This window comes from Neobacillus sp. FW104-15D2, from assembly GCF_058790155.1.
The window spans coordinates 1-57671 of sequence record NZ_JBYTCJ010000018.1; the positions used below are offsets into that span (position 1 = coordinate 1).

Annotated in this window: 51 protein-coding genes, 1 pseudogene and 1 riboswitch (1 of these 53 running past the window's edge); of the genes and pseudogenes, 28 read left to right on the plus strand and 24 right to left on the minus strand. The window is 39.2% G+C overall.

The genetic code is table 11. The features are described from left to right. Window positions 1-377, plus strand: a 377-nt coding sequence (locus AC3WR0_RS14790) for an IS30 family transposase (RefSeq protein WP_492553033.1), incomplete at its 5' end; no start/stop codon positions are given. 178 nt (window positions 378-555) lie between these two features. On the opposite strand, the gene AC3WR0_RS14795 is transcribed toward AC3WR0_RS14790, so the two are convergent. Beyond that, window positions 556-996 (minus strand): YaiI/YqxD family protein, encoded by a 441-nt coding sequence (locus tag AC3WR0_RS14795; protein ID WP_492553034.1) that lies wholly within the window; start codon window positions 994-996, stop codon window positions 556-558. A gap of 614 nt (window positions 997-1610) precedes the next feature. Here AC3WR0_RS14795 and ftsZ point away from each other — a divergent pair. After that, window positions 1611-2873 carry a cell division protein FtsZ gene (ftsZ, locus tag AC3WR0_RS14800; RefSeq protein ID WP_492553035.1) on the plus strand — a complete coding sequence of 421 codons (1263 nt, stop codon included), beginning with the start codon at window positions 1611-1613 and terminating at the stop codon, window positions 2871-2873. A gap of 453 nt (window positions 2874-3326) precedes the next feature. Then, window positions 3327-3755: a CarD family transcriptional regulator gene (locus AC3WR0_RS14805; RefSeq protein ID WP_492553117.1), complete on the plus strand. Its 429-nt coding sequence runs from the start codon at window positions 3327-3329 to the stop codon at window positions 3753-3755. A 926-nt stretch (window positions 3756-4681) separates the two neighbouring features. Here AC3WR0_RS14805 and AC3WR0_RS14810 read toward each other — a convergent pair. Together AC3WR0_RS14810 and AC3WR0_RS14815 are read right to left on the minus strand one after the other, a co-directional pair. Beyond that, window positions 4682-6007 carry a prolyl oligopeptidase family serine peptidase gene (locus AC3WR0_RS14810; protein WP_492553036.1) on the minus strand — a complete coding sequence of 442 codons (1326 nt, stop codon included), beginning with the start codon at window positions 6005-6007 and terminating at the stop codon, window positions 4682-4684. Window positions 6008-6083: 76 nt separating this feature from the next. After that, entirely contained in the window at window positions 6084-8441 is a 2358-nt protein-coding gene (locus tag AC3WR0_RS14815) for a glycoside hydrolase family 3 C-terminal domain-containing protein (RefSeq protein ID WP_492553037.1), read from the minus strand. A gap of 827 nt (window positions 8442-9268) precedes the next feature. Here AC3WR0_RS14815 and AC3WR0_RS14820 point away from each other — a divergent pair. Beyond that, window positions 9269-9751 carry a DinB family protein gene (locus tag AC3WR0_RS14820; protein ID WP_492553038.1) on the plus strand — a complete coding sequence of 161 codons (483 nt, stop codon included), beginning with the start codon at window positions 9269-9271 and terminating at the stop codon, window positions 9749-9751. 199 nt (window positions 9752-9950) lie between these two features. Here AC3WR0_RS14820 and AC3WR0_RS14825 read toward each other — a convergent pair whose 3' ends face one another. Then, window positions 9951-10868, minus strand: a complete 918-nt coding sequence (locus AC3WR0_RS14825) for an AraC family transcriptional regulator (protein WP_492553039.1) — start codon at window positions 10866-10868, stop codon at window positions 9951-9953. A 289-nt stretch (window positions 10869-11157) separates the two neighbouring features. Between AC3WR0_RS14825 and AC3WR0_RS14830 the strand changes: the two genes are divergently transcribed. The 3 genes from AC3WR0_RS14830 (at window position 11158) to AC3WR0_RS14840 (ending at window position 13531) form a co-directional block, all read left to right on the plus strand. Continuing rightward, window positions 11158-12141, plus strand: coding sequence for an aldo/keto reductase (locus tag AC3WR0_RS14830; protein ID WP_492553040.1), 984 nt, complete (start codon window positions 11158-11160; stop codon window positions 12139-12141). A 38-nt stretch (window positions 12142-12179) separates the two neighbouring features. Next, window positions 12180-13031, plus strand: coding sequence for an aldo/keto reductase (locus tag AC3WR0_RS14835; protein WP_492553041.1), 852 nt, complete (start codon window positions 12180-12182; stop codon window positions 13029-13031). A gap of 299 nt (window positions 13032-13330) precedes the next feature. Next, complete coding sequence (locus AC3WR0_RS14840; protein ID WP_027322326.1) at window positions 13331-13531, plus strand: cold-shock protein; 201 nt, start codon at window positions 13331-13333, stop codon at window positions 13529-13531. A 382-nt stretch (window positions 13532-13913) separates the two neighbouring features. On the opposite strand, the gene AC3WR0_RS14845 is transcribed toward AC3WR0_RS14840, so the two are convergent. From AC3WR0_RS14845 to AC3WR0_RS14860, 4 genes are all read right to left on the minus strand, one after another. Then, window positions 13914-14045, minus strand: a complete 132-nt coding sequence (locus tag AC3WR0_RS14845; protein WP_492553042.1) for a hypothetical protein — start codon at window positions 14043-14045, stop codon at window positions 13914-13916. 149 nt (window positions 14046-14194) lie between these two features. Further along, window positions 14195-14407: a hypothetical protein gene (locus AC3WR0_RS14850; RefSeq protein ID WP_027322325.1), complete on the minus strand. Its 213-nt coding sequence runs from the start codon at window positions 14405-14407 to the stop codon at window positions 14195-14197. Window positions 14408-14518: 111 nt separating this feature from the next. Continuing rightward, complete coding sequence (locus tag AC3WR0_RS14855; protein WP_196814332.1) at window positions 14519-14689, minus strand: hypothetical protein; 171 nt, start codon at window positions 14687-14689, stop codon at window positions 14519-14521. A 798-nt stretch (window positions 14690-15487) separates the two neighbouring features. After that, window positions 15488-16237 carry a L,D-transpeptidase family protein gene (locus AC3WR0_RS14860; protein WP_492553043.1) on the minus strand — a complete coding sequence of 250 codons (750 nt, stop codon included), beginning with the start codon at window positions 16235-16237 and terminating at the stop codon, window positions 15488-15490. Window positions 16238-16592: 355 nt separating this feature from the next. Between AC3WR0_RS14860 and AC3WR0_RS14865 the strand changes: the two genes are divergently transcribed. Next, complete coding sequence (locus tag AC3WR0_RS14865; protein ID WP_492553044.1) at window positions 16593-18095, plus strand: aminotransferase class V-fold PLP-dependent enzyme; 1503 nt, start codon at window positions 16593-16595, stop codon at window positions 18093-18095. 104 nt (window positions 18096-18199) lie between these two features. On the opposite strand, the gene acpP is transcribed toward AC3WR0_RS14865, so the two are convergent. Next, on the minus strand, window positions 18200-18427 hold the full coding sequence (gene acpP, locus AC3WR0_RS14870) for an acyl carrier protein (protein WP_027322322.1): 228 nt from the start codon (window positions 18425-18427) through the stop codon (window positions 18200-18202). Between the two features lie 269 nt (window positions 18428-18696). Here acpP and AC3WR0_RS14875 point away from each other — a divergent pair, with 269 nt between their 5' ends. Together AC3WR0_RS14875 and AC3WR0_RS14880 are read left to right on the plus strand one after the other, a co-directional pair. Next, window positions 18697-19254 carry a DUF3995 domain-containing protein gene (locus AC3WR0_RS14875; RefSeq protein ID WP_492553045.1) on the plus strand — a complete coding sequence of 186 codons (558 nt, stop codon included), beginning with the start codon at window positions 18697-18699 and terminating at the stop codon, window positions 19252-19254. Window positions 19255-19477: 223 nt separating this feature from the next. Beyond that, complete coding sequence (locus AC3WR0_RS14880; protein WP_027322320.1) at window positions 19478-19666, plus strand: hypothetical protein; 189 nt, start codon at window positions 19478-19480, stop codon at window positions 19664-19666. 106 nt (window positions 19667-19772) lie between these two features. On the opposite strand, the gene AC3WR0_RS14885 is transcribed toward AC3WR0_RS14880, so the two are convergent. Beyond that, window positions 19773-20594: an STAS domain-containing protein gene (locus AC3WR0_RS14885; protein WP_492553046.1), complete on the minus strand. Its 822-nt coding sequence runs from the start codon at window positions 20592-20594 to the stop codon at window positions 19773-19775. 255 nt (window positions 20595-20849) lie between these two features. Between AC3WR0_RS14885 and AC3WR0_RS14890 the strand changes: the two genes are divergently transcribed. After that, window positions 20850-21362, plus strand: a complete 513-nt coding sequence (locus AC3WR0_RS14890) for a histidine phosphatase family protein (RefSeq protein WP_492553047.1) — start codon at window positions 20850-20852, stop codon at window positions 21360-21362. A gap of 58 nt (window positions 21363-21420) precedes the next feature. Here AC3WR0_RS14890 and AC3WR0_RS14895 read toward each other — a convergent pair whose 3' ends face one another. Next, window positions 21421-22317, minus strand: coding sequence for a selenium metabolism-associated LysR family transcriptional regulator (locus AC3WR0_RS14895; protein WP_492553048.1), 897 nt, complete (start codon window positions 22315-22317; stop codon window positions 21421-21423). Window positions 22318-22889: 572 nt separating this feature from the next. Between AC3WR0_RS14895 and AC3WR0_RS14900 the strand changes: the two genes are divergently transcribed. From AC3WR0_RS14900 to fabF, 4 genes are all read left to right on the plus strand, one after another. Then, entirely contained in the window at window positions 22890-23960 is a 1071-nt protein-coding gene (locus AC3WR0_RS14900) for a permease (RefSeq protein WP_492553049.1), read from the plus strand. A 49-nt stretch (window positions 23961-24009) separates the two neighbouring features. Further along, on the plus strand, window positions 24010-25233 hold the full coding sequence (yedE, locus tag AC3WR0_RS14905) for a selenium metabolism membrane protein YedE/FdhT (RefSeq protein WP_492553050.1): 1224 nt from the start codon (window positions 24010-24012) through the stop codon (window positions 25231-25233). Window positions 25234-25302: 69 nt separating this feature from the next. Then, window positions 25303-25482, plus strand: a complete 180-nt coding sequence (locus tag AC3WR0_RS14910; protein WP_051270937.1) for a sulfurtransferase TusA family protein — start codon at window positions 25303-25305, stop codon at window positions 25480-25482. Between the two features lie 302 nt (window positions 25483-25784). Next, complete coding sequence (gene fabF / locus AC3WR0_RS14915; RefSeq protein WP_492553051.1) at window positions 25785-27026, plus strand: beta-ketoacyl-ACP synthase II; 1242 nt, start codon at window positions 25785-25787, stop codon at window positions 27024-27026. Window positions 27027-27136: 110 nt separating this feature from the next. On the opposite strand, the gene AC3WR0_RS14920 is transcribed toward fabF, so the two are convergent. Together AC3WR0_RS14920 and AC3WR0_RS14925 are read right to left on the minus strand one after the other, a co-directional pair. Beyond that, on the minus strand, window positions 27137-27430 hold the full coding sequence (locus tag AC3WR0_RS14920; RefSeq protein WP_492553052.1) for a carboxymuconolactone decarboxylase family protein: 294 nt from the start codon (window positions 27428-27430) through the stop codon (window positions 27137-27139). Between the two features lie 51 nt (window positions 27431-27481). Continuing rightward, complete coding sequence (locus AC3WR0_RS14925) at window positions 27482-27634, minus strand: carboxymuconolactone decarboxylase family protein (protein WP_492553053.1); 153 nt, start codon at window positions 27632-27634, stop codon at window positions 27482-27484. 765 nt (window positions 27635-28399) lie between these two features. On the opposite strand from AC3WR0_RS14925, the gene AC3WR0_RS14930 reads away from it, so the two are divergent. Together AC3WR0_RS14930 and AC3WR0_RS14935 are read left to right on the plus strand one after the other, a co-directional pair. Continuing rightward, window positions 28400-32242, plus strand: a complete 3843-nt coding sequence (locus tag AC3WR0_RS14930) for a glycoside hydrolase family 2 TIM barrel-domain containing protein (protein ID WP_492553054.1) — start codon at window positions 28400-28402, stop codon at window positions 32240-32242. 175 nt (window positions 32243-32417) lie between these two features. Beyond that, on the plus strand, window positions 32418-32690 hold the full coding sequence (locus AC3WR0_RS14935; RefSeq protein ID WP_492553055.1) for a hypothetical protein: 273 nt from the start codon (window positions 32418-32420) through the stop codon (window positions 32688-32690). 217 nt (window positions 32691-32907) lie between these two features. Here AC3WR0_RS14935 and AC3WR0_RS14940 read toward each other — a convergent pair whose 3' ends face one another. Further along, entirely contained in the window at window positions 32908-33660 is a 753-nt protein-coding gene (locus tag AC3WR0_RS14940) for an acyl-[acyl-carrier-protein] thioesterase (RefSeq protein WP_492553056.1), read from the minus strand. Window positions 33661-33839: 179 nt separating this feature from the next. Here AC3WR0_RS14940 and AC3WR0_RS14945 point away from each other — a divergent pair, with 179 nt between their 5' ends. Then, window positions 33840-34805: a 2-hydroxyacid dehydrogenase gene (locus AC3WR0_RS14945; protein ID WP_492553057.1), complete on the plus strand. Its 966-nt coding sequence runs from the start codon at window positions 33840-33842 to the stop codon at window positions 34803-34805. Window positions 34806-34906: 101 nt separating this feature from the next. Here AC3WR0_RS14945 and AC3WR0_RS14950 read toward each other — a convergent pair whose 3' ends face one another. Both AC3WR0_RS14950 and AC3WR0_RS14955 read right to left on the minus strand, forming a co-directional pair. Further along, complete coding sequence (locus tag AC3WR0_RS14950; protein ID WP_027323982.1) at window positions 34907-35101, minus strand: alpha/beta-type small acid-soluble spore protein; 195 nt, start codon at window positions 35099-35101, stop codon at window positions 34907-34909. A gap of 91 nt (window positions 35102-35192) precedes the next feature. Beyond that, window positions 35193-35969 carry a hypothetical protein gene (locus AC3WR0_RS14955; protein ID WP_492553058.1) on the minus strand — a complete coding sequence of 259 codons (777 nt, stop codon included), beginning with the start codon at window positions 35967-35969 and terminating at the stop codon, window positions 35193-35195. A 374-nt stretch (window positions 35970-36343) separates the two neighbouring features. Then, window positions 36344-36437: riboswitch (cyclic di-GMP riboswitch) on the plus strand. Between the two features lie 58 nt (window positions 36438-36495). Between AC3WR0_RS14955 and AC3WR0_RS14960 the strand changes: the two genes are divergently transcribed. Then, window positions 36496-38691, plus strand: a complete 2196-nt coding sequence (locus AC3WR0_RS14960; protein ID WP_492553059.1) for a S53 family peptidase — start codon at window positions 36496-36498, stop codon at window positions 38689-38691. Window positions 38692-38990: 299 nt separating this feature from the next. On the opposite strand, the gene AC3WR0_RS14965 is transcribed toward AC3WR0_RS14960, so the two are convergent. Both AC3WR0_RS14965 and AC3WR0_RS14970 read right to left on the minus strand, forming a co-directional pair. After that, complete coding sequence (locus AC3WR0_RS14965) at window positions 38991-39503, minus strand: DoxX family membrane protein (RefSeq protein WP_492553060.1); 513 nt, start codon at window positions 39501-39503, stop codon at window positions 38991-38993. A 159-nt stretch (window positions 39504-39662) separates the two neighbouring features. Then, on the minus strand, window positions 39663-40175 hold the full coding sequence (locus AC3WR0_RS14970; protein WP_492553061.1) for a DoxX family membrane protein: 513 nt from the start codon (window positions 40173-40175) through the stop codon (window positions 39663-39665). Window positions 40176-40831: 656 nt separating this feature from the next. Between AC3WR0_RS14970 and AC3WR0_RS14975 the strand changes: the two genes are divergently transcribed. Further along, a complete protein-coding gene (locus AC3WR0_RS14975) occupies window positions 40832-42016 on the plus strand; it encodes an acetyl-CoA C-acetyltransferase (protein WP_492553062.1) in 1185 nt (394 codons plus the stop codon). Window positions 42017-42061: 45 nt separating this feature from the next. Here AC3WR0_RS14975 and AC3WR0_RS14980 read toward each other — a convergent pair whose 3' ends face one another. Continuing rightward, window positions 42062-42574 (minus strand): DoxX family membrane protein, encoded by a 513-nt coding sequence (locus AC3WR0_RS14980; protein WP_492553063.1) that lies wholly within the window; start codon window positions 42572-42574, stop codon window positions 42062-42064. 439 nt (window positions 42575-43013) lie between these two features. Between AC3WR0_RS14980 and AC3WR0_RS14985 the strand changes: the two genes are divergently transcribed. Beyond that, window positions 43014-43907, plus strand: coding sequence for a DUF7847 domain-containing protein (locus AC3WR0_RS14985; protein WP_492553064.1), 894 nt, complete (start codon window positions 43014-43016; stop codon window positions 43905-43907). A 366-nt stretch (window positions 43908-44273) separates the two neighbouring features. Here AC3WR0_RS14985 and AC3WR0_RS14990 read toward each other — a convergent pair whose 3' ends face one another. Then, window positions 44274-44786, minus strand: coding sequence for a DoxX family membrane protein (locus AC3WR0_RS14990; protein WP_492553065.1), 513 nt, complete (start codon window positions 44784-44786; stop codon window positions 44274-44276). A gap of 218 nt (window positions 44787-45004) precedes the next feature. On the opposite strand from AC3WR0_RS14990, the gene hpt reads away from it, so the two are divergent. Both hpt and AC3WR0_RS15000 read left to right on the plus strand, forming a co-directional pair. Then, complete coding sequence (gene hpt, locus AC3WR0_RS14995) at window positions 45005-45535, plus strand: hypoxanthine phosphoribosyltransferase (RefSeq protein WP_492553066.1); 531 nt, start codon at window positions 45005-45007, stop codon at window positions 45533-45535. A gap of 205 nt (window positions 45536-45740) precedes the next feature. After that, window positions 45741-46226, plus strand: a complete 486-nt coding sequence (locus AC3WR0_RS15000) for a CarD family transcriptional regulator (protein WP_035444055.1) — start codon at window positions 45741-45743, stop codon at window positions 46224-46226. A gap of 237 nt (window positions 46227-46463) precedes the next feature. Here AC3WR0_RS15000 and AC3WR0_RS15005 read toward each other — a convergent pair whose 3' ends face one another. From AC3WR0_RS15005 to AC3WR0_RS15020, 4 genes and pseudogenes are all read right to left on the minus strand, one after another. Then, a complete protein-coding gene (locus AC3WR0_RS15005) occupies window positions 46464-46976 on the minus strand; it encodes a DoxX family membrane protein (RefSeq protein ID WP_492553067.1) in 513 nt (170 codons plus the stop codon). 230 nt (window positions 46977-47206) lie between these two features. Then, entirely contained in the window at window positions 47207-48127 is a 921-nt protein-coding gene (locus AC3WR0_RS15010; RefSeq protein ID WP_492553068.1) for a proline iminopeptidase-family hydrolase, read from the minus strand. A 211-nt stretch (window positions 48128-48338) separates the two neighbouring features. Then, window positions 48339-49615: pseudogene (locus tag AC3WR0_RS15015) on the minus strand (APC family permease). A 151-nt stretch (window positions 49616-49766) separates the two neighbouring features. After that, window positions 49767-50414 (minus strand): GntR family transcriptional regulator, encoded by a 648-nt coding sequence (locus tag AC3WR0_RS15020; protein WP_492553069.1) that lies wholly within the window; start codon window positions 50412-50414, stop codon window positions 49767-49769. A 212-nt stretch (window positions 50415-50626) separates the two neighbouring features. Between AC3WR0_RS15020 and AC3WR0_RS15025 the strand changes: the two genes are divergently transcribed. From AC3WR0_RS15025 to hisD, 5 genes are all read left to right on the plus strand, one after another. After that, complete coding sequence (locus AC3WR0_RS15025) at window positions 50627-51532, plus strand: acetamidase/formamidase family protein (RefSeq protein ID WP_492553070.1); 906 nt, start codon at window positions 50627-50629, stop codon at window positions 51530-51532. A gap of 474 nt (window positions 51533-52006) precedes the next feature. After that, entirely contained in the window at window positions 52007-53833 is a 1827-nt protein-coding gene (locus tag AC3WR0_RS15030; protein ID WP_492553071.1) for a sigma 54-interacting transcriptional regulator, read from the plus strand. A 157-nt stretch (window positions 53834-53990) separates the two neighbouring features. Further along, window positions 53991-55166: an iron-containing alcohol dehydrogenase gene (locus AC3WR0_RS15035; protein WP_492553118.1), complete on the plus strand. Its 1176-nt coding sequence runs from the start codon at window positions 53991-53993 to the stop codon at window positions 55164-55166. Between the two features lie 27 nt (window positions 55167-55193). Then, window positions 55194-56654 carry a CoA-acylating methylmalonate-semialdehyde dehydrogenase gene (locus tag AC3WR0_RS15040; RefSeq protein ID WP_492553072.1) on the plus strand — a complete coding sequence of 487 codons (1461 nt, stop codon included), beginning with the start codon at window positions 55194-55196 and terminating at the stop codon, window positions 56652-56654. 252 nt (window positions 56655-56906) lie between these two features. Then, a protein-coding gene (gene hisD / locus AC3WR0_RS15045) for a histidinol dehydrogenase (RefSeq protein WP_492553073.1) crosses the window boundary here: on the plus strand, window positions 56907-57671 show its 5' portion. Its footprint extends 528 nt past the window's final position; only the first 765 of its 1293 coding nucleotides appear in the window; the start codon lies at window positions 56907-56909; the stop codon falls past the right edge of the window.

Here is a 57671-nt window from a genome sequence, read left to right on the forward strand (position 1 = left end):
TTGCCGTATTGATGCCAGATCGAACCGCAGCTTCTATGGAAGAATCGATTAAACGGATATCTTCGTTATTCCCAAAAGAAGCATTTAAAACAGCCACTGTAGACCGTGGAAAAGAATTTGCGTGTTATGAGGAGATTGAGAGTGAACTCCCAATACAGGTGTATTTTGCCGACCCTTACTCTTCCTGGCAACGAGGCAGTAATGAAAACGCAAATGGCCTCTTGCGTGAGTTTTTCCCAAAAGGAACAGACCTAGCCAAGGTGCTTGACAAGGAATTAAATCATGCTTTACACCTTATTAACCAAAGACCAAGGAAATGTTTAAATTGGAAAACTGCACACGAAGCGTTTTATGAGGAAGTGTCGCACTTAGATTGACAAACCGTCATTTGAAAAAGGATCTGTTGAGATCCCTTTTTTCTTTGGAAGAGTGGTTGAGAATGTCACTTTTTTTAAAACAGAAGTTTTCTACTAATGGCAGGAATTTAAACTGTCTAAATAGATAGTGGCAAAACATTATATTTCCTAGGTTTTCCTAAGGAATGGACGGTCCTTTTTAATGTGAAATCGCACTTTTAAAAAGCACCCTAAATTTCTCTCTATCTTCTGATGTAAATGGTTTTGGTCCCTTTGTACGCTTTCCGCTTTTTCGAGCCATTGCACTTAAATAACGCGTTTGGAGTAATTGGTCAATGTTTTCATTTGTATAGCTATATCCAGTATGGTGAAGTACCTTACACGCTTTTGCTAAGCCTAGCGAAGCAAGACCATAATCCTGCGTAACAATTAAATCTCCTTTTTCTGCTAACTTCATAATCCGATAATCCGCAGCATCTGCTCCAGAATCCACATAAATTGTTTCCACTCCTGATGGTTTTTCCGCATTGGAAAAATGTGAAAAGCTTGTAACAAGGATAACAGGAATACCGACATTAGTACCTTCAGAGATAATAATATCTTTTACCGGACAGGCATCTGCATCCACATAAATTTTCATCTTATCCCTCCCATTAATAAGTTTGAGTTGATGATAATGGCAGCTTTAGCTTTTGTCAAACGGTAAAGATGCTTTATCTTAAATTACTTTAAAGTGATTTTTACTATCCAAGACTGAATTTTTCTTATCTTGGTAATGCTATTTTTCTTTTGAATGCATATAATTTTGCACCTGATTTCATTTATATTTTCCTTGTTATCCTTTTTGCTTTCGGTTTGATTTATTCAATTAAATCGATAAATAAAAATCGAGTGCTTTCTATAATATCTATTTTTTTTAATGCTATAAGTTTTTTGATTATGTTTGCTATATATTTAATGGGACCTCCAGTATAATGATTCCACTAACGGCTGCAGAGTTGGATTATTGTCAGTTGCTTCAGTTTGTTCTTGTTCCACTCCCTCAGTTAAACACGATTTTCTCTCGAATGCTCGCTAATTTCGCAGGATTTCATAACCTCTGGGCATCACCCTAAGAAGAATGACACTTTATTACGGTAAAATTACAGTTCTTTAACAAATTGCAGGAAAAGACAGTATTTCCAAACTGGTGGCGAATTTTATAGGTATAGAAAAATAGGGGGCAATATCTGAAGCTAATTGGGGGGACTAAATATGTTAGAATTTGAAACCAATATCGATCAATTTGCCACTATAAAAGTAATTGGGGTTGGTGGCGGTGGAAATAATGCCGTAAACCGGATGATTGAAAGCGGCGTGCAGGGAGTGGAGTTCATTGCCGTGAATACAGATGCGCAGGCTCTCAACATGTCAAAAGCGGAGGTCACGATGCAAATCGGCGGTTCGCTGACCAGGGGCCTGGGGGCCGGTGCCAATCCTGATATCGGCAGAAAGGCTGTCGAGGAAAGCAGGCAGCAGATCAGGGATGCCCTGCAAGGTGCGGACATGGTGTTCGTAACGGCCGGAATGGGCGGCGGAACCGGGACCGGAGCTGCGCCGGAGATTGCCCATATCGCGCGCGAACTTGGCGCACTTACAATCGGGGTAGTGACTCGTCCGTTCACATTTGAAGGCCGCAAGCGGGCACAAAATGCGGCAGCTGGAATTGAAGAGATGAAGAAAGCCGTTAATACATTAATCATCATTCCAAACCAGCGATTGCTGGCAATCGTCGAAAAGAAAACGCCGATGATAGAAGCCTTTCGTGAGGCAGACAATGTCCTCAGGCAGGGTGTTCAGGGCATTTCTGACTTGATCGCCGTGCCAGGCTTGATTAACCTGGACTTTGCTGACGTGAAAACGATCATGTCAAACAATGGGACGGCGCTTATGGGCATCGGAGTGGCTTCAGGCGAAGACCGTGCTGCGGAAGCTGCCAAAAAGGCCATCTCCTCGCCGCTGCTTGAAACAAGCATCAATGGCGCGAAAGGAGTGTTGATGAACATCACAGGAGGCATGAACCTCAGTTTGTATGAAGTCCAGGAAGCGGCCGATATTGTGGCGGCTGCAACAGATGACCAGCTTAACATGATTTTTGGATCGGTCATCAATGAAAACCTGAATAAAGAAATCATGGTGACCGTAATTGCGACCGGCTTCGATCATGATGCGGAGGAAGCTCCGCCGTCGAACACATCGCGCCGTCCTGGAGACATGATTGCCAATTCCCGTGAGCAATACCAGGCTCAGTCGAGACAGCGAGAACCTGTTGTCCATGCAGAATCGTGGAATGACGGCCAAGCCCAAAACTACAGCCCGTCCGGCAGCTACAGTCAATCTAGCAGCTACGGCCAGTCCGGAAATTACAGCCAGCCGCCTGCCTACGAAGATCGCGCGAATTACGAACGGGGTACCCAGCAGCAAGACGACTCGCTTGATATTCCATCGTTCTTGCGGAAGCGAAGCAGAAGGCGGTAAACCAACGAACAAAAAGGCCAAATCATTTGCGATTTGGCCTTTTAAAACAGATAAAAACAAACGTTAATTCCGCCATTTTAATGGGTGGATTTAATTAAAAGGAAGGTTAAATAATGTGAAGAAATGACTTAAAGAAACGGTGGCGATTGCTGAACAAGGCAGTCGCTTTTTATGTTATTTCCACAGAAAGGTTTTATAAAGAATAATAATTTTAAGGTTAGTAGAGGTTCAGAATATACGAGGGAAAAATAACCTTCTCTTTATTGGTAATCCGACACGATTCGTATTGTTTTTACTTTTTTTGATTTTTAAGGAAAAATCAGTTGACACTGAAAATAAATTTATGATATTATTAAAAATTTGATAAAAAATAATATATATGTTAAGGTTAAGAAGGTTACCAAATATGGAGGGGATTATTTGTTTCAAATTGGCGATAACATTGTTTATCCAATGCACGGAGTAGGTATAATTAAAGCCATTGAAGAAAAGGAAATCTCAGGGGAAAAACAACAGTATTATGTCATAAAGATGTTAATCGGTAATATGCAAGTCATGATTCCTACGGGTAAAATATTGAGTTCAAGTATACGCCCTGTTACTGACATAATTGCATTAAAAAACATCATAAACAATTTTCAGCATGGAGAATCAGATAGATTGCTGCCGTGGAAACAAAGGTATAAAGTGAACATGGACAAAATAAAAACGGGTAAAATACAAGAATGTACTGAAGTTGTACGTGATTTAATGCGTATGAAGAAAGAAAAAGCGCTTAATACAAGCGAAAAAAAGATGTTAGATAACGCACATGAATTTTTGATTGGTGAACTGGGATTAATTAAAGGAATTACTGAAAATCAAATACAAAGTTTCTGTTAAGATTAATTTAAGATAATGTATTACATCTCCCGGAACGAATTTTTTGGGAATACGTGTATTATTTAAGATAAATCTTTTCCAAGACATTCAACTTCTCCAACTACCTTTAGAGCATTAACCTCTTTTGTTATTTCTACAATCTAATCCATTTTTATTATTTAAATTTCCATTACGAACGTTTGAAGTTTCATCAAATAACTCGATAAAATAATCACTTGATTTTTGCAATCCTGATTCACACTGGCACGGACAAGGAGCCGTAAGGATGAAAGAGAGGTAGGGCTTTCATTGTTTTAGGTATACAATATATTATTTAAGTCATTATTTGTAGAAGAAGAAAAAACAATGAATCTCATCTTTATCTTTAAGGATTTTTTACATCTACTGAGACAGTGAATAGTAATTGTTTATTTTCTTGACAAAATGAGAAAACGAATTCGTAACACCATATGGTCAACTACAAAAATGGTTCCCAGATCAGGAAACCATTTTTTATTTTATTTACATAACAATAGTAAAGATTACTGGTGATGGTTTTAAATCCTTTGATGAAGGGCAACGCGTACTATTTGATATTTTAAAAGGACAACGTGGACAAAAGGTGAAGTGATTAATTTTCAACTTTTAAAACTACTTCTTAATTAGAATTGGCAATCACCACTATAGAAAAAAGAAGGGATTACAAAAGAAAATATATTTGCTATCCGACTTGATAATCGAAAAGAGGAAAGGTTTTTGATTTCCTTCATCTTTACAGATGGTACATCGCTGATTGATATAGGAGCAACTCTTGCCAAAAAGTTTCACGCATTGGCAAGAAAAAAGAGCCCACAGGAAGTGTACATTTTGTACAAAACCTTAGGCTCTTTCTAATGTGGAAGTCCCTGGAAACACATTTGAAAACAACCGGGGAATTACCTGCGGACCTATTTGGACTGGGCAGCAAGCCAATCCAGGATAGTTGTTGTTTTCCCATTGATTGTGTCTGTAGGTATATTATTGTAAACGTATATCCATGACCAGTGCCCGTTGTACACATACGGTGTGCCATCGGCGTTTTTGTATAAACCTGAGGTATCATGAACATCATCAAAAAGTGATAGGTGAACATTGGTTGCGCCAGCTTGCACTAAACGGTTAAATGTAGGAACAGTGTTTAGCGCTGGCGGCAAGGTTGTATCCGTTTTTGCAGCAGTGAACCATGTTGGTGTTTGTTTCATTTTTTGGATGTCGGCATTACTAATTAACGAATCCCCTAGTCCTTCACAAGTTGGGAAGGCAGCTGCAAAGTACTCCGGATAGTCTCTAGTCAAGAGCATCGTCATATATCCACCGTTGGAATCCCCGCCGACATAAATTCTGCTTGGATCAATGTCTTTGTTATTTGCAACATAATCCTTAATCAAGGACATGAGGGCATTCTCATATTTTGAGGTTCCATCTGCCCTTCCGGTAAAACCATCCATCCAGAAAGTAAGGGCCTGAGGTGCTAAAACATAGGCTCCTTCAAAATAGGATTGGGTTTCTTTGGAGGCGAAGCTATCTGCTTTATTTGCGGAAATTGGAATCGTTGCATCTGTGCCGCCTTCTCCGCCTCCATGCAGCCAAATAATTAATGGATTTTTATGATTATCTTTTGCCGGTGTAAAATCTGCATATGTTAATGTAGTATTATCATAGGTTGAGGATCCAGTATTAAAATCATCCACAAGTACTCTCGTCCCACCTGCAAATGTATCGACAACCAGCCCTGAAACAGCTCCTGCACTCGTATTAATGTTTTTTTGCTGTGTAATCGTATATTTGTTATCAACCCAATCATTAAATCCTGTTACTCTAAAATCATAATTTAGTGCCGCACCCAAGGAATCATTTGGTGCGATTTTCATTTCCAAAACGGCGTATTTCCCCATTTCCACTGCAGGCTTTCCGTCTTTATTGGAAACATATGCGTTTGTAACGATTCGGTCGCCCGCCCCTAAAAACGGATTGGCTAACCTTTTATCATATCTCTCAACATTTACTTTGAATGTATCAGTTGTTATTGAACCCTGGGGAACTGGCCTTCCTAAATCAACGATTACTTTCGTAACGGTTGCACCCCAATCTTCAATTTCGGTTACGGTCCGATAAGATGTTGGTTGTGTTGGCAGTTCCTTAGCGAAAACACCCGTGTTTAAAGACAATGTCGTTGCTGCTACAAACCCAGCCAGCATCATCGATTTTGCCCATTTTTTTGATCTTTTTGCCATTTCATTGCCTCCTTTTATTATGCAAAGCTTTTTAAATCACTTTGAAAATGACAACTTAGTTTTCTACTAAACATGCTTATTGGCCGAATTTAGACAGTCTGTCCAATTGCACATCAGGACCGTTACTATTATCGGTTTCAACCGTCATATCATGAACGACTGTAAATTCCAAAGTCTCTCTGAAATCTTTAGAGGAGGATCCGATATGAATTTGGTAGGTCCCTTTTTCCACAATCCAAGAGGAGGTGGCTTCATCAAAGGAAGCGATATCCCTTAGATCAAGGAAGAAGTTAACGGTTTCCTTTTGACCAGGTTTTAATTCTCGGGTTTTTGTGAAGCCTTTAAGCTCTATGGCCGGTTTCTCCAATTTGCCATCAGGTGCACTTACATATAATTGTGGTGCCTCTTTTCCTGAAACGGAGCCCGAGTTTGTCACTTTAAAGGATACTTTGATTTTGTTTGTTAAGTTATCTTTGTTAAGTTTGAAATCACTATAATCAAAGGTCGTATAAGATAATCCGTAACCAAACTCATAGGCAGTTGGAACCTTAAACGTAGAATAGTAGCGGTATCCTACATAAATATCTTCGCTGTATTTCACTAAATTTGGGTTACCGTCAGAACTAGGGAAGTTCTTATAGCTCGGTGCATCCTCTAAACGAACCGGAAATGTTTCAGGAAGTTTACCTGACGGATTTGCTTTTCCGGAAAGTACATCTGTAAGGGCATTTCCGGCTTCCATCCCTGGCTGCCAGGATAATAAGATGGAATCGGCATAGTCTCTCCAGCTTACAGTGTTAAATGGCGCCCCCACATTTAAGACCACAACAACTTTTTTATTGACAGCGTGATACGCAGAAGAAACATTTTTAATCAGCTCTAATTCTTTGGCTGTTGGTTCAAAGGTTAATGCATTTCCATCCGCTCCTTCCCCGGATCCTCTTGCAATCAACACAACGCCAATATCAGAATTCTTTGCCATAGAAACTGCATCTTCAGCCGTTAAGTTTTCATTGATTTCTGCACCGTTGGCGTTCGTATAAACAGGAGTATATCCTCCATTTTTCAGTCCTTCCGGAAGCTGTACGGAAAGTGTTGGAGTCACATAAGCGCTGCCGGTTCCCATTAGGAACATTTTAGTAGCAGCATTGTCTGTTGTACACGCGGAAATAGGAGTACCAAATCCGCAGCTGGGCATTGTATAGGAGTTGCCAACGATTCCAACCTTCTTTACCTTATTATTAAACGGAAGCGCCTTATTTTCATTTTTTAGCAAAACCATGCCTTCAGGAGCTGCTTTTCGTGATAGTGCAGCATCCGCTTCAGCAAGATCAACACTTACGCTTTGTTTCGTGTTATCAACGGTACTTAATTTATTGAAAGTAGGAGACTTAACCACTAAAGTAAGAATATTCTCGATAGCACTGTCGAGTTTTTCCTCTGGAAGTGAACCATCTAAAAGGGCTGCTTTTACCGCTGCTTTACCTGCCGCATTCAAGCTGGGCATTGATAAATCATTTCCGCCTTTTAGCATAGCAATGCCGTTTTGTTTCGTTCCGCCCCAGTCGGACATCACCATGCCATTAAAGCCCCAGTCACCTCTTAAAACATCATTTAGCAGCCAGGAATTATGGGCAGAGAAAGGGCCGTTAATAGAATTATAGGAGCTCATAACTGTCCAGGGATGGGCTTGTTTGACAACCCGCTCGAATCCGGCTAGATAAATTTCCCTTAATGCCCGTTCAGAAATGATTTCATTGACAGACTGTCTATTGGTTTCCTGGTTATTAGCAGCAAAATGTTTCATACTGACACCAATACCCTGGTCCTGCACACCATTTGTAAACTGAGTCGCCATTTCACCGCTTAAGTAAGGATCTTCTGAATAATATTCGAAGTTTCTTCCGCCCCTTGGATCTCTGTGAATATTCAATGCTGGTCCTAAAATAACATCAACACCATAATCAAGTGTCTCTTTTCCCATTGCACTGGAAACCTGGTACATTAAATCCTTGTTGAAACTAGAAGCAAGCGCACTTGGAATAGGAAAGCCCGTTGTGGATTTATTAGCAGTTGCTCCAAAGCGAAGCCCTGCAGGTCCATCAGCAAAGGTTAACTTTGGAATGCCAAGGCGCGGAATAGGAAAGGTACCACCTGCTGCACCAGTTACGGCAGCTCCGGCACCTCCAATCAAATCAATCTTTTCGTCAAGAGTCATTGCCTTAATTACAGCTGGTATAGAAGATTGATCTACTAATATCGGTGTTTGTTCTTGTACAGCACCATCTTGAGTGCTGCTATTGTCTGCAACCACGGCTGTTGAATTTACTTGGGATGATGTCTGCCCTTCAGCAAACACACTTCCCGATCCTGCGGAAGATAGCAGCATAAGGCTTAGCATAGATGTACTTAGAACCTTGTAATAACTCTTCATTCCAACTGACTCCTCCTTTTCAATGAAAGCCCTTACAAGGTAAGGTTAACATGTTAATTGTAATTATATAAGTTGTAACTTGTAGCATAAAATTGTTATTTTCTAGATTAATTTGCTATTTTGTGAAAATTCAATATATTTAGCGGAGGAAAGTTTTTGAGAGTGACCTTTCCACATTTATAAGGAGATAAAGAGTAATTCAAAAACTTAAAATCTATTATTGAAATAAAGGGATTTTTGATTGGAATGAAACCCATAAGTATATGATTACTTTAAAATACAATAAAGGGACAAATCATATTAAGGCATTCCGAAGCAACTTTCTTTTAAAGCGCTGATAAATGGTGATTGGATTGAGATAGATAAAAACATATTGGAAATAAAGTGCTTGTTTTTAAATCATTCGGGGATGGAGAACATTTTTTAACAGGAGGACTCTCTGTTGAGGAGGCTAACATAGTAAGTTTTGACCTTGTTTAGATTGACATTATTTCTACAGAAACGGGTTATTGTTCTAAAACTACTGTGTTCATTAATAAAGACTATTTAGATATTGAGTTTGTCGGTGAAACATATGATGAGAATATAGATCGCTAGTTTCTTGTTTCGCTAATTGGTGGATGAGATAAAGTACTGACGGGATTCAGCTAACGGGGGCTTATGTGGAGTAAAGGAGTTGCTGAGGAAGCTTTTTTTGCTTGTTGTAAAATAGGGGAAGTCTAGTTTAATAAGAAAAGGATTTTGCAGTATTTAACACGAAATTAAAGGGGGAGGATAAGCAAGCGAAAATGTATTAATTTGGATTACGGAATTGAGGAGTGATTTATATGACTCAAGTAAAAGATATTCTATCTGACCAGTTCTTAGCGAATGCCAATGATGCGAGTTGGTACAGACCATTTTCAGAATCTGTGGAGAATTTAACAGAAGAACAAGCATGGTGGAAGCCAAATGAAAATTGTCACAGTATAGCTGAGATAGTACAGCATTTAATATATTGGAATCAAAGCTGGCAGACTAGGTACATTAATTGCAGCATAGATGCCGCTCCTTCAATTAAAGATAATAAAGAGAGCTTTAAAATAGCCCAAAATACTACCTTTAATGATTTAAAGGAAATGTTGCTTAATGTTCTTTTAAAGTGGGATGGCTTATTAACCACTGAGAAAATAGAAAGTGATGTTATCGGTTTTTCGGTAAAGGCTAAATGGTGGCAGATTCTAGGGAATTCAACTACCCATAACGCCTATCATATTGGTCAAATAATATTTATCAGGAAACTTCAAGACAGTTGGAAAATAGATAAGTAAGAAGTACTAGCGTTGATTCAGAAAGGATCGCCGCTTCTTTATTGAACACTTAATTCAGCAAACGTGGCAGTTTAATTTAATTGAAATAATTCCCAATCTTTATTTCATTGTGTTACGATAAATTCTCCACTTTTATGCTCTTTATAGAGTGTTGTCCTTTTCCTCTACAAAAAAGGATCCCCACCATAAGGAAGGGGATTCACAGGTTTATCGTTTTGTCTTGGTTTTCTCTCAACCGCTTAACATCTTCTTTAGGTGGTAAACCAAACATACGCGAATATTCACGGCTAAATTGTGATGGACTTTCATAGCCAACCCGGAAGGCAACATCTGCTGCATCTGCTGATTCGGATAATAACAAATTCCGAGCTTCTTGTAGTCTCAGTTGTTTTTGGAATTGGATGGGGCTCATTGCTGTTACCTCTTTAAAGTGACGATGTAGGGAAGAAACACTCATATTTGCTATGTCCGCAAGTTCCTCAATCTTAAAAGACTTTTCATAGTTATTCAGGATATGTTCAATCACGTCACTGATTTGATTAGTAAAACTTCCTTCTATTGCTATTTGTTTGAGCATTCCTCCATGTTCTCCTTGCAGAACTCTATAGATGATTTCTTTCCTAATTAGAGGAGCAAGTACCGGGATATCCTTAGGATTATCCAGGAGTCGAGCTAATCTGGTTACCGCGTCTAACAGAGGTAGCTCTATTTTGCTGACATACAAACCTCGTTTAGCATTTTCCTTCTTTTCAACTCCCATTTGGAATTCACGTAACACTTCTAATATTTCACTCGGGGTAAATTCAATTTTTAGAGCCAGATAAGGAATTTCGGAAGAGGCTTCCGTGACTTGTCCGGAAATTGGCAGGTTTACGGATGCAACAAGGTAATCGGCAGGACCGTACCTGAAGCGCTCCTGTGAAAGAAGTACCTCCTTCATCCCTTGAACGACAATACATAAGGAAGGCTTGTGAACTCCGTAATTTGGTCCGGTATCATTAGAGTAACGGGAGAAAAACAAAGACCGAAAAGCAGTCATTTGAGTTCCATCCCGCCCTGTGTGACCCTCTATGATTTTGGCGAGTTCAACTCTTTGTCTATATAATTGTTCAAACATAAAATCCTCCTATGTTTTCATCATCCGTGATGGTCCCATTATAAAGCTAATTCACTTTGTGCGTAAATGGTTGTGAGAGGATTATGTAATCATTTGACACGATTGTGATACCAGCAGGTATTTCAATTGTTGCATAATAAGGATGCAAGTTATGTTTTCAGATGCCCTAGTAGCAGGTAAACAGTAATATCGATTTCTGTCGTCGTTTTTAAATGAATATTGGGAATAGCAACTAACTCCACTGAAACTTTCAAATTGCATGATCAAATAAAAGAAAGGAAGATAAAATATGCATAAGCGAAAATTAGGAAATAGCGGCTTAGAAGTTTCTGCTATAGGTCTTGGCTGTATGGGAATGAGTCATGGTTATGGTCCGGCATCGGACAAGAAAGAAATGGTCTCGCTGATTCATGCAGCAATTGATCGAGGCGTTACTTTCTTCGACACCGCCGAAGTTTATGGGCCATATGTGAATGAGGAGTTGGTAGGTGAAGCGCTTAAACCTTTCAAGGGAAAAGTAGTCATTGCCACTAAGTTTGGTATCCAAATGGAAAATGGCAAGCAGGTGCTTGACAGTAAGCCGGAGACCATTCGGAAATCAGTTGAAGGTTCGCTAAACCGCCTAAAAGTTGACACAATTGATCTCTACTATCAGCATCGAGTTGATCCAAATGTCCCGATCGAGGAAGTAGCCGGAGTTGTACAAGACCTAATCAAGGAAGGTAAGGTTAAGCATTGGGGACTTTCTGAAGCAGGTGTTGAAACGATTCGCCGCGCACATGAAGTTCAGCCTTTGACCGCGATTCAAAGTGAATACTCTATGATGTGGAGAAGTCCTGAAGACCAACTGCTGCCTACCCTTGAAGAACTTGGAATAGGCTTTGTGCCGTTCAGCCCGCTGGGCAAGGGCTTCCTTACCGGAAAAATTGATAAAAATACTGCATTCGATAGCTCCGACTTTCGCAGTATTGTTCCGCGCTTCAAACCGGAAAATATAGAAGCTAATCAGATATTGGTCCAACTAATAAAGAAGATTGCCGTAGGGAAAGATGCTTCAGAGGCTCAAATCGCACTAGCATGGGTACTTGCTCAGAAGCCATGGATTGTTCCGATTCCCGGTACAAGGAAGCTGGAACGTCTGGAAGAAAATCTTGGCACAGTGGAAGTTGAGCTGACTCCAGAAGAACTTCATGATTTGAACGACGCACTCTCAAAGATTGAAATTTCGGGAGAGCGCTATCCGGCAGAATACGCAAATAGAGTGGGTAAATAAAAGACTCTTCAAAATTGAATAAACAGGAGGAATTTTTTATGCAAAAAGTTATTTTAAACAATGGTGTTGAAATGCCGATTCTCGGTTTTGGTGTTTATCAAATTCAGGATGAAAAAGAATGTGAACAAGTTGTTTATGAAGCTATTATGGCAGGCTATCGTTTGATTGACACAGCTGCTTCCTATCTTAATGAAGAAGCAGTCGGAAGAGCTATCAAACGTAGTGGTGTAGCAAGAGAGGAATTGTTTATTACTACGAAATTATGGGTTCAGGATACAGGCTATGAACACACAAAGAAAGCATTTGAAAAATCGCTGGAAAGACTGCAACTGGATTATTTAGATTTGTACTTAATTCATCAGCCATTTGGCGATGTTTACGGTTCATGGCGTGCGATGGAGGAATTGTACCACGATGGAAAGATTAGAGCAATTGGCGTTAGCAACTTCTATCCGGATCGTCTGACTGATTTCATTATTCATAATGAAGTTGTTCCTGCTGTAAACCAAGTTGAAACGCATCCTTTCAACCAACAAATAGAAAGTGCTAAATTGATGAAAGAGAACAATGTTCAAATCGAGTCCTGGGGACCGTTTGCTGAAGGAAAAAATAACATGTTCCAAAACGAAATTTTAGTATCAATCGCCGAAAAACATAATAAATCCGTTGCCCAGGTTATTCTACGATGGTTGACACAAAGAGGAGTCGTTGCGATTCCGAAGTCGGTACGCAAGGAAAGAATCATTGAAAACTTCAATATCTTTGACTTTGAATTAAGCCAAGAAGATATGGAGAAAATTACAGCATTAGACACGAAGGAAAGCTTGTTCTTTTCACATCAAGACCCTGAAATGGTGAAATGGATCGGGACCCGTAAACTTGATATTTAAAGCTCTCTAGCTAATTGCTTTTTTTCTGTGATAATACATTTACATTTTCACTTCAAAGATAACTGCCTGTTTTTGCTTATTTTAAAGCTGCGGCGGTGACTCTTTTTCTTGTTCAGCTAATGGATTCTTTCAATAAAGAGTTAGGGTTCCTTGCAAACGATTTCAATAAATGTTATTCTATATACGAATTATTTTTGTTCGGTGTAAAGGATCGGATTAGTAAACACTTTTCGTCTTGATGATCACTGAGAGCAAGAATAGTAACATTGCATGTGCAAACACATTAGGAGGCAACAAACATGGAAAAAGGTAAAGTAAAATGGTTTAATGGCGAAAAAGGCTTTGGATTCATCGAACGTGAAGGTGGAGAAGACGTTTTCGTTCATTTCTCAGCGATCCAAGGCGAAGGGTACAAAACATTAGAAGAAGGTCAAGAAGTGACTTTTGATGTTGAGCAAGGACAACGTGGAGCTCAAGCAGCTAACGTTCGTAAGGCTTAATTATTATTGCAAACAACAGGACAGGCTCATTTTTTGAGTCTGTTTTTTATTTTTTTTAACAAAACAAAAACAAAAATCCCACTCACTAATGAGTGGGATCAGAAAACAGTAAATCAAATGGTAACCACATTGTAACATAAAATTTGTAGGTTTCCTAATACTTCCTAAACTGAAGTATCTGCTAAATATAGAATCTAACGAAAAAGTGATTTTAACTTAACCTTGGGTGCTTTACTTCAAGATGGGATTACTGTGGTGAGCTCATCTTTTAGTTCAACTAAATGTTAGTTTTATTAAAGAAGGTTTTAGAGAAGAAGAAGTGATAAAAGTACTTTTTAATCAAAATAGACTGCCTTCATTTAGCAGCCTTTGTATATCTATGTTATTTACCATTAGCAATAATTTTTATGTCTACCTTTTTCTCTATATTGTTCAGTGAAATTTGATTTAATAAAATCTCACGTTTATTTTCTTCAATCATTTTATCCAATGTTCTGCTAATCCTTTTTTTCATGATGTCCCTCTTTTCTGATACTGATGTTATTGTAACAGAAATGTCGCAATTTGTCGAACGAATACAAGGTATTGTAGAAATATTGAAATTCGTTAGTGGTCTTCAACTATTCGCATTGTTTGTTTTTCACCCAATAAAAAAGCATCCGATTATTCGGACGCATACTTTATTATCCCATGTAAGAAAACAGAGTAATCTCGCTGTACACATTCTCTTATTTTGATTTTTCCTTCTCTTTCTAACTCTCCAGCCAATTCTACAATCTTTTTTTCATCTTCTTTGGTATCCTTTGGAATCTCTGTTGAAAATAAATTACCTCGACTAGAATTGTGAAGTTTTTTTAATAATACTGCTTTATTCATTGGGTCATCCCCTTTATTTATTATTTTCGACATAAGGTAGGTTTTTTCCTTTGAATAAAAATTATTTTCAAGTCTAAACGCATCTTAATCATAAGCGCTTTTGTTTAAAGGTTATTTTTCTTTCATTAATTCTTCTTCAAAGAAAAAGGTATTTGGGTATTCGTTTACAGTGTAAGAGTACCTTTTCATATTTTTTACATACTGATATTTAAAAATTGTTACCGATTCACCGGACGTTCTAATATTTACTTCATCACCAATAGTAAACAGATTATTCCTCATTCTATCGTCCTCTCTAGTATTGTGGAATTTTGTTTTCGACCTTTTTTATGGATAAATTATAACTTTAGTTTGACAGAAGCTTTCCATTTTATCCAGCTTTACAAAATAGTATTAGTCACATACACTCAAGATTGAAAATTGCTTTTCTTATTCAGATAACAGTTGCAGTCGGAAGTTGAAGCCACCAAAAGCGAATGGTATTAAAAATTAAAATGAATACTATAAGATATTTTCTAGAATAGCTCGCATAGGAGAATATGCCCTTTGTGTAGAAAGATAAGATGAAGGAAGGGAGAAATTTATGTACTTCGCGAAGGGTTTTCCAAGTACAGACTTCGCAGTACTTATTCAGGTTGATAATGATTTCTTGGCTCATTAGAAAAAGGAAAGCTTGCCAAAGTAAAACTTTTAACATTGAGCAAGTTAGCCGTGGGGCACAAGATGATAACTTTTATAAAAATGATAATCATTAGCAGACTCTTTTTTATGGTAAAAAAACAAGTATCCCTACACACGAATGAGTAGGGAATATGAAAACAGTAAATCAAATGGTACACCAACTGTAACACATAATTACGGGAAATCCTAATTTTTTAAAAAGTGGAAATTTAAGTACTTAATCCATGTGCTGGTTCTGGCTACTAAGTGGCTCCAATTAAATGATAATCCATTTTTTGAACAAACAAGCGATGTACCTGTAGATTTTCTTTCTTACTTTAAGACTTAGTAGGATGGAACCAATATTCAAAAAGGCAACCATCTTCGGATGATTGCCCTTCAAATGGAGCCTTTAAGCTTTTATTTCATTCCTAGAGCCTTTTTTGTGGCGGGTCCGACTACTCCGTCGGCGTTAAGTTTATTCGCTTTTTGGAATTTCTTGACGGCTGCGTCTGTAGCCGGGCCGAATGCTCCATCAATCCCCATTGTGCTATAGCCCTTGCTTGTAAGGATCTGCTGCAGTTTCCTTACTTCAGCACCCTTCATGCCCTTTTTCAGGACAGTGCTGGAAGGGACTGTTGCCACAGGAACGGATGTCCCTCCCGTAACTTTATATCCGTTAGCGGAAGCGATGGAATTAAAGGAGCTTTTAGACGTTGTGATGATAACAGGCGTATTCACTTTTACCTGATTAAAAAGCCATTCCACTTCATTATCGTACATCCGGATACAGCCGCCACTCACATATCCGCCGATTGATTGGGGATTATTGTTGCCGTGGATAGCATAGGTAGTTCCCCAAGTCCCTCTCGCATTTAGCCCAATCCATCTGTTGCCAAGAGGATTCCTTGGGTCGCCCCCGGGAATTTTCCCGCTGTAATAAGGGCGATTCTTAATTTTGTTGACTACTTTGAACTTTCCCTCCGGCGTATAAGAAGGTTGCCGTCCAGTCCCCACCTTAAATGTGTTTACCAGTTTATTATTTTGATAATAAGCCAGTTGGTTGTTCGACTTATTGATAATAATAAATTCACCGCCTGCAGCCAGTGCTGGTGCCGCAAAGAACACCATGGATACAAGAAGCATAAAACTTATAATGATCCTTTTCATTTCCCATCCCCCTTGATTTCAAAAACTGTTTTATCTTTTGCAAGCGCAGTATGCTGAAAGGTTTTTGTTTCAAAAACAAGCTGCGGACATGCTTTATTTAAAACCTTTTGTTTTTACACTCTAATAAACGTATCTATTTCATAATAGTTACATATTTTACATTTATATGGTAATTAATTATTTCTTGTATTTATGACAAAAGACTCATATTTTTGTCGTTATTTGGAATGGTGAGCAATCGCGCAAATATAAATGGAGGAAAATTTTACATGTTTTAAATGAGTAGAAAAATAAACGGTGTAAAAGAGCCTTGCATATACTGAATACTGGATAAAAGTGTGAGGTGTTGGAACAAATGATTACCGTTAACATTGGAAGTAATAGGTTTCGCTTCCCAGTAACCCTTGAAGAATATTTTCAGCCATTCCGCTCACATGTCATTGGGATAAACCAAGAATTTGATTCTCCCTTTGGAAAAAAGAAAATCATTTATGCTGACTGGACAGCAAGCGGACGTTTATATCAGCCAATCGAACAAAAGATATCCGGGGAATTTGGAGCTTTTATGGCGAATACCCATACAGAGTCGAATATAACGAGTTTAATGATGACTGGGCTATATAAGCAGTCAAAAAAGATTATTAGGGAACATGTTAATGCAGATAATCATGATGTCGTAATCCTTGACGGTTTTGGGATGACATCGGTGGTGAATAAACTACAACGAATTTTAGGGTTAAGAGTTCCTGAGATGTGGAGAAACCACCTCAAACCTCCAGAACGGGAAAGACCGGTCATTTTCATCACCCATATGGAACATCATTCAAACCAAACATCCTGGCTCGAAACACTTGGAAAAGTCGTTATGGTAAATCCGGATAGGGAAGGAAGGGTGGACCTAAATCATTTAGAACAACTGCTTTATGTTTATAAGGATCATCCACTGAAAATAGGTTCCTTTACAGCATGTTCGAATGTTACAGGAATACAAACCCCTTATCACAAGCTTGCCAAGCTTATGCATCAACATGGAGGACTTTGTTTTGTTGATTTTGCGGCATCAGCACCATATGTCCAGATCAATATGCATCCGGAAGATCCTCAAGAGAAACTCGATGCGATATTTTTCTCACCACATAAGTTTTTAGGAGGGCCAGGGACAAGTGGGGTTTTAGTTTTTGATTCGAGGATTTACGCAAATAAAGTACCAGATCACCCTGGCGGTGGAACCGTGTTATGGACTAATCCTTGGGGGGAACACAAATATTTCGATGACATAGAAATGCGGGAAGATGGGGGAACTCCGGGGATTCTACAGTCCATTCGGATAGCTCTTTGTTTGAATTTGAAAAGTAAAATGGGGATTAATAATATTTTAAACAGAGAAAAAGAACAACTTAACCTTTTATTTTCCCATTTAGAAAATTTACCAAATGTCCAAATATTAGCTGGGGAAATTAAAGATAGAATCGGCATAGTCTCTTTTTATATTGAAACCATTCATTATAATTTAATCGTTCGTCTTCTAAACGATAGATATGGTATTCAGGTAAGAGGGGGGTGTTCATGTGCTGGAACGTATGGTCATTATCTGTTGAATATTGATAAAACGACTTCCAAACAAATTACTGAAAAAATTAATGATGGAGATATCTCCACTAAACCAGGTTGGGTGCGATTTTCAGTACACCCCATTATGACAGATGAAGATATACTCATTTTTATTCGCGCGTTAGGGGAAATAATAGAAAACATTGATGAGTGGAAAAAGGACTACGTTTATGATCCAGCAAGTAATGATTATTTTTATATCCACCACCTTCGTGAAGATATGTCGCCATTTTTTCGATTAAAATGATTTTATATTTGCTGCTCTATATATAGATTTAGCGGATGCCTTCTGCCATACGTTTACTCAAGTTCAAGAGTCCGCCTGCATAGGGCTATCCGCTTCACTTATTGTTAACGTTTTTCAATATAGTTTACGACATCACCGACCGTTTGAAGGGTCAAGGCAACTTTGTCACTAATTTCGATCGCAAATTCATCTTCAATTTCCATCGTCAGGTTCACCATATCAAGCGAATCTGCTTCGAAGTCTTCTTTGAATGACGCGTCCAATTTAATATTCTCCATTTTTACACCTAGTTGGTCTGCAATAAGGGGCTTTAACTTTTCAAATGTGGTCATCGGGGTATCCTCCTAAGTAGTTCATAACCATCATTATAACAATCTAATTATGAACATAAAACATAAAAATATTACAAATATAAGGTAAGTAGCAGACTAAATGGAAGTTAGGATGCACTCTCGCTTTTGATACTAAAACACTTGGTTTATGGTGCTCTTTAAATAAACGTCTCTATCCTACGGCCAATAAGTCACATTTTTTTTGGGGGACTAGCAGGGCATGTAAGTTGAACATGGAATAGCCTTGATCCCTAGAGAATATAACTTTAATGAAACATGATGAAAATGAGAATTGGTCAGCTAACGGAGAACGAATGTTCAAACCACCTGACTGTTTGGGTTCCTATGTGACGCATTGGTTAGGAAATTATTCGTTCGAAAGGGGTTTTTTGATGGTTTTATTGATGATTGAAGTATCTGTTGTGCTATTAATAGGGATAGGATGCCTACATGTCTACTGGGCTTTCGGGGGAACATGGGGCGGTAACATTGTTTTGCCTAAAGGTACAAAAATGGAGCAACAACCAGTTTTTATTCCTAGCAAAATGGCAACGCTGGCTGTCGCGTTTCTTTTATTTCTCGCTGCTTTGCTCCTTATCTTACAAGGGGGACTATTCATGGCGGCTCAGCCGAACTTATTGGTCAATGGGGGATGCTGGGCATGTATCACTGCTTTCGGGTTTAGAGCGGTTGGGGATTTCAAGTACTTCGGTTTGTTCAAAAAAGTACGGAATTCACGTTTCTCCCATTACGATACTTATTTATTTACACCACTTTCCGCTTGGTTTTGTTTCAGCTTTTATGCTGCCATTCAAATAGTGGGATGAAAAGTGAACATTGGTAGTTAATATAGGAAATGACTTTTCGAAGCGCTTGACAACAAGGTCTATTACAGCCACTCTCAAGAGAGGGTTGTGATAGAAAAATGATAATGAATGTACCCAAATAGTGTGCTAATGGCCAACAAGATTTGAGAATAGAGGCTTGTCTGGCTTGTTTAAAGAATAGCACAAACAAATAATTAATTTAACTATAATTAGAGGTTATTGAATGAAGTTATATAGACTTAAAAGGCAGTTTAATGGATATAAAAAAGGAACACAGTTTTACTTGATTAGTGAATCAGAATTCATAGGGGTTAAAGAGTTTGTATTGAGAACGGAAGATTTAACGAATAGGATATCGATTAATGAAAGCGAAATTCTTAAGTATTTTACTTTCATCAAAGAAGTCTTTTAACGAACCAATGCCCCTTCTAAGAAGTTTTTGATGATAACGGGTGTTGTCTGCTCAGAAACAAAAAAGCAAATAAAAAAGACCGCAATAAACGGTCAATTTTCTGCCCTTAAAGATACTTCTTTAATGTTTCTTGCAATGTGCCTTTAGTTTCAGCATTTTTTTCAAAACGGATTCCCGCATGAACCATTTTTCTTACTAGGTCAGGTCTGAGTCCAGTAAGAGTGACTTTGCAGCCCATCATAGAGACACCAGCCAATATTTTTTCCAAATAATCAATGACATCCATTTCCATCATTGCTATTCCCGAAAGGTCCATAACTAGGGTCTGAATTCTGGATTCTGCTACATCGTTTAAAACTTTTTCCTCAATTATTTTAATCCTGTATGAGTCAATTGTGCCAATCAAAGGCAGGACGGAAACAGATCCACTTACAGGAATAATTGGAACCGACAAATGCTCCACCATTTCTCTTTGTTTAAGAAGCATTTCATCTTTGGAATTTGAGTAACTAAGGAAAAAACTGTTAAGGAATTGGTCCACCCTGTCATTTATTAGTTTTTCGAGTTCATAATATTCTGAGCGTTCTCTTGTTATACCCTTTGTTTCATCGATTGAACCTATAATCTGCCACAAAGTTCTTCGGATGGCTTGTACCCATTCTAACTTTAATGCAAGTGTTAAAGAGTGAGTCGCCCAGGCAATTCCCTCCTGATTAGCAAAAGAGACTAATTCTGCATCTTTTTGTTCAACTACATAAAAAATCAATCTCCTGGCATTTTTTAATAAATCAATGTTTCCCTTATTTAAAATGTCTTTAATTTTTCCTGAAACGTTTATTGCTTCAGATAGAAGCATATTCTCGAATATTTCACTGTTTTCGTTTATGTAAGTTTTTATTTCTTCCCTTAATATGAGCTTTGTTTCCATTTTCTTGCCCCCTAAATTGTTACATCATATTTATATGATAACCATAATATATACCCAGTAAGTAGATATTAAAACTTAATCGAATTTAAATTTTTTTCATCCACTAACTAGGTATATATAAGAAGAACCCTAGTTATTATGACTCATATTGATTTAAATAAAAACTCTTGGTGGATTATCTTCTAGGAAAACCCTTTTCCTTTATAGAAATTAAATGAGGAAGCATCTTGCCATATAGTTAGGAGGGGAAGAGAAATGCAAATATTATTGATTCGTCACGGGGAATCAGAAGATGATTTCTTAGAGGAGAATTACAGTGGTTCTACTGATTTGTCCTTAACCCTCAATGGGCTTATACAAGTTGAGAAAATGTCACAACGAATTTTAAAAGAGTTTCCACCCGATTTTATATGGAGCAGTACCTTAAAAAGAGCTAGTGAAACTGCCGAGATCTTATCTAATACTATCGGTTGTTCTGTTAAATATATAGATCACTTAAAAGAGCAACAGGAAGCAGAAAGTAATCTAGACTTTAGGCTGCGGGGGGAAACCGTTCTTTCATTTATTAAGGAAAACAGTGATGAATATACTAGAATTGCAGTTATCACTCACGGTGGGATGATAACTAAAATTATTGAAAGCTTTCTCCAGTTACCCACTGAAAATAATAAATGGTTCCACACGAATAATACAGGTATTCATTTTTTGGATTATTACAAAGGACTACAAATTATAAAGTTTGCTAATAGTACATCTCACTTAGACTAATGAGGGGCGTTTATCCTTAAAAATAAATGCCCTTTTTTGCTTAAAAATAGGAAGTTTTCTAATTTATTGAATCATTCTTTACTAAAAAGTTTACAAATTCTTTTATAATTGGACGGTTTGCTGTTTCGTTAAGTATAGAAAGATAAATCCTTCTTTGGAAAGGTTTAAATCCTTCTATCATTTGCACCCTGTTTGCTTTCACAGCTGGGGCCGCGGCCAGTTTTGAAACAAAACTTATCCCTATACCAGCTTCAACCGCAGCAATAACTCCTTCTGTACTTCCAATTGAAAAGGATGTATTGAAATCCTCCATTGAAAAGCCATTAGAAGCAAAGTACTCCTCCATTACTAACCTTGTTCCGGATCCTTCTTCTCTTAAAACAAGGTCGTATTTTTTTAGTTTGCTAAAATCCAATTCATCTCCTTTAGAGAATGAAAATTCGTTTGGAGTTATGCATACCAGGGAATCAGTAGCAATCGGATTAAATGTCATTTTGCCTGATAACTGCTGCAAGCCAACTATTCCAATATCAATTTGATGGTCAAGCAGCTTATTTAAAATTTTTGTTGAGTCGCTAATTTCTATTGTAATTTTTACCTTTGGATAAAGATTGCGAAAGTTCTTAATCCAGCTGGGTAGGAGGTATGTGCCTGGAATGGTGCTTGCACCGATAGCCAAGGTCCCTGTTAAAGTATCGTGAAATCCTTTCAAATCATCGTTTAGCTGAACCCATCTCTGTATAATATCTTTTGCTGCATGATATACCAGGTTCCCTTGTAAAGTAGGTTGAATGCCAGAATGTCCTCGATCAAAAAGTTCAATCCCCAGCTCTTCTTCCAGACTCTTTACCTTCAAACTAATGGCAGGCTGTGAGCTTTTTAATGCGATCGCAGCCTCCGAGAAGCTTTTCTTTTCCAAAACTGTAATAAACGCCTCTAGTTTTTTAAAATTCATAATTTCTAAATCTCCCTGGTATTTATTCTTATAAGTCATTATTAACAAATGAATGGATGCCATATCATAACTTTACATTTTTAATCCCCATGCTTTTGATAATAACAAAATACCTCACTCCTTCAAAATATCTTTTCTCATTAAAGTTATGGAGCAGATGAAGTTAAGAAAAATCCTTTTTAACAATCTGAATGAGGGATATTCGGACAGCACTGGTAAATACGAGCGCCTTTGAGGCTGAATCAGGGATCTATTCGGACAACACTGGTAAATATGAGTGCTTTTGAGTCTGAATGAGGGATCTATTCGGACAGTATTAGTAAATACGAAAGCCTTTGAGTCTGAATCAGGGATCCATTCGGACAGCACTGGTAAATACGAGTGTCTTTGAGTCTGAATCAGTGATCAATTCGGACAAATTACTCGCTAAAAATAAAGTTAATAAAACAGGCTTATCGAAATTATGCCAAAAATTTTGTTTATTTTAAAAAATAAAAATTATATAGATTGGGTGTTATTTATGATAAAATTTTATACATGATATAAAGAATTTTTATGGGGGTTATAAAAGAATGTCTCAACTAAATGCTACAACTTCTACTCTACAGCAAAGTTCTAAAAAGGCTGCTGTTTTTGTAGTTAGCTTTTTAATCGTTGCTATTGCCGGGTTATGGTATGTGAAATGGTCTCCTTATTACGACAAATCCATTCTTGCAGCTACGACCCATTCAATCGGAACTTCCATTTTAGGGGATAAAGCTGATTTGCCATCTGCATCATGGAGCAGTGCCTGGGCTTATGCTCTTGTTTATTTTACCGCAGTATGGAAAGCAGCCATTTTAGGTATATTGCTTGGATCATTGCTTCAGGTTTTGTTACCAGCCAATTGGCTGATAAGAGTGCTAGGAAAAACTTCTTTTGGAAGTACAGCTATTGCCGGACTTGCCTCAATACCCGGAATGATGTGTACTTGCTGTGCGGCTCCCATTGCGGTAGGTTTACGTAAAAAGAATGCCTCAATAGGCGCCACTTTAGCTTTTTGGATAGGAAATCCAACCATTAATCCAGCAACATTAATTTTTATGACTTTTGTTTTATCATGGAAGTTTACATTACTTCGTCTTATATTTGGAGTTATTCTTACATTTGGAGTAAGTTATTTAGCAAACCGTTTTGCACCAGAGGTAAAGCCTGTCGATATTGAAAAAATCATGGAGGAAACGGACGTAGTCCCAGAAGGATCCTTCCTTACCAGGTGGATGAAGGCAGCAGGCAGTATGGTTCTCTATATCATACCGGCATATATCCTATCGGTCCTTCTGATGGGAGCAGTACGTGTATGGTTATTCCCTCATATTGGTGAAGCAGCTTCAAATAGTTTAATAGCGGTGATTGGTTTTGCAATTGCAGGCATGCTGTTTGTTATTCCTACAGCAGCTGAAATTCCCATTATCCAAACATTTATGTCGTTTGGCCTTGGAGGGGGACCTGCTGCAGCATTGTTAATTACACTGCCATCAATTAGTCTGCCTTCACTTATTCTTGTTGCAAAATCATTTCCAAAGAAAGTATTATTCTTCGTTGCGGGATCGGTAGTCCTTTTAGGGATCTTAAGCGGAATTGCCGGAATGTTTATTCTGTAATAAAAGAATCGCTAAATATTTCTTTATAAGAGGAGTTGTCAGGTTAAATATGAATCTGTATCAAAAAATCTTTAAGGAGTATTGGAATCCCTATATTGCCATCAGTCTAGCTGGTCTGATTAGTGCTTTGTATTTTGGCATAACCGGAACAGTATGGGCAGTAACAGGGGAGTTTACTAGATTAGGAGGTCATATCTTACAATGGTTTGGAGTAGATGTGTCACAATGGGCTTACTTTAAACTGGTGGGAATTCAGGGAACACCAATTGATCGCACAGATGGCTGGATTGTAATTGGGATGCTGGCTGGAGCATTAATGATGATTTTATTAAGCAATAGCTTTAAAATTCGTGTACCAAAACAAAAGCGCCGGCTTATTCAAGGCTTTATCGGCGGGATCATTGCCGGATTTGGTGCGAGATTAGCCCTTGGGTGTAACTTAGCTGCTTTTTTTACAGGTGTTCCGCAGTTTTCCTTCCATGCATGGATTTTTATGCTGATGACGGCTATTGGAACATACCTGGGTGTGAAGGTAGTAAACACAAAATGGTGGCTTGGAAAGCCTAACTTACGGAAGGGTTCCGTTAAGCCAGTTAAAAAAGTAAATGAAAAAAGCGCCAACATACAGCCGATTTTAGGTTTGCTTTTGGGATGCATTTACGCTGGAATTATTATTTACTTCTTCACAGTGGGGAAAAATCTTTTGGGCGTTGGTGCAATCGCAGGAGCTCTATTTGGGATTTTGATTGAGCGGGGACAAATATGCTTTACCTCTGCCTTCCGAGATTTGTGGGTAAGTGGACGTGCGGTAATGTCAAAAGCAATTGCAGTGGGAATGATGATCAGTGTCGTTATTACTTTTATCTATATTCAAAACGGCTCTGTCCAGCTCATTAAGATGGCGGCTCCCAGTACTGTGATTGGTGGTCTGTTATTCGGATTTGGTATTGTGCTTGCCGGGGGCTGTGAAACAGGAATGATGTATCGTGCCATGGAAGGACAAATACTATTTTGGATTGTAGGTGCAGGAAATATCGTAGGTGCAACCCTTTTAGCATATGGTTGGGATCATCTCGGCATCTTTAATGCTCTTACGAAAAACTGGAATAAGGTGAACTTAATCGAGGAGTGGGGTCCAACCGGAGCTCTTCTTGGGACTCTTGCCATGTTAGCGGTCTGGTTCTTATTCTCCACTTGGTGGGAAAAGCAGTTCCGTTATGGTAATGGCATTAAACAGGAAAAGACAGAGCCACTTGCACCAAAGGAGGCATAACGATTGTTACAAGAGACTGATGTGAATTATACATTAGATATTCGTGGTGAGCCTTGACCATACCCTGTCATTTATGCGCTGGACGCGCTAAAAACCATGAAAATCGGGGAAGTGTTACAGGTGATTGCAGATTGTCCGCAATCATTTCGAAGTGTGCCGGAGGAGGCCATCAAACATGGCTATGAGCTTATCACTAAACCGGAAAAATTCGGACAAGACATTTATTTCTATATTCGAGTTATAAAATAAAGACAAGGCTGGGAAAGATTTTCCTAGTCTTGTTTTTTTTCAGGAATAAAAATTTTCACTTTTTAAATGGGATTTTTCCGTCTGGAAGAATGGAGCAGGGAGAAGATGTTCTAGTTGCAGACTGCAGGGAAGTTTTGAAAGAAATTGCAGTGGGTGTTAGGCTTACAAAATACCAGTTTTCTCCAAGTCTGTCAGCAGAATCTATTAAAGGTTTTTTTCTTCCAAAATTTTTAAAAATACAATCCCTTCTTTTTAACACTAGTTATGAATTATAATGGAATAATGAAAAAGGGGGGCAACAAATGAATAGACGAATAGTGGTAACAGGTATTGGAGCAGTTACTCCTTTGGGGAACGATGCTTTTACAACCTGGACTAATATAAAAAATGGTGTGTCGGGGATTGCTCCGGCAACAATATTCGATGTTGAAAAAGTTGATGTTAAAATTGCTGCTGAAGTAAAAAACTTTGCACCAGAAGAATTTATGGATAGAAAAGAAGCAAGAAGAATGGGCCGGTACAGTCAGTTCGCTGTTGCTGCAAGTAAAATGGCTGTTAAGGATGCGGGCATTCAGATTGGTGAGGATATTCAACCAGAACGGGTTGGTGTTTGGGTTGGATCAGGAATTGGCGGTTTGGGTGAGTTCGAGGAACAGCATCGGAAATTTTTAGAGAAAGGTCAAAGAAGAGTTAATCCTTTTACAATCCCGATGTTTATCCCAGACATGGCCGCAGGACAAGTCTCCATTGAAATTGGAGCAAAAGGAATCAATAACTGTTCAGTTACAGCTTGTGCATCTGGCGCTAATTCCATAGGTGATGCCTTCAGAGCCATCCAAAATGGGGTCGTGGACATGATGATTGCCGGCGGAACAGAGGCAACGATTACTGAAATGACCGTAGCAGGATTTTCTAATATGACCGCTCTTTCGAAAAATCCGGATCCCAAATCAGCAAGCCGCCCTTTTGATAAAAATCGCGATGGCTTTGTTATAGGGGAAGGCGCTGGGATATTGGTTTTAGAAGATTTAGATCATGCTCTTGCCCGAGGTGCTCATATATATGGAGAGCTGATTGGATATGGTGCGACCGGTGATGCCCATCATATTACAACCCCAGCACCTGAGGGAGAAGGTGCACAGCGATCCATGAAACTGGCATTAGACGATGCTGATATTTCACCAGAACAAGTGGACTATATCAATGCACACGGAACTTCCACTTATTATAATGATTTGTATGAAACGTTAGCCATCAAGGAAGTTTTTAAAGAACATGCCTATGGTCTTTCCGTAAGTTCAACAAAATCGATGACAGGCCATTTGCTGGGCGCAACGGGTGCCCTTGAGGCGATCTTTTCTCTATTAGCCATTAAGGAAGGAATTCTGCCTCCAACTATTAATTATGAAACACCTGATGAACAACTTGATTTAGATTATGTTCCCAACGTGGCTAAGAAAAAGGATATAGAAATCGCTCTATCCAATTCATTAGGCTTTGGCGGGCATAATGCCACCTTAATATTTAAGAGGTTTAGTAAATAAACCATGCTAGACGGGGCGTAACAGCCTATTTCTGCAAGGAACTATAAAAGGAAGTATCCTCTATCAAATAGGATGCTTCCTTTTTCTTTTATAGGAATTGCAGGCCACTTCTATAGGTGAGAATCCTCTTTAAAAGCATTTTGCCTTTCCTTTACGAACTTGTGGTTTAAAGTGAGTTCATCTACCTCGGTTTGGAAAGTGCCATGAATGCGGTTGATGATTCCAGAAATCCCGGAGGTAAAACAAATATCAATGATTTGTTTTGGAGAAAATATTTCGGCGACACGCTTGTACAAATCATCGGAAATACGGATGTCCTTGACTAAAGCCTCGGTGTATTCCAAAATCAGCCGTTCTTTTTCGCTATAAACCGAACTTTCCCTCCATTGTTGCAACTGCTCCACTTTTTCCTTTGATAAACCTACGCTCCGACCGAGCATAATATGGGTCGGTATTCAGTAGTGACACTGGTTAAGCGCAGAGGTCTGCAGGTAAACAAGTTCCGCCAATTGGGGATCTAATTCCCCTGAGCGGTAAGTTGCCAAGCTTAACCCCATTAAACCCTGTAATGCCTTTGGATGATTGCCAAGAAGCTTATAAATATTCACAACCTGTCATTGCTTTGTCTCTTCAGTTGCCTGCTCATACTCCACGTAAGGAATTCTCGCCATCTGCCTTCCTCCTTAAAAAGATACCTGCTTGGTTTTTTTATCATAATATTCAGAAAAATATACACATCAGAAGAATATTGAACATTGGTTTACAAGAAGTGAACCGTTTTTAATAAATTAAGAATTCATTTTAATTCCAGAAGCATAAAGATGATTCGGATTCAAATAGAGAAAACTGTCAAAACGACTATCACTACTTCGGTTCAACTTTTTAGAAAATGAAGCCCTTTAGCAAAATATGATAGGTTTTTTTGTATATTGGTTGTCTATAAAAGTGAAAGAGTAAATTATCCTATTTTTAATATTGGTGGCTAGTAATGTTTTTGTAATTTTCGAAATTTAACAGAAATATAACAATATAATCCAGTTAATAACAAAAAAGTCCTTGTTAATACAACCCTATTAATTTTCCTAGAATTGTATAATTATGAATACGGTTACATTTAATTAGGGGAACGAAATATGAGAGAGTACAAATTATTATATAAAGGAGTGTAAGGACCAAGCGAACTTTAAATTCCTGAGGGATTATGAAAGAGTAGTTCTGATTAATCTAGGTTTTACAATCTAGCTTTTTAAGCCAATCAGAATTTATATGCAAAAAATTCTGCACGCATAAGAAAAACCAGGGCTTCCTCCTAAAGGGCTATACGAAAGCTGATTTTTTCCAAAAAACTAAAATGGATGGAAAGGAAGATAAGAATGAAAGGAAAAGTCTTTAAAAATTTACGTTTCGGCGTTCTTGCATGTGTGCTGACTGGGACATTAGTTACTAGCATGATTCCTCAACAAACAGTTTCAGCAAATGATAATGAAGCACCACCTGTAATGGTTAAATACGATGGGCAAAGAAGTTTGGACTTTGATCAAAACTGGAAGTTTGTATTAGTGAATTCCAAAGATATCACAGACCCTGATGGCAAGTATGAAAATGCAGAAGACCCTGCGTTTGATGATTCAGCCTGGAGAACATTATCCCTCCCTCATGATTGGAGTATTGAACAAAATCCGACTGCAAAGGCGCCTGCTGAAGCGGGGACAGGTTTCCTCGAAGGTGGTCTGGGCTGGTATCGTAAAACTTTTACTTTACAGCCATCTATGAAGGATAAAAAAATTAACATCGACTTCGATGGTGTTTACATGGATTCGTCCGTCTATATTAATGGTCATTTATTGGGCAAGCACCCATATGGGTATACAGGATTCAGCTACGATATAACTGAATGGGTACATACCGATGGGGAAACACCTAACGTAATTGCCGTTAAAGTACAAAATCAATTGCCAACCAGCAGATGGTACTCAGGCAGTGGTATTTACAGGGATGTACACTTAACTGTTACAGATAACATCCATGTAAAGAGATGGGGTACATTTGTTACTACCCCGGATTTGGAATCTACTATTAAAGAGGACTATGCAACAGTAAAAGTTAAGACCGACATATCAAACGAAAGTGGCAATAACCAGGAGGCTGTACTGGTTTCCAAAGTTAAAGATGCGAAGGGAAATGTTGTAGCCGAAAATAAATCATCAGCCACTTTGGACAGTAAAGATAATAGCTTTGAGGATAACATCAAGGTAGATCATCCTACTCTCTGGTCAACTGAAAAACCTTATCTTTATACATTAGAAACAGACATAATGATTGATGGAAAAGCAGTGGACAGTTATACTACCCCATTTGGTATCCGGTATTTCAAGCTTGATCCTAATGAAGGTTTCTTTTTAAACGGTAAACACCTAAAAATTCAGGGTGTGAACATGCACCATGATTTAGGGGCGCTTGGCGCAGCAACAAATTATGACGCAGTGCTCAGACAGATGAAAATAATGAAAAGCATGGGAGTTAATGCGGTCAGAACCTCTCATAACCCACCTTCCCAGGATGTGCTCAGAGCTTGTGATGAATTAGGGTTGGTGATGATGGTCGAAGCATTCGATGCCTGGGTTACACCTAAAAGACCCAATGACTATGCCCGATTTTTTAACGAGTATAGTGACAGTGATATAAAAGAAATGGTAAACAGTGCAAAGAACTGGCCATCGATTATTTTATGGTCGATTGGTAATGAAATTCCGGACTCCACAAAAACAATAGGAGTTCCGATTGCCCAAAAATTGATTGAGGATATACGCTCCATTGATACAACACGGCCAGTAACCATTGGCTCAGATAAATACAGGAGTATACCAAGAGACGGTTCTGTACAAGAACAAATTGCCCAGAAAGTAGATGCTTTAGGATTAAACTACAATAACGCCTCATCGGTAGACCAGTTGCATAAAAAATATCCGAATTTAATTCTTTTTGAATCGGAATCATCCTCAGAAACTTCTACAAGAGGAATTTATAAGGAGCCAGGCTCATTAAATACAGCTGTTGATTATACGCCAGGACAAATGGGAACCTCGTCTTATGACAACAACCTATCCTCCTGGACATTCAGCGGGGAATACGGATTAAAGAAGGACCGGGACAGAAAGTTTTTTGCAGGGCAGTTCTTATGGTCGGGGTTTGATTACTTAGGTGAACCGACTCCATATTGGGATAACTTCCCGGTTAAAAGTTCTTTCTTTGGTGCAGTCGACACTGCTGGTTTTGAAAAAGACGCCTATTATCTTTATCAGAGCCAATGGGCAAAAGAACCAATGGTCCACTTAGTACCAATGAACTGGACCGATTATAAACCAGGAGAAGAAGTAGATGTGTGGGCTTACTCGAATGTCGATACAGTCGAGTTGTTCTTAAACGGAAAATCACTTGGAATAAGAAAATTCGATACGAAACAAACAGTCGATGGACGGTCTTATTTAGAAACAACTGAAGCTGTTGGTGATGATAAAACGGTGAAAGATGGTAAATTCCCTGGAAGCTATACAAGTCCAAATGGCAGTGCAGGTAAGCTGCATTTAACCTGGAAAGTACCGTTTGAACAAGGTAAATTAACGGCTGTTGCCATTAAAGATGGAAAAGAAGTAGCGAAAGATGAAATTGCTACGGCAGGAGCACCATATACTTTAAAACTGACTCCTGATAAAAAAGTTATTAATGCCGATGGAAAAAGCTTATCCTTTGTGACTGTTGAAGTTGTTGATGAAAATGGGGTTGTTGTTCCCAGCGCTAATAATTTAATTGATTTCAAGGTAAATGGCGGAAAATTGGTGGGTGTGGATAATGGACGCGAAGAAAGTGCTGAAAGCTATAAAGCCTCTCACAGAGAAGCATTTAATGGCAAAGCATTAGCGATCATTCAGTCTTCCAATAATGAGGAAGCTATTACCATTACGGCCTCTTCAGATGGGCTGCTGCCTTCAGCCACTACGGTGTTCTCAAATAAAGTAAAGGGAAATCATGATTTGGCTGGTTTTGAGCCTGTTAATATTCGTATTAAAGCAGGAAAAAATCCTGAGCTGCCAAGCAAGGTGAAAGGAGTATATGCAGATGGGTCAATCAAGGAGTACCCAGTTAAGTGGACGGGTCTTTCTAAAGATGCCGGTAATCAGCCAGGAGTTTATTTTGCAAAAGGCCATGTAACAGGAGTAGGTGAAAAAGCCGAGGCAGCTGTTACAGTTTATGATGTATCCAATATTGAAACCTATTCGACGGCAGTTCCAACAGGAACAGCTCCAACACTCCCTCTTACAGCTAATGTAGTCTATACAGACGGAGTGAATCAAAGGTTTTCAGTGATATGGGAAAAAATAAAACCTGACGAATATCAAAAGGAAGGCCAAATTTCAGTAACAGGAGAAATCCCTGGAACAACGAAAAAGGCACTGGCGAATATTCGGGTAACTGCCGACTACCATGCTAATGCGAATTTAGCATTAATGTCCGGGCAGCTCCAGCCAAAAGCAACAGCAAGCTTTAGTGGCCTCGCTACTACGGTTCCTGCCGCTCTAATTGATGGAAATAAGGAGTATGGAGGATGGTCAAATAAATATTCAGTAGCAGCAACCGCAAACCTTCCTGCAATGTCAGGTGCAAGAAGCCAGGATTGGGTAGAAGTACAATGGCAAACTCCTCAAAATTTGGATAATACCAATCTGTACTTTACTTTAAATTCTACCAATTCCTTGCCTTCTAAATTGGAGGTCAACTATTGGAATGGAAATAGCTATGTTCCGGTTTCAAACCTCCATGTAAAATGGGCCGAAGTTTCAAACCAGGCAACCGTTATTACCTTTGATCCTGTTTCAACAACAAAGATAAGATACAATATGACAAGCAAAGCACCTGGAAGTGCGAATGGAAACATAACCCTTTCAGAACTTGAGGTTTTAGGAAATGAAGTTAACTATAACAAAACCGCTTCATTGGAAACTCTTCAATTAAATGGACAATCTATAACTGGGTTTAACAGCGAACATACCGAATACACTGTCCAAGCGGGTAACAAAACGTCTGAAATCAGTGCAACTGCTGCGGATAATGGAAGAGTTGTGATCATTCCATCACCAACGCTGCCAGGTACCGCAATCGTAAGAGTCACCTCTGAAGATGGTTTAAATCAGAGGGACTATGCAATACACTTAAAATAAAAATTTAAGATTTAATCCACCTTTGTTTATGGCTTAGGTGGATTTTTTACTATTATGATAGGTTGAGTTTTCCAATAAGAGCAATCACGTGCTGACTTACTGGCATGTGAGTGAAATAAGAAAATAGAGGAAACTTCCGACTCCAAATGAACGTCTATGTATTTGAGGTGGTGGAATGAAGAAATTCACTATTATTATTATGTTAATACTAATCTTGTCCTCTGGTGGATATTATTTTTCAAAGCCTAAAGTTTCTGAAGAACAAGCAAAAAATATTGTAGTGAAATATCATTCTCGTAATATGGGGAAGGTGAAAGTAACTTCAATAAGTCATAGAGATAATAGGTATGTAATAAAGTGGGCGAATAAGGAAAATTGTGAGAGTGGAACAGATTATATTAACGATAAAAATGGAGAAATCGTGAAGGGCCAAGTATCAATATGTTAAATTAAGTTCCATCTAGAAGTGATTTAATTTCAAAAGGAGAGAAGGACTTTCTCTAGGAATTCAGGTTTGGGAGGGGAATTTTAAAATCTTCAGCTTTAGTTGAAGAAAGGAACGCCTTTATAAAGACGTTCCTTTTCTATGTAACCATTAACTGTGGTTTTGATGTTTTTTGAAAATGAACTCAAAACGACACCCTTTACGATAGTGAGACGGCTTCTTATTTTGCTGCAATGGCAACCTCTGATTTGAAAACAACCTTATCTGCGGTTTTACCTTCAATATAGATTATATTTTTATTTGTAAAGGAAGTGTCCTTGCAAAGTGTTATCGTTTCACCAGGTAATGCTTCATTGTTAAAATTGAGATCGATGGTTTTGATGGAGTAGTTTAAATGATCTTCAACGGGAAAACAATCCATTATATAATCTACATATTTAGAATTATTTAAGTGGCCATTAAAGTCGATATCACTATAACCAATAACCTTGTCATAGGCAGGTAAAAGTTCTCCAAAAGCTTTTAGCTTTCCTAATTTACCATTAATAGCTCTTTCTGTAATGTTTTCTGGATATTTGATGCCAATAACGTCAGTTCGCCGAAGTTTTCTCTCTTTAATATCCATGATGACCCATTTCGAGACAGCTCTAATAATAATTTCTCCGTTTTTATCTTTCACAAGATAATCCCGGTCGAATTCAATCTTACTTGGTTCAAGCGGCCAGGTCTCAATTGTAATTTCCTCATCCCAGGAAGGAATCCTTCCTATTTCGACGCGAATACGGGTTAAGATCCAAGCCACCCCGAATTTTTTATCCAGGGTTTCAATCCCAAACCCAATATCTGCAGAAGCTTCACTTGCAATATCCTGGAATAGGCTGAAAAGAGTACTCAACTTTAGCTTTTTTGTAAAATCAACCTCCCTTAAATCAATATGGAAGTTCTTTTTAAATACGGAGGATACTGTTTCCAAAACGATTACTCCTTTACTTAAAATTCCAAGGTTTATTTATCCAATATATTTGCTCCATTTTATTTTAACATATAATTTTAAGTGGATAAAAATCCAAACTTTGATCTTATATATAGCTCTGACGTATATTGAGATATATACTTTAATTATTCCAAACAAATGATAGAGAGGGATTAATTATGAAACCAAAGGTAATCGTTTATAAGAAGGTTGATCAAAAAGTGCTGGATTTTATCCAGGGAAGCTGTGAAATTACATACTTTGAAAATCTGGATGAGCATAATTATCCTCTTTTTCTCGAGAGCTTAAAGGACGCGAAGGGTATATTGGGGTCGGGTTTAAAGGTAGATAAAGAATTATTGGATCAGGCACCAGAGTTGAAGATAGTTTGTAATACTTCAGTTGGCTATGACAATTTTGATATGGAAGCTTTGTCTGAACGAGGAATCATGGCAACGAATACACCGGATGTTCTTAATGATACAGTAGCTGATACAATTATGGGTTTAATTTTAGCCACAGCCAGAAGGATCCCAGAATTGGATCAATGGGTAAAAACAGGCAACTGGGAACAAACTTTAGAAGAAAAATGGTTTGGTGTCGATGTGCATCACAAGGTATTAGGAATTATCGGAATGGGCGGCGTCGGATCTGCTCTTGCAAAAAGGGCTCATTTCGGTTTTGATATGGACATCTTATATCATAACCGTTCCAGAAACGAAGAGGCCGAGAAAAAGTATGGGGCCACATACTGCTCATTGGAGGATCTGTTAAAACAGTCCGATTTTGTATGTTTGATGACACCCCTGAATGCACAAACGGAAAAACTAATTGGAGCGAAACAGTTTGAGATTATGAAGGAAACGGCCATTTTTATTAATGCTTCAAGAGGTAAAACAGTGGATGAGGAAGCATTAATTCAAGCCCTTCATGAGGGGAAAATACTTGGTGCAGGACTAGATGTGTTTACTCAGGAACCAGTTGAAGAGGATAATCATCTTCTATTTATGGACAATGTAGTTACACTTCCGCATATTGGCTCAGCTACGTATGAAACGCGATATAAAATGGCGATGCTGGGAGCGGTCAACCTTGTAGCAGGTTTGAAGGGAGACACCCCTCCAACGTTAATAAAAACAAAATAGCGGAAACTTCATTGAAATAAAATTTATAACAAACTTTGGCTTAAACATCAGGAAAAGAGTGCCCCGCATTTCACGGGGCAGCTCTTTTTGAAATCTAAGGGTTATCGGCCCTGCTGATTTCTTAAAGCCTGTTCACCGTAGGCGACAAGACGCTTTGTCATTTCTCCTCCGACTGAACCGTTTGCCCGTGCGGTCGTATCAGCACCAAGTTGAACTCCAAACTCGCTGGCGATTTCTTCTTTCATCTGATCCAGAGCATTCTCGGATCCAGGAACCAAAAGTTTGTTTCTAGCCATGATACATCACTCCCTGCAAGGTTTTGAGCAATTTATATTGCTCATTTTTTAATGTATCCTATTTGAAAATACTAATTCCCCAAAGTACTCCTCAATTTGCCAATTCAAATAACTCCTGAACAAAAAGCTCTTCAAATTTGTTATCCAATATGCCGTAGAAGTAAGCAATTGGCTGTTTTACTCCCTTGGCTGTTTTTATTTTTCGAATGAGCTGCTGGAAAGATCGAATGGCAATATCAAGAACACAATCCTTTTCCTTCTCGTAATTATTCCGATATGCTGCAACCAGGACCATATGCCAATATTCTTCGATGGTTTTCGCTTCTGGAAAAAAGTACTTTGCCACTTGAATAAAAGGCTGGGGAACTCTATCACTGACAAAAGTGTGATCTAATTCTTGGGGCTTTTCTTCCTGACGTTTTATTATCTTTTGATTATTAGTTTTTAAAAGATTAATGGTTTCATTATGGTGGTTCATTTTTTCCTCTTTGGGTGGTTCATTTGATGGAAAACGATTAAAAATATATAAATTGCTTGATTGGGATCCATTTTTTCTTTCTGTTTCATGAACAGTAAGGAGGCCTAAATCTTTAGCTTTTTGTATCATTCGCTTAAATGTAGATCGTGAGATACCATTATCATGATAGTCCTCATTAATTGCTTTTAAAATAGTACCAATCTTTGCATTACAGACTCCAGGAACCTTAGCGGCGAAACGGACAAGACGTTTTAACCCTACCAATTCACCTTTTGAAAAATCACCCTTATGTATTGACAGCCACTTTTCATAATGAGTGTTAAATTCCTTAAGTGATGAGAACTGTGAATATTCCTCAAACCCTGCAATATTACCCGATTTTAAATTCATTTAATTGCACCACCCTTTCACCTTCTATATAAGAAAAAAAGGTTCAAAAGGGCAGGGGTGTTTGCTGAGAATTGTGACAGTTTATTGAACATAGGAAAAAGAGCATCTTAATCGGTCTTTTGTACTGCCTTTTTTTGTTGAAAAGTGACAAGTTTAATGTCGGTTGTATGAGACTTTAGGACGACATAGAGGTTGGGAAAATTTCGTTTCAGGAGTATTGGCTGATGCGATAAAACATCCCACTCGACAGAAGTGCTGATTTCCCTATGACTCTCTTCGTTTTCTCATCAAATTTTAATTGTAAATATGCTTATAGACTTATATACTTGGTATTTTTAACTAGCTAAAATGCTAGATAATCGGAAAAATTATTCCAAATGAAAAAGCAAAACCATTGAAAGATGGTGACGCAAAGCCACGAGCCTAAAGAAAGACAGCAAACGATTCCACGGCAGTCGGGCCGCCAGACTGGTAAAAATGTGCCACGTTGGAGATTTTTTGTTTGGGGAAATGGAGAGGTGAAAAAATGAAAAGAAGTAAAGTTTTAATGCCACTTGCTGCGTCCGTACTAAGCCTGACACTGGGCATGTCAGGAGGTCCAAGCTACGCTGCAGCTCCCAGCCACGTTCAGTTAAAAGGTGCAGCGCCAATGGCAGCAGCACATGGAAAGCTGATTAGCCATACCAGCCGCAGTACAAAGGCTTCCTTAACGGTGGCCCTGCAATTAAGAAACAGTGATAAGCTGGATAGCTTTATTGCAAGTCTCAATGACCCTTCCTCCCCAAATTACAAGCAGTACCTAACACCTGAAGAATTTAGAAGTCAATTTGGCCCGACGGATCAAACGGTCGAGAATGTAAAAAGTTTTTTAAAAAGCAAAGGATTTGAAGTTCAGGGTGTATCATCCAACAATGCTTTTATCACAGTTAATGGAACAACCGGACAGATGGAAGATGCATTTGCAGTAACCATCAATGACTATAAAAATTCCAAAGGGCAGAACTATTTTGCGAATGAACAGGCTCCTGAGATACCTGCAGAATTTGAGGGAGTCATTACCGATGTAGAAGGTCTTAATAATGAGGCGCACTACACACATCCTAAAGTCAGAAAACAATCACCTCAAGTAAGTAATAAGCCCGCAGCTGTTAACCCAAGAGTGGGCAGCGGCCCGTCTGGCGGTTATACTCCAACTGAGTTGAAAGGGGCTTATGATGTCAGCCCGCTGGCAAGTGCCGGCTATACAGGATCAGGCCAAACAGTAGCAGTAATGGAACTTGATGGATATAAGGCTTCGAATATTACTTCCTATAGTAATTATTATGGTCTTGGAAGCCCTGCGCCTACAAATGTATACGTTGATGGATATAGCGGTGCAGCTGGCCAGGGTGAAGTCGAAGTAGAACTGGATATTGAGGTAATCAACGCGATTGCACCAAAAGCACAGGTAGTCGTTTATGAAGCGCCAAACACAGATCAAGGCCTAATTGATAACTATCAAAGAATAGCAACTGATAATAAATCAAAATCAATTTCTGTCAGCTGGGGAATCGGTGAACAGCATGCTTCCAGTGCTACAATGAACAGCCTGCATACCATATTCCAGCAATATGCTACCCAGGGACAAAGTATTTTTGCTGCATCAGGTGACAATGGAGCTTATGATTCCGGCGGTTCTACTTTAGAGGTCGACAGCCCAGCAAACGACCCATATGTAACAGGTGTTGGCGGAACTCATCTGAACTTAAGCGGATCCTCTTACAGTTCAGAATCAGTATGGGCTAACAGCACCAATAAAACTGGTGGAGGCGGCGGTCTGTCAAAAGTCTATGCAATGCCTTCGTTCCAGTCTGGTACTGGTGTGCAAAATAGTTACTCGAACGGAAAACGTGAGGTTCCGGACATATCAGCAGATGCTGATCCAAGCACTGGATATTCCATCTATAGCCAGGGAGCCTGGACTGTAGTCGGCGGTACATCAGCGGCAGCACCGTTATGGGCGGGTATTGCTGCGCTCAATAACCAATATGCAGCAGCAAACGGTAAGGGAAACCTTGGCCAGGCAAACCCTACACTTTATAAGATGTTTAATACAACTCAAACCTATAACGCTTTCCACGATGTCACAAGCGGAAGTAACCTGTACTATCCGGCAACAACTGGTTATGATATGGCTTCAGGTATTGGGACTCCTGATGCTTATAACTTGATTCGCGATATCAACGGATCCTCATCCGGCGGAGGAACAGGCGGAGGTGGCACTGTCACTCAACTAATTACAAATGGCGGTTTTGAAAGCGGCCAATCACCATGGACCGAATCTAGTATTGGCGGCTATCAGCTCGTTGATACATCCCGTCCGCATACAGGCAGCTACTCAGCTTATCTAAATGGATATAACAGCAGTACGGATACAATCTATCAAACTGTTACGATTCCTTCTACCGCAACAAGTGCGACGCTAACGTTCTGGACTTATGTTTCTACAACAGAAACAAGCCATGCCTATGATTATTTCTACGCACAGGTTCGCAATACAAGCGGCTCCGCACTCGCAACATTGTTAACCTTGAATGATGGAACAGCGTCCGGCTGGGTGCTGCGAAGCTACAGTCTCCTAAATTACAAAGGGCAGACTGTCCAAATTGCCTTTAAAGGTACGAATGACAGCAGCAACCCAACCGACTTCTTTGTGGATGATGTAAGCCTGCAAGTGCAATAGAATTATATTATCAGTGACGGCCTCCTTTAAAAGAGGCCGTCATTTGTATATTTTTAAACAAAAATGGCGCGCCCAGTGATTCGGACAGGAAGGCTCTTGGATCAGCCGGAGGAGTCCGAATGAAGTCATGATTCGGACAGAAAGGCTCCTGTATCAGCCGGTGGAGTCCGAATAGCGCCGTGATTCGGACAGAAAGGCTAATGGAAATGCTAGTGTAGTCCGAATAACCCCGTGATTATTGGGCACTTACAAGCGTTAAGAGCAACAATGTTTACAAAAAGATCATTTCTAACTATCAATTAAGCATTGTGTTTAACAGTATGGTTGTTTCCTTTTAATGTTGTTTTACGGATGAAAGGAATCACCCAGCGGTCTACACCGATTTTACCAGCATTGAAGCCTGCAGCTAAGATAATGACACCAAGCAGAATGTCCATTGGGTTAGAAGAGATAGTGCCAGCCATTAAATAAGAGAAGTTCATTACTAAGCCGAAGAACATAGCAGCTGTAGTTAAGCATCCAAGAATTAAGCCAAGACCGACAAGCAATTCGCCCCAAGGAACCAAAACGTTGAAGATGTGAGCATTAGGAAGAGCGAAGCTTTTTAAGAAAGTAAGATAAGTTCCGTAAAGAATGCTTCCGTCTGGACCTTTTACTGGATTGCCGATCGCGCCTTTTAAAAATCCTGAAGCATCGAATCCGCCGGTAATTTTGTGCAGGCCGGCTTCAAACCAGGCATAGCCAACATATAAACGAAGGAAAGTGAGAATGACAGCAGAGACTTTGTTTGTTCTTAAGACTTGGTTAAACATTTTGAAGACCCCTTTATAATTTAATATTAATAATGTGTTTATGTTGTTATTATAGTTTGTTTAGTTGACTTTGAAGCCGATTTTTCCAACCATTCACAATTCTGTAAAATCATTTTGAACAACCTGTGACTAGAATCATAGTTTTTATATTGTTAGCTATTAAACATTTTGTTTTGCGATATGGTTGTTTTCTTTAATTGCAGTTTTGCGGATGAAAGGAATAACCCAGCGGTCTAAACCGATTTTACCAGCATTGAAGCCTGCAGCTAAGATAATGACACCAAGCAGAATGTCCATTGGGTTAGAAGAGATAGTGCCAGCCATTAGATAAGAGAAGTTCATCACTAAACCGAAGAACATAGCAGCTGTAGTTAAGCATCCAAGAATTAAGCCGATACCGACTAGGAATTCCCCCCAAGGAACTAAAACGTTGAAGATGTGAGCATTAGGAAGAGCGAAGCTTTTTAAGAAAGTAAGATAAGTTCCGTAAAGAATGCTTCCGTCTGGACCTTTTACTGGATTGCCGATAGCGCCTTTTAAAAATCCTGAAGCATCGAATCCGCCGGTAATTTTGTGGAGGCCGGCTTCAAACCAGGCATAGCCAACATATAAACGAAGGAAAGTGAGAATGACAGCAGAGACTTTGTTTGTTCTTAAGACTTGGTTTAACATTTTAAAGACCCCTTTAGGAAAATTAATATTAATAACTTGATTACACTGTTATTATAGTTTATTAATTTTGATTTGAGGTGAGTTTGCTCATCATTTCACAAATTCGTAAAAACATTTTGAACAAAATATTACAAGAGGAAGATTAATAGTATTTACCTGCCAGATTGAATCCTCATATAGCTCTTACAAATTGCTAACAGCACTAATAATCAGCTTAAACTCGGGATGTTCTTACAGCATTTTCTATCCGCACTTTTCATTCCTTTCATGAACAAATATGGTTCAGGGGTAGAATACAGGTGATATGGGCTATAGAAACAAGGAAGGATTGATCTGGTTTGTAGACCGGTATAAAGATTTGATTAAAAGAGCAGGAGAAAATGTTTCTTCTATAGAAATAGAAAATGTTATATCAAGCTATCAAGGGGGTAACCGACTGTACTGTAATTGGAGTTCCAGATAATTTGAGATAGGAAGCAATTATTGCGTATATTTCTAACTTATCAGAGGAAGAAATAAGAGCATTTTGTGCAGAGCAGCTATCCCATTTTAAAGTGTGGAGGAATTCCCAAGGGCATCTATCGGTAAAATTCAGAAGACCTTACTTCGGCAAAATCATCCTATTAAAATCTAAAAGCTAAAGGGGAGAGAGAAAATTGGAATCTATTTATATTATTAACGGAGCAAGAACGCCTTTTGGTTCATTCGGCGGTTCTCTAAAAGATGTAAGTGATATTGATCTTGCCGTAACGGCTGCAAACGAAGCCTTAAAACGAAGCAGACTGTCTCCAACGGAAATTGAAGATGTAGCATTTGGAAATGTCATTCATACAACGAAGGCCTCATCCTATCTGGCTCGTCATATTGCCTTGAAAAGCGAAATCCCGGTGGAAACACCTGCGCTTACAGTGAACAGGCTTTGTGGATCAGGTCTGCAGGCTATTGTTTCTAGTGCCCAGACAATGATACTGGGTGATGCCAAAACAGCTGTAGCTGGAGGGACAGAAAATATGAGCCAGTCGCCGCATGTCCTGAGAGGCACTAGGTTTGGCTCTCCAAACGGCGCTCCTCCAATTGACGATATGCTTTGGTCGACACTAACAGATGAGTATATTGGCTGCGGCATGGGGATCACAGCAGAAAATCTATCCGAGAAATATACTATCACTCGCGAGGAACAAGATGAGTTTTCCATGAATTCGCATCTGAAAGCCGCTGCGGCAAGGCAATCTGGCCGGTTTGCGCAGGAAATTGTACCAGTAACGATAACTGGTAAAAGAAATAAGCAAACAGTAGTCTCCGAGGATGAACATATTCGTCCAGACATCAATTTCGATAATCTTGCAAAATTAAAACCAGCCTTCAAAAAAGACGGTACCGTCACTGCCGGAAATGCAAGCGGCATTAATGATGGAGCTGCAGCAGTTGTTTTGGCTTCAGAGTCCTTTTTAAAGGAAAGAAAGGATATTGAGCCTTTAGCACGAATCGTTTCATGGGGAATTGCAGGAGTAGATCCTAATATAATGGGTTTTGGTCCTGTTCCGGCGAGTCAGGCTGCATTGAAAAAAGCAGGACTGACATGGAATGATATCGATCTAATTGAATTTAATGAGGCTTTTGCGGCCCAATCAATCTCTGTCATGAAAGCGCTGGAAGTTGATCCGCAGAAAGTAAATGTCAATGGAGGAGCGGTAGCACTCGGTCATCCAGTAGGAGCAAGCGGTGCTCGGATTACTTATTCGCTCGCCCTTGAAATGAAGCTTCGTGGAGCACGATATGGACTTGCTTCACTATGCATCGGTGGCGGCCAGGGAATAGCTATTATTTTAGAAAGAGCATAAATAAAAAAATCACCTTACCCTGGTTGTAGTAAGGTGATTTTTATATTAGACATTTTGTTTGATTGTATGATTGTTTTCTTTGTGTGCTGTTTTGCGGATGAAAGGAATCACCCAGCGGTCTAAACCGATTTTACCAGCATTAAAGCCTGCAGCTAAGATAATGACACCAAGCAGGATATCCATTGGGTTAGAAGAGATAGTGCCAGCCATTAAATAAGAGAAGTTCATCACTAAACCGAAGAACATTGCAGCTGTAGTTAAGCATCCAAGAATCAAGCCGATACCTACAAGTAACTCGCCCCAAGGTACTAAAACATTGAAGATGTGAGCGTTAGGAAGAGCGAAGCTTTTTAAGAAAGTAAGGTAAGTTCCGTAAAGAATGCTTCCGTCTGGACCTTTTACTGGATTGCCGATCGCGCCTTTTAAAAATCCTGAAGCATCAAATCCGCCAGTGATCTTGTGAAGGCCAGCTTCGAACCAGGCATAGCCAACGTATAAACGAATGAAAGCAAGAATGATAGCAGAGACTTTGTTTTCCCTTAAAGTTTGATTAAACATTTTGAAGACCCCTTTATAAATTAGTATTAATAATGTGATTACACTGTCATTATAGTTTAACGAATTTGATTTGAGTGGAGTTTGTGCGTGGTTTCACAATTCCGTCAAAACATTTTGAACAAATTATTACAGGAAAAGCTAATGGGCTATTTGCAGGGACAGGAGGAGGAAGGCAGCTAAAGGAAACCTAGGTAACATCACTTTCGATTTTAAGGAATAAATCTTAAAAGCCTGAGCCCCGTTGGAAACTGAGGATCTGCGGCCTAGTAAAATCACTTTTAACAATTTATCATAAATTCCCGCCAAGAAAATCGATTTTTTCTGAGAGCCGATTTTGAATATTTTTGTAATTATTTTCTTTGTTTTACTTTTTCTCTCAAAACATTTGATTAATGATAAAATAAGTCATACTTATTTTTACTTTTTAGGGGGTTTTCGATTGGAAAATAGATTTACGAAACCAATGGGATTTGGAGAAATTCTGAATCATACTTTTTCGTTGAGTAAGGCGCATTTTAAGGATTTGCTCATGATTTTACTTATTATTATGGGACCTGTTTTCCTCCTTGAAGCGATTGTTCAGCTTTTTTCAGGACAAAGCTTTATAAGGGAACCTGGCAGCGGTGGCGCCTGGTATGAACAGATTATATCCGGTTTTAAAGAAGGTACTAATGGAACGATAAATTCCAGCAGCATTAGTGCCGATTGGGGATTGATAGTAGTCGGTGTGATAAGTCTTGTTTTCTTTCCGGTTACCGATGCCGCTATTCTGTTTGTGATAAATCATATTCGCAGGAATGAAGAGTTTACGGTCCGTTTAGTGTTAAAAGAAGGCTTTTCCCGCTTTTGGCCGATGCTTGGCAGCACACTTTTATTCGTTTTAATCGTTACAGGACTGATCATTGTTCCAGGAATTATTATCGGTTTAATTAGCTTTTTAGGGGCCATGGCCAATCCCTTTTTGGGAGTCCTCCTCGGCATTATTTTATTTTTGGGCTTTGCCTTGGGGATAGGTTTATTGTTAACTCGCTGGAGTTTTTATTTTGCTTCGGTTGTCCTTGATAAAAAGTCACCAGGCTTTGGACGGAGCTGGAGACTTTCGAGGAAACGTACCTGGGCAACTCTTGGTCTTTATATTGTGTTTTATTTAATCGTTGCCGCAATCAGTTTAGTTGTACAGGGAACCTTCTCGGCCGTTCTTGGGAATAGTGTTTTAAATTCGATTATTACCAACTTGACAAGCTTATTTACAACTTTGTTCTTCTCAGTTGGTTATGCGGTTATGTATCTTGATTTAAAGACCAGGCATGATGCAAAAGATATAAAGGAATAATTCAAGAATACCAAATAAAAAACCTATAAATACATTCGCAAGGTGATAATCATGCTTGATGAAAATAAGGCACGGAGCACTTGAAAGAATATTTTTCCTTCCGCAGAACTGTTATGAAGTGGCTTGAAGAATCGAACTAACTCGAAAGAGCCGATTCCTGAAAGGGGCAGGGAGCCGGTGAAAAATTCATTGCTTCTAAGGATTTGGCTTGTTCTTCTATTCGCTCTAATAATTGTAAGCAGTATTTTCACCTTTTCTCCTAAATCAACAGAATGCACAGTTTCAGGGAGTAAAGGCTAACTAATAAAAGCACCTTATCCATTAGGAATAAGGTGCTTTTCGATTTATATTACTTATGCAAAAAGGTTAAACATTTTGTTTTACAGTATTGTTATTTCCATTTAAAGCTGTTTTGCGGATGAAAGGAATTACCCAGCGGTCTAAACCGATTTTACCAGCATTAAATCCTGCAGCTAAGATTATAACACCGAGCAGGATATCCATTGGATTAGAAGAGATAGTGCCAGCCATTAGATAAGAGAAGTTCATCACTAAACCGAAGAACATTGCAGCTGTAGTTAAGCATCCAAGAATTAAGCCAAGACCGACAAGTAACTCGCCCCAAGGTACTAAAACGTTGAAGATGTGAGCGTTAGGAAGAGCGAAGCTTTTTAAAAAAGTAAGATATGTTCCGTAAAGAACGCTTCCGTCTGGACCTTTTACTGGATTGCCGATCGCGCCTTTTAAAAATCCTGAAGCATCGAATCCGCCGGTAATTTTGTGAAGGCCGGCTTCGAACCAGGCATAGCCAACGTACAAACGAATGAAAGTGAGAATGATAGCAGAGACTTTGTTTTCCCTTAAAGTTTTGTTAAACATTTTAAAAACCCCTTTATGAATTAATATTAATAATGTGATTACATTGTCATTATAGTTTAATGATTTTAATTTGAGGGGAGTTTGTGCATGGTTTCACAATTCCGTCAAAACATTTTGAACAGAATATGACATGCATGATCTTAAAGGCTTGAGAGCTGCAAGATTAATCAGTGGAAAAATAGGGGAAAATACGATAAAAGGAATATAGGGGTGAGGGAATGGGTTATAAAATCAAAAAAAGAATGATTACCGAGACGGAAATCAGACAAAGGGTAAAACAGCTTGCAGGAGAAATTCAAAACGACTTTAGCCAAGAGCCTATAACCTTCATTGTTGTACTAAAAGGTTCTTTTGTTTTTGCTGCGGATTTGATTCGCAAGATGAAGGGAGAGATAGCAGTCGATTTCATTTCGGTCTCCAGCTATGGAAATGACACTGAAACGTCCGGGAAGGTAAAACTTTTAAAAGATCTTGATGCTAATATAACAGACCAGAACGTAGTAGTGGTTGAAGATATTATTGACAGCGGTCTTACATTGCACTTTTTGCTCGATCACTTAAAAATACATAAGCCAAAACAAATAAAGATTTGTACCCTTTTGGATAAACCTGAGAGAAGAAAAGTTGATTTGCCTGTAGATTATGTTGGCTTTGTTATACCTGATGAATTTATTGTGGGATATGGGATAGATTTTCGTCAAAAGTATCGTAATTTACCCTATATTGCGAGTGTGGAGTATGTGGAATAACCGGATTTTATTTTGGAAGCTGTTCAGCAATGAGCAGCTTTATTTTAATGTTTTGAAACCGCTTACTTTAAGGTGAGGATAGGATTTAAAAAAAATTCAACAAATGAGCAAAAACTATTGACGAGTGCTTTTGAACAGTGATAATATATATTATTTGATTATTTTTTAAAAAAGTGCTATGATTAAAGGAGTTTAACGGAGGTGGATGAATTTGTTCGAAATTGGCGACAACATTATATATCCGATGCACGGTGCAGGAACTATTGAAGGAATTGAAGAAAAAGAGATCCAGGGAGAGATACAAAAATATTTTGTTATCAAAATCTACGGGAATACCATGCAGGTGATGATTCCCCTTAAGAAGATCGACAATTCCAATATTCGTTTAGTTGCAGACGAGGATTATATGGAGAATGTTTTAGACATTTTCCACAATGGAGAATCAGATTTGTCATTGCCATGGAAACAAAGATTCAAAATCAACACCGATAAAATGAGGACCGGAAAATTAAAAGAAGGTGCCGAAGTATTTCGGGATTTATTAAGGATTAAAAAAGAAAAGTCACTTAATTCCGTTGAGAAGCAAATGCTCGAGAATGCCAAGAAAATATTTTTGGGTGAATTAGAATTAATCAAAGGAATTAATGAAGTGCAAGCTGTGGAATTTCTAAAAAACAGCGTTCTAGTTTAAAACTACACACTTCCGCTCCATTTCACCCCATTACCCCATAGCAACTTCAAAAATTACTTTTCATTAAAAGCACCTACTCCCGTTGAGTAAGGTGCTTTTGTATTAGATATTTTCAAGGCTGATTCCGAAATTTGTCCATGACAGGCAGTCTTAGGGCAATTTTCCGGATGAAAGACTGAGATTTGGCCTTGAATAAGAAAATCACCTTACCCGGTTGGAGTAAGGTGATTTTCTTATTTATGCACTTTGTTTTACAGTATGATTGTTTCCTTTTAATACAGTTTTGCGGATGAAAGGAATCACCCAGCGGTCTAAGCCAATTTTTCCAGCGTTGAAGCCTGCAGCTAAGATAATAACACCTAGCAGGATATCCATTGGGTTAGAAGAGATAGTGCCAGCCATTAGATAAGAGAAGTTCATCACTAAACCGAAGAACATTGCAGCTGTAGTTAAGCATCCAAGAATCAAGCCGATACCTACAAGTAACTCGCCCCAAGGAACTAAAACGTTGAAGATGTGAGCATTAGGAAGAGCGAAGCTTTTTAAGAAAGTAAGATATGTTCCGTAAAGAATGCTTCCGTCTGGACCTTTTACTGGATTGCCGATCGCGCCTTTTAAAAATCCTGAAGCATCAAATCCGCCAGTGATTTTGTGAAGGCCCGCTTCGAACCAGGCATAGCCGACGTATAAACGAATGAAAGCAAGAATGATAGCAGAGACTTTGTTTTCCCTTAAAGTTTGATTAAACATTTTGAAGACCCCTTTATGAATTAATATTAATAATGTGATTACATTGTCATTATAGTTTAATGATTTTAATTTGAGGGGGGTTTGTGCGTGGTTTCACAATTCCGTCAAAACATTTTGAACAAAATATTACAGCTGAGCATTCCAGCTCGTATTATTTAACTGACTCATCCTTTTTAAAAGATGAGTCAATCAAAAAAAGACTCCAAAAAAGGAGTCTTTTTCAAAACATATTAAGCTTTTGCTGCCGGTTCAGCTTCGCCTTTAACAGGGCGGCCTGCTTCAACATCTTTAATAAATTCTTTAATGAAGTTAAAGTAAACTTCTGGATCATCCCACATGGATAGATGGCTGCCGTTAGGGCAGATGCCTACGCGGGAATTTGGAATGCGTCTTCCCATTTCCTTTTTATCTTCTGGATTCATTGTGTCATATTTACCGCCAAGCAGAAGGGTAGGGACAGTAATATTGTGAATATCTTCCCAACGGTTCCAGTCTTTAAAGGTTCCGTTTACCATAAATTCATTCGGTCCCTGCATGGTATTGTAAATTTGCTCATTCATATGGGCAAAGCCTCTTACAACGGAGTCTGGCCAAGGATCAAGACGGCAAACATGCTGCTTGTTCAGATATTTATCAACCAATTCCTCATACTCAGGATTTTTAAAGTCGCCCTGTGCTTCATATTGCTTCATTTTTGCGACAAGTTCAGCAGGAAGCTGGTCACGCAGGTGGTTAATATATTCTACATAAGAAGCAATGCTTGCTGTCATATTGGAAATGATTAAACCTTTAAGATTGTTTTGATACTTTAAAGCATACTCAATGCTTAAAAAGCCGCCCCAAGAGGATCCAAATAGATAGAAGTCATCAAGATTAAGATATTTTCTTACTTCTTCTACTTCTTCTCGAAAACGGTCGATATCCCAAAGCTTTACATCATCTGGCTGATCAGAATGATAGGAACCAAGCTGATCATAGAAGTAAATTTCGATTCCTTCCGGAGGCAGGTGGTTTTCAAAGCATTCCAGGTATTCATGCGTACATCCAGGTCCCCCATGGAGCAATAAAACTTTAATTGGGCTTTCTCCCACTCTTCTAGTCCAAACATGAAAACCGTTACTTAAAGGTACAACTTTAGATTGTGCGTACATTTTATTTTCCACCTTTCTTTTTTAAAAATAAGGCTCTGTTAAATTTGAATGTTGATGTTCGCTCTCGGCGCTCGCTTTTCCCGCTGGAGTCTCGCGCCTTACGCTTCAATCACATAGTGGAAAATCCACAATATTCTTTAACAAAGCCCAAAAATAAATATGTATAACGAAAGCTCTGCCGTTGCAACATGGCTGGCAGAGCTAGGTTATCTTACAAATCTTTTAATTGAGGAACTATTTTATAGCCTTTTGATTTAACAGCGCCAACGATTATTCCAATTGCCAGCCAGCTGAATCCAACCATGAAAGTCACTTTATCAAAACCTGACCAAACATAGGCTATGATGGCGAACCCTAAAAGAGGGAAGAGAACGTATTTTAAAAATGCGCCTAATCCACGTTCTTTCTTTTTAATATAGAAGTAAGTAAAAACAGTAATGTTCAATAGCATGAAAGAAGTTAAGGCACCAAAGTTAACAAATTTAATGATTGTATCGATTTTCAAGACATTAGCAACAATCAATGATAAAAGTCCGACAAAAAGAGTTGCGTTAAATGGAGTCTTATACTTTGGATGAATTTTTCCTAAGAATGATGATCCAGGCAATAGCTTATCACGGCTCATGGAGTATAGAATACGTGAAATGGCTGATTGTGCTGCAAGTGCATTGGCAATTCCAGCTGCTATAATGTTTACAATGATTAACATGTAATAAAGGAATGGACCGCCAGCTTGTTTCGCAATATCGAAGAATCCCATATCAGGATCAAGATTTGCATATTTAGGATGAACAAGCGCAGCCATATAGGTTTGTACCATAAAAATTAATCCAAGAATGATGAGGGCAGCTACTGTAGCGCGGCCAACTGTTTTCTGAGGATTTTTCGTTTCCTCTGCTAAAGTACTGATTCCGTCAAAACCTAGGAAGCTAAAACCGCAATAGAAGTAGCAGTAGCAATAAATCCAAGATTCAAGTGCTCTGGCTGATAAATTGGTGACAAGGAGAACCCGCCAGTTCCAAGGCCATCAACAAAAACAAACTTAACTGCATAACCAATAAAAATGAATAAGGCTATAATTTCAACACCCAATAAAACAAAATTTGTTTTTGCGGCAAGCTGTACTCCTCTTGCGTTAACTAGAGTGTTAATCACGATAAAAAGTACTACCCATATAATAGAAGGAACGGATGGGACAAGACTGTGGAGCCACATACCGGAAAAAGCGTAAAGCAGCGCGGGTGCTAAGATGTAATCGACGAGGATCATCCATCCAGCCAAGAAGCCGATATGAGGATTTAATCCCCGCTGCACATAAGCATAAACGGAACCTGCGATTGGAAATTCCTTACTCATTCTGCTGTAGCTTAATGCTGTAAAAACCATTGCAATAATACCAACGAGGTAAACTAAAGGCACCATTCCAAAGCTTGATTGCGAAACGATTCCATACACACTCATCGGTGCGATCGGAACCATAAAAACCATTCCGTAGATTAATAAATCTTTAAATGTTAAAACCCTGTTTAATTCTTGCCGATATTCACTCTTTCCTGAACTAGCCTGGGCAGCGCCCTGGGCGTGTGTTTGTAATTTCTCCACTTAAATACCCCCTAAAAACCTATCTAATAATTTCTCATTAATTCCAGACAGCAAGAAGATTTTCTTTTCCCTGAAAATAATGGCTTTCTAAAACTTTAATAAATTTTTCTTTATTTCTTTCTTTCAAAACATCTACCAATATTTCGTGGCTTTGAGGCAAATCTTCCACTTTTTCGCTTCCCAGCTCAAAAACCTGGGCAAAAATTAACTCGATTAATGCATTATAGGATTCCCAATTTTTCTTTAATCGCTGATAGTTTGGGAGATTGATAATTAACTCATGAAAGTCATGGTCAAGCTGGACCAGCATATCCTTACGGTTTTCTAAGGAGAAGAATTTCATTTTCTCTATCAATTGTTCGAACTGGTTGATATGTTGATCGGTTAATTGGTCATACCCTAGCTCAATTGCGCTTTTTTCAAGATGGAAGCGAATATTATAAATTTCATGAATATCCGGTTCTTTTAATTCTGTAACAAACATACCTTTTCTTGGAACGTAGGTTACCAGTCCTTCTTGTTGAAGAATTCTCAGGCTTTCCCTTACTGGTCCCCGACTAATATTAAGGTGAGCAGATACTTCTACCTCGTTAATACGGGAACCTAATTTCAGATTTCCCTCAATAATCAGTTTTTTTATATTGCGGATTGCTTCTTCTTGTAATGTGGGGAGCTGGATAATCATGTGATTGAAAGTTCTCCTCCTTTCAAAAGTTAACTGTTAACAGTTTAATTCTACTTTTTAATCTTGTCAATATTTTCAGAAATATCTTTTTCCTTTTACACGTGTTTGCTTTTAAGCTGTAAAGTATAATGATATTTTGTATTTATTTTAATAGTTTGACGAAACTAAGAAAACGAGTATAATTAAAAACAAATTTTGGGGAGGAATAAAATATGGCTGAAACAATAGCGTGCAAAAATTCTATTTATGCATTCAGTAAAGACAACGAGCCCATTCAAAAGATTAGCTCCGGTTCACAAGTTATCATAGAGACATACGATTGCTTTCAAAATCAAATTACTTCTAACGACACAGAAATCAATTCTATAGATTGGAATCAAATCAACCCTGCAACAGGACCTATATATGTAGAATCTGCAGAGCCGGGCGATATTCTCGCTGTTAAAATTGAAAAAATCGAATTGGGCCAAGAGGGTGTTTTGACAGTGGGGCCTGATCTTGGGGTTATGGGACACAGACTTGAGAAGTTTGAAGCCAAGATGATTCCAATCCAGGACGGGAAGGCAATTTTTAATGAAAGATTACATATCCCTTTAAATCCAATGATTGGTGTAATTGGTGTCGCTCCTGAGGGAGAGCCTGTTTCCTGCGGAACACCCGGTGCACACGGCGGCAACATGGACACTAAACTCATTACAGAGGGTGCGACTATTTATTTCCCTGTCTTTGCTGAAGGAGCCCTTTTTGCGCTTGGCGATTTACATGCAGCCATGGGAGACGGTGAAGTGGGAGTATCAGGAATTGAGATTCCAGCGAAAGTTACCGTAACGCTTGAGGTAATAAAAGGACATTCTCTAAAAAATCCTCTCTTAATTTCAGAGGAAGGGCTCGCAATGATTGTTTCTGCTCCTACATTGGATGAGGCGGCAAAAACAGCGGTTGAAGAAATGATTGATTTCCTATTGCCATACACTGACCTGACTCTAAGCCATCTTACTATGCTGATGAGTGCAGTGGGGCAGAGCCAGATTTCACAAATTGTAGACCCGTTGTTAACAGCGAGATTCTTCGTACCTAAAATGGTCTTAGATGCGTATAAGGTAGAACTGTTTAAATAATAATCAGTTTCATGTTAAATGGCCCAAATTTGATTGCGAGACTCCGTCGGGAAAAGGGACCAAGAGCTGGCCTCGCAGAAATATTGCGCCAAGGAGCCTGCGGAAAGAGGCCAGAAGAGGCTCAGCGGACTATGATAATAAAAAGAAAACAGCGGAATCCCAATGGGACCGCTGTTTTTATGTACTTCCTTCCAATTTGGAGGTTGTATACGCTTTAAAAAAATTGTATTGTACAATAATAGTAGATTTATTCTTTAATAATTTTTTTTTAAAAAATAAGCCCAAAATAGAGATTCGATTTGAGAAAGGGTCTTTCATGTGCCAATAAAAGACCATAATATAGAAATCATTTGAAACGGTCCTTCAATGAACGACTTTGTTTTTCAAGTGTACAGGAAAAAGATCTTCATTAGCCAGCGTTTTTCGAAAGGCTGCTTCCTAAATAAAACATTCTTTTAAAAGGAGAATGAAAAGATGATCAAGGATTATGAGAGATTAAGAGAACTGGATAACGCAGATCCGGTTTGGAAGTGGATGACACCGAAACCTTATACTGTTTTTCCCGATAACACCTTAAGAGATACCATTCTACTGCTCCAGCAGTACCGAATTGATGGACTGCCTGTTATAGATGAAGATAAAAAAGTAGTAGGAATCATAACGAAATCCAGACTGATGAGATGCTTTGTTGAGGGGGTATCACCCGATTCCTCGGTTTTAGAAGCTATGACTAGTTCAGTCGTCACCATTAGGCAAAGCGAGTCGATTAAAACAGCCTATGGGATTCCCGTTGGACGCCTCCCTGTAGTGGATGAAGAGGGTAGGATTACAGGAATATTAACCAGGACTGATATTCTGCATTCCTATGCTTCGCATATTGATGAACTTGAGGAAACAGTCCATACTGCTTCCATATTAAATACTATTTTGGAAACCGCTTACGAAGGTATTGCCGTAATAGATTCAAATGGTATTATTAGAGAATTTAATGAAGCATATGCCCGTTTCCTTGGAAAAAAGAGAGAAGATGCGATCGGCCAGCATGTTACTAAGATAATAGAAAATACCCGTCTGCATTTTGTGATTGATACCGGTGTGGCTGAAAAGGGGTACATTCAGCGGATTCAGGGACAGGATATGGTTGTTCATAGGCTTCCCATTTGGAGAGATGGCAAAGTAATCGGAGCAATCGGTATGTTGATTTTTCAGGGAGTTTCCGAGCTTTACAACATCCTTGGCAGAATGCAGGAGCTTTCTCGTCAGGTAACCCAAAATATCCTGCCGGAGGAAAGAATCAAGAAGGTAAGTGGCGGTTTTGATGATATTATCGGCAATAGTGCGGAACTGCAAAATGTAAAACGAATCGCCCGAAAAGCGGCAAATACACCGTCCACCATATTGATTACTGGAGAAAGCGGAACCGGTAAGGAAATGTTCGCAAGTGCTATCCATAAGCTAAGCCCTTATGCAGAGGGGCCATTTATTAGCGTGAACTGTGCTGCGATACCAGAGCATCTTTTAGAAGCAGAATTATTTGGCTATGAGGAAGGTGCATTTACCGGTGCTAAAAAAGGCGGTAAGCCAGGAAAATTTGAACTTGCGCATAAGGGCACATTGTTTCTCGATGAGATTGGGGATATGCCGCCACTCATGCAATCGAAAATCCTTCGGGTACTTCAGGAACGTGAGGTAGAGCGGGTTGGAGGAGTGGCAAAACACCATGTAGATGTCCGGATTGTGGCTGCCACTAATCGCCGACTTGAAGACATGGTTCAAGAAGGGGATTTCAGAGAAGATCTGTATTATCGTTTAAATATTATCCGTCTGTTGCTTCCTCCGTTAAGAAGTCGGAAGGATGATATTCCTCTATTATTAACGCATCATTTACAAAAGATTTGTAAACGGTTTGGGCTCGAAAATAAATCTTTTTCAAAGGAAGCTATGTTAACACTGATAAACTATACGTGGCCCGGAAATGTGAGAGAGCTTGTAAATACAGTTGAAATGCTTGTGAGTCTCTCTGAATCAGACACCATCCAGCCTGAAGATTTGCCAGAAAGATTCGGACGTACTCTTATTGCTGCCCCTAATGTCTCTGCATTGCCTGCGTTAGAACAGGAAAACAATATTCTGACGAAGGTAAAAAATTCAGTTTTAGAACGCGAAAAGGAACTGATTTTAAAAATACTGGCGGAAACGAACGGAAATAAGGCGGCAGCGGCAAGAAAATTAGGCATTCAGCGCTCCACGCTATACGAAAAGTTGAAAAAGCATAATATCACTACACAATCGTCCGATTAATCATACGCATTCCGGACACTTGTGTAGTGTCAGTCGGACGTGTTTGTGTCTAAAATGTGCGAAATCACCTCTTTTTCAAGTTGGCACACTTCTTGCAAGTATAGAAAGTGTACAGATAAAGGAGGGGATTGTTTTGAAAGGGTTTGCAGAATTTAGAATGCCAAAAGCGGTTTTCTATGGAAACGATTCTTTATCCAAACTCGGCGAGCAGGTTTCACTTCTTGGAAAGAAAGCGCTCATCGTCAGCGATAGAATCATGGAGAAAATCGGAAACGTGAAAAAATGCCAGGATCTTCTTGATGAAGCAGGAATTTTTCATATTGAATATCTTGAAGTAAATTCCGAGCCAACTGATGTTCACGTTGAAGAGGCTTTAAAAATTTGCACAGATAATCAATGTGATGTTATCGTTGCCATTGGCGGAGGAAGCTGTTTGGATGCAGCGAAAGCTGTAGCAGTTGTCGCTACTAATGGAGGTTATATCGGAGACTTCATGGGAGGGAAAAGGCCAGTTGAAAAAAGCCCGATTCCGCTTATTGCGATTCCGACAACCGCTGGTACTGGTTCCGAAGTAACTAGTGTTACGGTTATCACTAATACAAAAGATGATATTAAAATGATGATTAAAAATCCGGCTTTCTTACCGGAAATGGCGATTGTTGATCCAATCCTTACTTATTCATCGCCAGCTTCAGTAACTGCAGCAACTGGTGTAGATGCTCTATGTCACGCAATGGAAGCGTATATCTCGAAATTGGCGCAGCCTCTGACAGATAATCTGGCTATTTCAGCGATAGAGCTGATTGTTAATAACCTTCGTGAAGCTTACATAAATGGTGAGGACAAGGAAGCTAGGGAAAAAATGGCGTTAGCCTCCATGCAGGCAGGACTTGCGTTTACGAATGCATCCGTTACCTTAGTTCATGGAATGTCCCGCCCAGTTGGGGCACTTTTCCATGTGCCACACGGAATTTCCAACGCTATGCTTTTACCTGCGGTACTTGAATTTACAAAAGAAAGTGCAGAGGTTCGCCTTGCAGATATCGGCAAAATTTTGAGGCCAGACCTGAAAGCGCTGACAAATAGTGAACTAGCTGATGTTACTGTAAATGAGGTTAAAAAGCTTTGCCGTGATTTGAATATACCGAACATGAGAGATTATGGTTTAGACAGTGAAAGATTTAATCAGGTTGTTTCCAAAATGGCCCAAGACGCTCTTGCCAGCGGAAGCCCAGGCAATAATCCAAAGGTGCCAACTCATGAAGAAATTGTGGAGCTATACCACTATTGCTATAATTATGACTTTACCGTACTTGAAACGGTTGCCAAATAATTTTAAAAACAGAGGGGAGAAATATTCATGCCAGCATCAGTTGAAACAAAAACATTAAAGAACTTTATCGGGGGAGAATGGGTCTCCTCTGTATCAGGAAAAACAGAGGCTGTTCCAAATCCAGCAACTGGAGAAACTTTAGCTAACGTACCACTATCAAGCCGTGAAGATCTTGATCGAGCTGTAGAAGTAGCGAAGGAAGCATTCCAGTCTTGGAAAAACGTAGCTGTTCCTAAGCGTGCAAGAATTCTGTTCCGTTATCAGCAGCTTCTAGTTGATCACTGGGATGAGCTTGCCCGCCTGATTACTACGGAAAACGGAAAGAATTATGATGAAGCATACGGCGAGGTACTGCGTGGTATCGAGTGTGTGGAATTTGCTGCAGGTGTTCCAACACTTATGATGGGTACTCAGCTTCCTGACATCGCAACAGGAATAGAGTCGGGAATGTACCGTTACCCAATCGGGGTTGTGGGCGGTATCACACCGTTCAACTTCCCAATGATGGTTCCTTGCTGGATGTTCCCACTAGCAATCGCTTGCGGTAATACATTCATTTTAAAACCTTCTGAGCGTACTCCATTGCTTGCAAACCGCCTGGCTGAATTGTTCAAGGAAGCAGGACTTCCAGATGGCGTACTAAATGTTGTTCACGGAGCTCATGATGTAGTTAATGGAATTCTTGAGCACAAAGATGTTAAAGGTGTTTCCTTTGTAGGATCTCAGCCGGTTGCTGAGTATGTATACAAAACAGCTGCAGCAAACGGTAAACGCGTTCAGGCTTTAGCTGGTGCGAAGAACCATTCAATTGTTCTTCCAGACGCAGATCTTGATTTAACTGTTACAAACATTATCGGTGCGGCTTTCGGTTCTGCAGGTGAGCGCTGCATGGCTTGTTCCGTTGTTGTAGCAGTTGGGGATGTTGCTGATGAATTAGTCAGCCGCCTTGTAAAAGCTTGTGAGGAAATGACAATCGGTAACGGCCTTGAAAAAGGTAATTTCCTCGGACCAGTTATCCGTGAAGCACATAAAGAAAAAACAGTTAAGTATATTGAAATTGGTGAATCAGAAGGTGCGATTCTCGTTCGTGACGGCCGTAAGGATAAGGCTGTAAATGGTGAAGGTTACTTTGTTGGACCAACTATTTTTGACAATGTAAATCCAGACATGAAAATTTGGCAGGATGAAATCTTTGCACCAGTACTTTCAATCGTTCGTGCAGAGAACCTGACAGAAGCAATTGAAGTTGCAAACCAATCTGACTTTGCCAACGGCGCTTGCCTGTTCACTGACAGTGCAAAAGCAGTGCGTGAATTCCGCGAGAATATCGATGCAGGTATGCTTGGAGTAAATATGGGAGTTCCTGCACCAATGGCATTCTTCCCGTTCTCTGGCTATAAAAAGTCATTCTACGGCGATCTTCATGCAAATGGTAAAGACGGCGTTGAATTCTATACTCGTAAGAAGATGTTAACTGCTAGATATTAATAGAATGCGAGACTTCCTTCGCAAGCGATCTGCTAAGGTCTCGATTTTAAACTTTGTCGGTCGATGCTAAAGGTGCGAGATCTCTTCGGGAAAACTTCAACATGAGGGGATAGGGCGCTGGTTTGACAGGCTCCCGGTCCGCCCGAGGAAACCTGGCACCTAAAGCAGAGACAGCATAACAGGCAAAATGAAAAAGGTCCTATTTACCAATTAGCTTTTACAAAGCAATACTTTAAAGAGGGAGAGATGGACATGGCGAAATTTTTAAAGACTGGTAAAACAAAAGAAGAGCTGGCTGTACAGGCTGCTCAAGTATCTGAAACAGTTAAAAACATCCTTGATGATATTGAAAAAAACGGTGACGAAGCAGTAAGAAGGTATTCAGAAAGCTTCGATAAGTGGTCTCCGGAAAGCTTTAAACTTTCCCAGGAACAAATTGAGGAAATCATCAGCTCAGTTCCTGAAAGTACCATCAATGACATAAAATTTGCTCAGGCACAGATCCGCCGCTTCGCTGAAGCTCAAAAATCAGCTCTTCGTGATATCGAAGTAGAAACGCTGCCAGGTGTATTTTTGGGACACAGAAATATTCCGGTTAACAGTGTAGGCTGTTATATCCCTGGCGGAAGATACCCAATGGTTGCATCCGCACATATGAGTGTTCTTACTGCAAAAGTGGCAGGCGTTAAACGAGTAATCGCTTGTACGCCTCCTATTAATGGTGAAGTTCCTGCCGCAACAGTAGCAGCAATGGCACTTGCTGGAGCAGATGACATCTATCTTCTTGGCGGAGTTCAGGCAATGGCTGCTATGGCAATTGGAACAGAAACCATTGAGGGCGTTGATATGCTGGTTGGACCAGGAAACGCATTTGTGGCGGAAGCAAAACGCCAGCTGTTTGGCCGCGTAGGTATCGACCTTCTTGCAGGACCAACAGAAGTGCTGGTCATTGCTGATGAAACTTCTGATGCAGAGATTGTGGCTACTGACCTTTTAGGACAGGCTGAACATGGTCCT

What these genes read in the sequence shown, in the direction of transcription:
- AC3WR0_RS14795 (WP_492553034.1), bottom strand. Translation starts at nt 996, where the DNA reads ATGAAAATTTATGTGGATGCAGATGCCTGTCCGGTAAAAGATATTATT.
- ftsZ (WP_492553035.1), top strand. Translation starts at nt 1,611, where the DNA reads ATGTTAGAATTTGAAACCAATATCGATCAATTTGCCACTATAAAAGTA.
- AC3WR0_RS14805 (WP_492553117.1), top strand. Translation starts at nt 3,327, where the DNA reads ATGCACGGAGTAGGTATAATTAAAGCCATTGAAGAAAAGGAAATCTCA.
- AC3WR0_RS14810 (WP_492553036.1), bottom strand. Translation starts at nt 6,007, where the DNA reads ATGGCAAAAAGATCAAAAAAATGGGCAAAATCGATGATGCTGGCTGGG.
- AC3WR0_RS14815 (WP_492553037.1), bottom strand. Translation starts at nt 8,441, where the DNA reads ATGAAGAGTTATTACAAGGTTCTAAGTACATCTATGCTAAGCCTTATG.
- AC3WR0_RS14820 (WP_492553038.1), top strand. Translation starts at nt 9,269, where the DNA reads ATGACTCAAGTAAAAGATATTCTATCTGACCAGTTCTTAGCGAATGCC.
- AC3WR0_RS14825 (WP_492553039.1), bottom strand. Translation starts at nt 10,868, where the DNA reads ATGTTTGAACAATTATATAGACAAAGAGTTGAACTCGCCAAAATCATA.
- AC3WR0_RS14830 (WP_492553040.1), top strand. Translation starts at nt 11,158, where the DNA reads ATGCATAAGCGAAAATTAGGAAATAGCGGCTTAGAAGTTTCTGCTATA.
- AC3WR0_RS14835 (WP_492553041.1), top strand. Translation starts at nt 12,180, where the DNA reads ATGCAAAAAGTTATTTTAAACAATGGTGTTGAAATGCCGATTCTCGGT.
- AC3WR0_RS14840 (WP_027322326.1), top strand. Translation starts at nt 13,331, where the DNA reads ATGGAAAAAGGTAAAGTAAAATGGTTTAATGGCGAAAAAGGCTTTGGA.
- AC3WR0_RS14845 (WP_492553042.1), bottom strand. Translation starts at nt 14,045, where the DNA reads ATGAAAAAAAGGATTAGCAGAACATTGGATAAAATGATTGAAGAAAAT.
- AC3WR0_RS14850 (WP_027322325.1), bottom strand. Translation starts at nt 14,407, where the DNA reads ATGAATAAAGCAGTATTATTAAAAAAACTTCACAATTCTAGTCGAGGT.
- AC3WR0_RS14855 (WP_196814332.1), bottom strand. Translation starts at nt 14,689, where the DNA reads ATGAGGAATAATCTGTTTACTATTGGTGATGAAGTAAATATTAGAACG.
- AC3WR0_RS14860 (WP_492553043.1), bottom strand. Translation starts at nt 16,237, where the DNA reads ATGAAAAGGATCATTATAAGTTTTATGCTTCTTGTATCCATGGTGTTC.
- AC3WR0_RS14865 (WP_492553044.1), top strand. Translation starts at nt 16,593, where the DNA reads ATGATTACCGTTAACATTGGAAGTAATAGGTTTCGCTTCCCAGTAACC.
- acpP (WP_027322322.1), bottom strand. Translation starts at nt 18,427, where the DNA reads ATGACCACATTTGAAAAGTTAAAGCCCCTTATTGCAGACCAACTAGGT.
- AC3WR0_RS14875 (WP_492553045.1), top strand. Translation starts at nt 18,697, where the DNA reads ATGAAACATGATGAAAATGAGAATTGGTCAGCTAACGGAGAACGAATG.
- AC3WR0_RS14880 (WP_027322320.1), top strand. Translation starts at nt 19,478, where the DNA reads ATGAAGTTATATAGACTTAAAAGGCAGTTTAATGGATATAAAAAAGGA.
- AC3WR0_RS14885 (WP_492553046.1), bottom strand. Translation starts at nt 20,594, where the DNA reads ATGGAAACAAAGCTCATATTAAGGGAAGAAATAAAAACTTACATAAAC.
- AC3WR0_RS14890 (WP_492553047.1), top strand. Translation starts at nt 20,850, where the DNA reads ATGCAAATATTATTGATTCGTCACGGGGAATCAGAAGATGATTTCTTA.
- AC3WR0_RS14895 (WP_492553048.1), bottom strand. Translation starts at nt 22,317, where the DNA reads ATGAATTTTAAAAAACTAGAGGCGTTTATTACAGTTTTGGAAAAGAAA.
- AC3WR0_RS14900 (WP_492553049.1), top strand. Translation starts at nt 22,890, where the DNA reads ATGTCTCAACTAAATGCTACAACTTCTACTCTACAGCAAAGTTCTAAA.
- yedE (WP_492553050.1), top strand. Translation starts at nt 24,010, where the DNA reads ATGAATCTGTATCAAAAAATCTTTAAGGAGTATTGGAATCCCTATATT.
- fabF (WP_492553051.1), top strand. Translation starts at nt 25,785, where the DNA reads ATGAATAGACGAATAGTGGTAACAGGTATTGGAGCAGTTACTCCTTTG.
- AC3WR0_RS14930 (WP_492553054.1), top strand. Translation starts at nt 28,400, where the DNA reads ATGAAAGGAAAAGTCTTTAAAAATTTACGTTTCGGCGTTCTTGCATGT.
- AC3WR0_RS14935 (WP_492553055.1), top strand. Translation starts at nt 32,418, where the DNA reads ATGAAGAAATTCACTATTATTATTATGTTAATACTAATCTTGTCCTCT.
- AC3WR0_RS14945 (WP_492553057.1), top strand. Translation starts at nt 33,840, where the DNA reads ATGAAACCAAAGGTAATCGTTTATAAGAAGGTTGATCAAAAAGTGCTG.
- AC3WR0_RS14950 (WP_027323982.1), bottom strand. Translation starts at nt 35,101, where the DNA reads ATGGCTAGAAACAAACTTTTGGTTCCTGGATCCGAGAATGCTCTGGAT.
- AC3WR0_RS14955 (WP_492553058.1), bottom strand. Translation starts at nt 35,969, where the DNA reads ATGAATTTAAAATCGGGTAATATTGCAGGGTTTGAGGAATATTCACAG.
- AC3WR0_RS14960 (WP_492553059.1), top strand. Translation starts at nt 36,496, where the DNA reads ATGAAAAGAAGTAAAGTTTTAATGCCACTTGCTGCGTCCGTACTAAGC.
- AC3WR0_RS14965 (WP_492553060.1), bottom strand. Translation starts at nt 39,503, where the DNA reads ATGTTTAACCAAGTCTTAAGAACAAACAAAGTCTCTGCTGTCATTCTC.
- AC3WR0_RS14970 (WP_492553061.1), bottom strand. Translation starts at nt 40,175, where the DNA reads ATGTTAAACCAAGTCTTAAGAACAAACAAAGTCTCTGCTGTCATTCTC.
- AC3WR0_RS14980 (WP_492553063.1), bottom strand. Translation starts at nt 42,574, where the DNA reads ATGTTTAATCAAACTTTAAGGGAAAACAAAGTCTCTGCTATCATTCTT.
- AC3WR0_RS14990 (WP_492553065.1), bottom strand. Translation starts at nt 44,786, where the DNA reads ATGTTTAACAAAACTTTAAGGGAAAACAAAGTCTCTGCTATCATTCTC.
- hpt (WP_492553066.1), top strand. Translation starts at nt 45,005, where the DNA reads ATGGGTTATAAAATCAAAAAAAGAATGATTACCGAGACGGAAATCAGA.
- AC3WR0_RS15000 (WP_035444055.1), top strand. Translation starts at nt 45,741, where the DNA reads ATGAATTTGTTCGAAATTGGCGACAACATTATATATCCGATGCACGGT.
- AC3WR0_RS15005 (WP_492553067.1), bottom strand. Translation starts at nt 46,976, where the DNA reads ATGTTTAATCAAACTTTAAGGGAAAACAAAGTCTCTGCTATCATTCTT.
- AC3WR0_RS15010 (WP_492553068.1), bottom strand. Translation starts at nt 48,127, where the DNA reads ATGTACGCACAATCTAAAGTTGTACCTTTAAGTAACGGTTTTCATGTT.
- AC3WR0_RS15020 (WP_492553069.1), bottom strand. Translation starts at nt 50,414, where the DNA reads ATGATTATCCAGCTCCCCACATTACAAGAAGAAGCAATCCGCAATATA.
- AC3WR0_RS15025 (WP_492553070.1), top strand. Translation starts at nt 50,627, where the DNA reads ATGGCTGAAACAATAGCGTGCAAAAATTCTATTTATGCATTCAGTAAA.
- AC3WR0_RS15030 (WP_492553071.1), top strand. Translation starts at nt 52,007, where the DNA reads ATGATCAAGGATTATGAGAGATTAAGAGAACTGGATAACGCAGATCCG.
- AC3WR0_RS15035 (WP_492553118.1), top strand. Translation starts at nt 53,991, where the DNA reads ATGCCAAAAGCGGTTTTCTATGGAAACGATTCTTTATCCAAACTCGGC.
- AC3WR0_RS15040 (WP_492553072.1), top strand. Translation starts at nt 55,194, where the DNA reads ATGCCAGCATCAGTTGAAACAAAAACATTAAAGAACTTTATCGGGGGA.